We start from the raw sequence: 57,309 nt of genomic DNA, 5'->3' as shown, positions 1-57,309 counted from the left end.
CGCCCCGCACAACGTGGGCGGTTCCGTGCTCACCGCGGCCAGCCTCCAGGTCGGGTTCACCTCCCCGAACTTCAAGATCCTTGAGCACTTCAACGACTTCGCGGACGCGGAGATCAAGAAGGTCGTGAAGGGTGCGCCGCAGGTGGACCCGGAGGACGGGTGCTTCCACCTCTCCGACGCGCCCGGCCTCGGGGTCGAGCTGGACACCGACGCGGCGGCCGAGTTCCCGCAGCAGCAGGCGCGGTTCGACCTGTGGGCCGAGGGCTGGGAGCAGCGCAACCCCAAGGGGACCGGGGCATGAGCGAGGCGGTCGTCGTCGAGGAGCCGGGCCGGCACCGGCTCGTACCGCACGAGCCGCGTGAACCGGGGCCCGGCGAGGCGCTGGTGCGGGTGCACGCCGCGGGGATCTGCGGCAGCGACCGCGAGGTCTACCAGGGCAACCGGCCCGAGGGGTACGTGCGTTACCCGCTCACCCCCGGACACGAGTGGTCCGGGACGGTGGAGCGGCTCGGTGCCGGGGTGCCGGACGCGCTCGTCGGCCGGAAGGTCGTGGGCGAGGGCTTCCGCAACTGCCAGGTGTGCGACCGCTGTCACGCGGGCGAGACGACGCTGTGCACGGCCGGGTACGAGGAGACCGGGTTCACCCAGCCGGGCGCCATGGCCCCGACGCTGACCCTGCCGGCCCGGCTGCTGCACGTGCTGCCCGACGACGCCGACCTCACCGGAGCGGCGCTGCTGGAGCCGGCGGCCTGCATCGCCGCCGCCGCGCTGAAGGCGAACGCCCGGCCCGGTGAGCGGGTCGCCGTCGTCGGCACGGGCACGCTCGGCATGTTCGCCGTGCAGTTCCTGCGCGCCGCGTCCCCGGCCGAGCTGCTGGTGGTCGGGACGCGCGGGGACCGGGAGGCGCTGTCGCGGCGGTTCGGCGCGACCGGCTTCCGCACCAAGGACCGGCCGCTCCCGGACGACTTCGACGTCGTGATCGAGACCGCCGGGTCCGCGGACGCCGCCCGCACGGCCGCCGCGCTGCTGCGCCGGGGCGGGCGGCTGGTGCTGACCGGCATCCCGGCCCCGGGCGCCGACGGCCTCGACCCGACCGACCTGGTCGTACGGCAGCTGGAGGTGCACACCGTCTTCGGGGCGCCGCCGGACGCCTGGGCGCACACCGTGCGGGTCTTCGCGGCCGGTCTGCTGGATCCGCGGCCGCTGGTGACGCACGAACTGCCGCTCTCGGAGTTCTCCGAGGCCATCGAGCTCGTGGGCTCCGGCGACCCGAAGGTCGGAAAGGTGCTGCTGCGCCCGGACGCCCTCCCCTGAGCCGTACGCCGGCGCGGGGGCGACCTGACGGCCTCCGCACCGGCGTACACCCACCGCACCGGACGTCTCGCACCCGGGCCGCCGCCCCGGAGCCCCTCGCATCCGCAGCCGCTCGCACCCCGAGGCGCGAACTTCGTCCGACATATCGAACACTAAGGACAGCTTGTGACCGACCCTTCCGCCACGGCCGCCGCACGCAGGCCCGGTGAGCAGACCCTCACCGCCCTCGGCCTGGCCGCGCCCGACCCCGACCCCGCCGACGCCTCGCCGCACTCCTTCCCGGGCGGCGGCCGCTGGCGCACCGAGATTCCCTCCTGCGAGGGGCCGGAGGCGCTGGGGGTGGTGCTCAAGGAGTCCTCGCGACTGGACGTGCCGATCCACCGGATCAGCCAGGGCAGCGGCGTGTGGATGCTCACCGACGCCGAGATCACCGAGATGGTCGAGGCCACCGCCGAACGCGACATAGAGCTCTGCCTGTTCACCGGTCCGCGCGGCACCTGGGACATCGGCGGCTCCACCCGGACCGACTCGGGCGGCGCGGGCCTGCGGGCACGCGGCCACGCCGCGGTCGCCGGGTGCGTCGAAGACGCCGTACGCGCGAGCGAGTTGGGCGTCAAGTGTCTGCTCGTCGCCGACGAGGGCGTGCTGTGGACGCTGCACCGGGCCCGCAGCTCCGGCATCCTCCCCGCCGACACCACGCTCAAGCTCTCGGCCCTCGTGGGACCGGTCAACCCGGCCTCGTACGCGGTCTACGAGCGGCTCGGCGCCGACTCCATCAACGTCCCCAGTGACCTGACGCCTGATCACCTGACCGAAATACGGCGGGTTTCGGCCGCGCCGATGGACATGTACATCGAGGCTCCCGACGACCTCGGCGGCTATGTGCGCATGTACGAGGTCGCCGAGCTGATCCGGCGCGGTGCCCCGCTGTACCTGAAGTTCGGCCTGTCCAAGGCGCCCGGGATCTATCCGTACGGGCACCACCTGCGGGAACTGACACTGGCCACCGCCAAGGAGCGGGTGCGGCGCGGCAGGCTCGCCCTCGACCTGCTCGCCCGGCACGGCGCGGACGGGGACATGGCACCGCTCGGCACCCGCCTGCCCGGGGCGCTCAACCGGTTCGAGATCTCGTCATAACGTTCCGGAAACTCCCTTCTCAAAAGACGACACGACCGCGCACAATCCCACACACCTGCCTCGCCGACCCAGCCCTCACATCAAGGATGATGACCATGCGCAACCGCAGAGCCGCACTCGCCGCGATAGCCTCCGCCGCCTCGCTCGCCCTCACGCTGACCGCCTGCGGCCAGAACAGCGAGGGCGGCAGCGAGGAGGACAAGGGGGGCAGCGACGGCGCCACCGTCGGCATCGCGATGCCGACCAAGTCCTCCGAGCGCTGGATCTCCGACGGCGCCAACGTCGTCAAGGAGCTGGAGGGCAAGGGCTACAAGACCAAGCTCGTCTACGGCGAGGACGACCCGGACCAGCAGGTCTCGCAGATCGAGAACATGATCACGCAGGGCGTGGACGCCCTGATCGTCGCCGCGATCGACAACAAGTCCCTCGGCAACGTCATGCAGCAGGCCAAGGAGGCCGACATCCCGGTCATCTCCTACGACCGGCTGATCCTCGGCACGGAGAACGTCGACTACTACGCGTCGTTCGACAACGAGAAGGTCGGCGAGCTGCAGGGCGGCTACATCGTCGACAAGCTCGGCCTGAAGGCGGGCAAGAAGGGCCCGTTCAACATCGAGCTGTTCGCCGGCTCCAACGACGACAACAACACCAAGTACTTCTTCCAGGGCGCGATGAACGTCCTGAAGCCCTACATGGACAAGGGCCAGCTCGTCGTCCGCTCCAAGCAGACCGCCCTCAACCAGGTCACCACCCTGCGCTGGGACGGCGGCACCGCGCAGAAGCGCATGGACGACCTGCTCACCTCGAGCTACCGCAGCGCCCGGGTCGACGCGGTGCTCTCGCCGTACGACGGCATCTCCATCGGCATCCTGTCCGCCCTGAAGTCGGACGGCTACGGCTCCGGCAGCAAGGCCATGCCGGTCGTCACCGGCCAGGACGCCGAGATCGCCTCGGTGAAGTCGATCATCGCGGGCCAGCAGACCCAGACCGTCTACAAGGACCTGCGCCAGCTCGCCAAGGTCGCCTCGAACATGGTCGACGCGGTCCTGAACGACAAGAAGCCCGAGGTCAACGACACCAAGTCGTACGACAACGGCGCCAAGGTCGTCCCCGCCTACCTGCTGCAGCCGGTCAGCGTCGACAAGTCCAACTACAAGAAGGTCCTGGTCGACGGCGGCTACTACACCGAGGACCAGCTCAACTGACCGGGCTCCATCAAGGATTGGAAGGCACGACCATGGCGGGACCCGTCCTGGAAATGCGCTCGATCGTCAAGACCTTTCCCGGTGTCAAAGCGCTGTCGGACGTCACGCTGACCGTTCGCCAGGGCGAGGTCCACGCCATCTGCGGGGAGAACGGCGCCGGCAAGTCGACCCTGATGAAGGTGCTCTCCGGAGTCCATCCGCACGGCAGTTACGAGGGGGACGTCCTCTTCGAGGGCGAGACCTGCCGGTTCAAGGACATCCGGGCGAGCGAACAGCACGGCATCGTGATCATCCACCAGGAGCTGGCGCTGGTGCCGTATCTGTCCATCGCGGAGAACATCTTCCTCGGCAACGAGCACGCCAAGCGCGGACTGATCAACTGGAACGACACCCTCAAGCACGCCACCGAACTGCTGCGCAGGGTCGGTCTCGACGAGCACCCCGAGACCCGCGTGGCCGACATCGGCGTGGGCAAGCAGCAGCTGGTGGAGATCGCCAAGGCGCTCTCGAAGAAGGTGAAGCTGCTCATCCTCGACGAGCCGACGGCGGCGCTCAACGACGAGGACAGCGGCAAACTCCTCGACCTGATCCTTCAGTTGAAGGAACAGGGCATCACCTCGATCATCATCTCGCACAAGCTGAACGAGATCCGCCGGGTCGCCGACTCGGTCACCATCATCCGCGACGGGCGCTCCATCGAGACGCTCGACGTGAAGGCGGCGGAGACGACCGAGGACCGGATCATCAGCGGCATGGTCGGCCGCGACCTGGAGAACCGCTTCCCGGACCGCACCCCGCACCAGCCCGAGAAGGGCGCGGCCCCGGCCCTGGAGATCCGCAACTGGACCGTGCACCACCCCATCGACCAGCAGCGCAAGGTCGTCGACGACGTCTCGATCGAGGTGCGGCGCGGCGAGATCGTGGGCATCGCCGGGCTCATGGGCGCCGGCCGCACCGAACTGGCGATGAGCGTCTTCGGCCGCACCTACGGCCGGCACGCGGGCGGCACGGTCCTCAGGGACGGCACGGAGATCCGCACGAAGACCGTCCCGGAGGCGGTCGGGCACGGGATCGCGTACGTCACCGAGGACCGCAAGCACTACGGCCTCAACCTCATCGACACCATCAACCGGAACATCTCGCTGACCGCGCTGGGCAAGGTCTCCAAGCGGGGTGTCGTCGACGAGCACGGCGAGCGGCAGGTCGCCGAGGACTACCGCAAGTCCATGAACATCAAGGCGCCTACCGTCTTCGAGCCGGTCGGCAAGCTGTCGGGCGGCAACCAGCAGAAGGTCGTCCTCAGCAAGTGGATCTTCGCGGGTCCCGAGGTGCTGATCCTGGACGAGCCCACGCGCGGCATCGACGTGGGCGCCAAGTACGAGATCTACACGGTCATCGACCGCCTGGCGGCCGAGGGCAAGGCGGTCGTGTTCATCTCCTCCGAGCTGCCGGAGCTGCTCGGCATGTGCGACCGCATCTACACGATGGCGGCGGGACGGCTCACGGGTGAGTTCTCGCGGGCCGAGGCCTCGCAGGAAGCGCTGATGCGGCAGATGACGAAGGACAAGAAGGACAAAGAGGTAAGCCGATGAGCACGGACGTGACCGCCAAGACCCCGGCACCGGCACCGCCCGGCAGAGAGGGTCCGGCCTCCGGCGGCGGCCTGCTGCAGCTGATGCTCGACGGCATGCGCCGCAACATGCGCCAGTACGGCATGCTGATGGCCCTCGGCCTGATCGTGGTGCTGTTCGCGGTGTGGTCCGACGGCGACCTGCTGCTGCCGCGCAACGTCTCCAACCTGGTGCTGCAGAACAGCTACATCCTGATCCTCGCGATCGGCATGATGCTCGTCATCATCGCGGGCCACATCGACCTGTCGGTGGGCTCACTGACCGCGTTCGTGGGCGCGACGGCCGCCGTCCTGATGGTCAGGAACGACATGCCCTGGCCCGTGGCGGTGATCCTGTGCCTGGCCATCGGCGCCGCCGCCGGCTCCGTGCAGGGGTTCTTCATCGCCTATCTCGGCATACCGTCGTTCATCGTGACCCTCGCGGGCATGCTGCTCTTCCGCGGTCTGACGGAGATCTTCCTCAAGGGCCAGACCCTCGGCCCGTTCCCGAAGGACCTGCAGAAGATCGCCAACGGCTTCCTGCCCGAGGTCGGTCCGAACACCAACTACCACAATCTCACCCTGCTGCTGGGCTTCGCCCTGATCGCCTTCGTGGTGTACCAGGAGGTCCGCGACCGCAAGCGGCAGCAGGAGTTCTCCCTCGACGTGCCGCCGGTCAAGCTGTTCCTGCTCAAGCTGGTCGCGCTGATCGCCGCCGTCCTCGTCGTCACGCTGCTGCTGGCCAGCTACAAGGGCGCCCCGATCGTGCTGCTCATCCTGGGCGTGCTGGTCGTCGGCTTCGGCTACCTGATGCGCAACGCGATCATCGGCCGCCACATCTACGCCATCGGCGGCAACCTGCCCGCGGCCAAGCTGTCGGGCGTGAGGGACAAGAAGGTCACCTTCCTGGTCTTCCTGAACATGGGCATGCTCGCGGCCCTGGCGGGTCTGGTCTTCGCCGCCCGCTTCAACGCGGCCTCGCCCAAGGCGGGCCTCAACTTCGAGCTGGAGGCCATCGCCGCCTCCTTCATCGGCGGCGCGTCGATGAGCGGCGGCGTCGGCACGGTCCTCGGCGCGATCATCGGTGGCCTGGTCCTCGGCGTGCTGAACAACGGCATGAACCTCGTCGGCATCGGCACCGACTGGCAGCAGGTCATCAAGGGCGCGGTACTGCTGGCGGCGGTCGGGTTCGACGTGTGGAACAAGCGCAGGGTCGGTTCGTAACGCACCTCGGGCCCCGCCACTGACGGCGGGGCCCGCTTCTTTCCACGGAAGTACAGGAGCCGCACATGGAACTGAGCAGACGAACGCTCATCGCGTCGGCGGCAGCGGCCGGCGTGGCAGCCACCGCGGTCGGCGGCACGGCGCACGCGTCGGGAGGCGGGAAACCGGTGAAGGAACTCTTCGGCAGGCTGGCCGACGGTACGAAGGTGTACCGCTGGTCGCTGGAGAACGGCGGCACGCGGATGAAGGTGCTGTCGTACGGCGGTGTCGTGCAGTGCCTGGAGATCCCGGACCGCCGCGGCCGCTACGCGAACGTCTCGCTGGGCTTCGACAACCTCGACGACTACGTCGCCCTCAGCCCGCACTTCGGCGCCCTGATCGGACGGTACGGCAACCGCATCGCCCAGGGCCGCTTCACCCTGGACGGCAAGGAGTACCAGCTCTCCGTCAACGACGGCGAGAACTCCCTGCACGGCGGCGCCCTCGGCTTCGACTACCGGGTGTGGGACGTCGAGCCGTTCACCCGGGGCTCCGACACCGGCCTGGTGCTCCACTACACCAGCGTCGACGGCGAGATGGGCTACCCGGGCACGCTGAGGGCGAAGGTGACGTACACCCTCACCCGGCGCGGCGACTGGCGCATCGACTACGAGGCCACCACCGACAAGGCCACCGTCGTCAACCTCACCAGCCACGTCTACTGGAACCTGGCCGGCGAGGGCAGCGGCACGGTCGAGGACCACGAGCTGTCGATCGCCGCCTCCCGCTTCACCCCCACCGACGCGGGTCTGATCCCCACCGGCGAGCTGGCGCGGGTGTCCGGCACACCCTTCGACTTCCGCCGGGGCAAGCCGGTCGGCCGGGACATCCGGGACGCCCACCCGCAGCTGGTCGCCGCCAAGGGCTTCGACCACAACTGGGTCCTCGACAAGGGCGTCACCGACCGCCCCGAGCACATCGCCACCCTGCGCGAGAACGCCTCGGGCCGCACCCTGCGCATCGCCACCGACCAGCCGGGACTGCAGTTCTACTCGGGCAACTTCCTCGACGGCACCCTGACCGGCACCGGCGGCTCCCTCTACCGCCAGGGCGACGCGCTGTGCCTGGAGACCCAGCACTTCCCGGACTCGCCGAACCACCCCTCGTTCCCGTCGACCGTGCTGCGGCCCGGCGAGACGTACCGGACGTCGACGGTGCACTCGTTCGACGCCTGAGGACGGCCACGGGTCGGCGCGGGCACACTTTCTTCACACGCGTTGAACGGTGCCCCGCCCGCCTCCGTATACAAGGGCGGCCCGTGTCCCCCGCACGGGCCGCCCACTTACGGAGGTCCACTTGTCCGGCAACGTCACCTCGTTGTTCCGCAGCACCGCGGCGCACAGCCCCTCGATGGCGGCGCTGACGCGGGAGAGCGGCGAGGCGGCGGGCGCCGGCCCGGTGGACTTCTGCATCCCCTGCAACCCGTACTTCCCCACTCCGGCGATGTTCGACGAGATGGCCGGCCGGCTGCGCGACATCATCACGTACTACCCGAGCAGCGCCGACACCATCACCGCCGAACTGTGCAGCCTGCTCCAACTCCCCCCGCAGTGCGTGGCGATGGGCAACGGCTCCACGGAGCTGATCACCTGGATCGACCACCTGCTGGTCCGGGAGTCCCTCGCCGTCCCCGTCCCCACCTTCGGCCGCTGGACCGACCAGCCCATGGAGACCGGCAAGCGGGTCGACATGTTCCCGCTCCAGGAGGCCGGCGGCTTCGCCCTCGACCTCGCCCGGTACGGCGAGTTCATCCGGGCCAGGGGCACCCGGGCCGTGGTGATCTGCAACCCCAACAACCCCGACGGCGGCTACCTGCACAAGCAGGCGCTGGTGCAGTTCATGGACGCGATGGCCGACCGGGACCTCGTCGTGATCGACGAGTCCTTCCTGGAGTTCGCCGACGCGGAGGCCGAACCCAGCGTGGTCCAGGAGGCGATGCTGCGCCCCAACGTCGTCGTCCTGCGCAGCCTCGGCAAGAACTTCGGGCTGCACGGCATCCGCTTCGGCTACCTCGTCGCCAACCCGGCGCTCGCGGGCCGGGTGCGGACCATGCTCCCCAAGTGGAACCTCAACTCCTTCGCGGAGCATGTGGTGTTCATGCTGCGCGACCACGGACCCGAGTACGCGCGGAGTCTGCACCAGGTGCGGCGCGACCGCCTGGAGATGGCCGCGCAGCTGTCCGCGCTGCCCGGCCTGACCGTCTACCCCTCCCAGGGCAACTTCCTCTTCGTCCGCCTCCCCGTGGGCGCGGAGGGCACCGCCGTGCGGGACCGCATGCTCACCGAGCACCGGGTCCTGGTCCGTGAGTGCGGCAACAAGATCGGTTCGTCCAGCCGCTTCCTGCGTCTCGTGGTGCGCCCCCAGGTGGACGTGCGTCGCCTGGTGTCCGGCCTGGAACAGGTGCTCTACGGGTCCAGGAGGGGAGCCGCCGTGCCCGGGCCGGCCACAGGGACCGGCTACAGCTCGGGCACGGCGGCGGTGGATCGCCTGATGAGCCAGACCAACGGCTCCGGCATGCGGGCGATCACCGCTCGGACCGCCGGTGCCGGTGCCCCGGGGCTCGCCGCCGCTCCGGCCCCTGCCGCGGGCACCGGCACCGGCATGCCGCCCGCCGCGGTGCCCGTCGCTCCGGCGGCGGCCACCGTGCCTCCACCGGCGCCGGTCCCCCAGCCGGCGCCGTACCCCGGACCGGTGCCGGTCCCCCACCCGGCACCGGTCCCGCAACAGCCCGTGCCCGCCCCGGTTCCGCAGCCCATGCCCGCCCCGGTTCCGCAGCCCATGCCCGCGCCGGTGCCCGCGCCCGCCCCGGCCGCTTCGTATCCGGCGCCCTTCGGCCCGACCCCGCCCGGTGTCCCGGCCCGCGGGGGTCTCACGGCCGCCCAGGTCAGAGGCACCGACGGCCTGGAGTCGGTCCCGGCGACGGGATGGCCGAACGCGGCGGGGATGGGCCAGGCGGGCTGATTCCCTCGGCCGCCCCTACTCGGCCGAAGGCGCCGAGGCGGTCGACGTGCCCGACGGGGTCGGGCAGGGCGAGTCCGTCGGGGCGGCCGTGGGCCCCGGGGACGGGGATTCCGGCTCCTCCGCGGAGCAGTCGTCCGTGGCGGTCGGCGAAGGGCTCGGGGCGGTCGGATCCGGCGAGGGGTCCGGGGATTCGGTGGGGGTCTCGGTCGGCGGCTGGGAGGGCCCCTGGCTCGTCGGAGGCACCGACGGGGAGGGCTCCGGGGCCGTGGACGGTACGGGGCGGGACGGGGACGGGGACGGCCCGGGGCTGCCGCCCGGGGTGGTGCCCGGGTCCGGGCCGATGACGATGCCGTCGTCCGCGCCTCCACCCCCGTCTCCCCGGCCACCGCCGTCGCCGCCGCCGCTCTCGCCGTCGACGGGCTCGGTCGCCGGGGTGTCGCCGCCCGCGCCCGGGCTCTTCGGGACGACGCCCTTTCCGTCCGGGACGGTGTGGACTCCCCGGCTGTAGAACTCCAGCCAGTACCTGACCGTTTCCAGGTAGGTGCGGGAGTTGTTGTAGCTGAGGATCGCCCGGTCCAGGTCGGCCGCCCGGCCCAGGTCCCGGTCGCCGGCGCAGAGGTAGCGCCCGGCCGCGAGGGCCGCGTCGAAGACGTTGTTCGGGTCGGCGCGGCCGTCACCGTTGCCGTCCGCGCCCCAACGGGCCCAGGTGGACGGCAGGAACTGCATCGGGCCCACCGCCCGGTCGTAGACCGTGTCGCCGTCGTGGGCACCGCCGTCCGTGTCCCGGATCAGGGCGAAGCCCCGGCCGTCGAGGGGCGGCCCGGTGATACGGCTCAGGGTCGTGCCGTTCCGGTCGACCGCGCCGCCGCGTGCCTGGCCGGACTCGACCTTGCCGATCGCCGCGAGCAGTTCCCAGGGCAGCCGGCAGCCGGGGTCCGTCCTGCCGACGGCCGTCTCGGCGGCGCGGTAGGCACGCAACACGGTGGCCGGGATGCCCGACTGGGCGCGGGCCTCGTCCCGTCCGGGCGCGGCGGAGACCGACCCGCCGTCGCGCGTCGTCAGGGGCGGGAGTTCGGTGTGGTACGAGCCGTCGCCCGGCGGAGCCGGCTCGGCGAACGGGCCGCCTGCCGCCGGCAGGCTCAGGTCGTCGGCCGCCGGTCCGGCGTGGGTGTCCTTCGCGTCCGGGGCGAGGCCGGGTGCCTGGGAGGCGGTCAGGGCCGCCATGGCCGCCACCGCCAGGGCGGTCGTGCGCAGTCCCTTGCGGGTCCGCCCGGGGTACAGGCCTCGGGCACGGCGTACGGGCATGGTCGTCACTCCTGTCGGATCCGTCGGAGATACGGGAGGCGGGACGCGGGGCGCGGGGCGCGGGGCGCGGGGCGCGGGCAAGGGAGACGCGGGAGGCGGGCCGGGGGTGCGGTCGGTCGTGCGGCTCTCAGCGGCCGAAGGTGTCGAGGGCGGAGACCAGCCAGCGTCCGTCGCGGTGCACGACGTCGACGGCGAGCATGGCCGCCGCGTACACACCCTCGTCCTGCGCGGCCTCCTCGCCCTCTCCCGCCTTGCTCGTGCTGTCCGTCGCGGCCTCCTTCCCGCTGGTGGCGACGCTGCTCTGGTCGGCGTAGACGAGGACCCGGGCCCGGTCGCCGTCGATGCGTTCGACCGCGCTCTCGGTGACCGTCGTGGTGATCACCGCCTTCTGCTCGTCGGCCCGCTCGCGGACGTCGGCGAGCAGCTCGCGGTGCTGGTCGACGGCCTTGCCGGTCAGGAGGTCCTTCGCCGCCTCGTCGAGGGCGCCGGGGTCGGCGTGGTCGTAGGAGAAGAGCCGGTCGACGGCCTTGGCCACCTGTCCCTTGATCTCGCTGGTGCCGGCCAGGTCGGTCAGTGCGGTGTTGCTCCGCGCGGACTCGGACCTGAGCCCCTCGGCCTCCGCGTGTGCCCAGCCGGCGAAGCCGCCGAGGAGCACCGTCAGCGCGCAGAGCAGTACGAGGACCGGGGGGCGGCGGCGCGGGCGGGCCCGGGTGGTCTTCGTCCCGTCGCCGGTCGTGGGCGAGTCGGCGGTGGTGGCCTCCGCGGGTTCCAGGACGGCTGTGGCACCGCGCGTACCGGCCCGCGCTGCCGTGCGCTCTGTGCGCTCTGCCCGCTCCGGGCGCCCTGCGGAGCCGGCGGGCCGTGTCTCGCGGGCCTGGCGGCGCCGCTGGCGGTTGATGTGGTGACGGGTCGTCGACATGGTGCTGTGTCCTCCTCGCTGCGGCCGGCTTGCGCGGTACGGGACCGGGTCAGCCGTCCGATGTGCCGCCCACGGGTGCCTGGCCCAGGGCGCTCAGCTTCCACCGGCCGTCGGTCCGGGTGAGCTCGCCGAGCATGCGGCTGTCCTTGTCGGTCTTCGCCCCGTCGGCCGCCTTGACGGTGACGCGCAGGGCGACCAGCACCCGGGCGCGTCCGGCGCGGTCGTCGAGTTCGGTGACGGCGCCCGACAGCACCCGCGCCGTGCTCACCGTCTTCGCCTCCGCCACCTGCGCGGCGAACTCGTCTCGTCCGGAGGCCAGTTGCTCGTGCAGTTCGCCGGTCGTCGACGACTCCCACAGATCGAGGCCCCGCTTCAGCTCGCGGTGGTCGAGCGTGTTCAGGTTCTGCACGGCCTGCTCCCCGGCGGAGAGCGCCGCGTCCCGCTGCACGGCGTACGCGGCCTGCTCGTCGTGGGCGGCCCGGTACCAGTCCTGGCCGGCCCACGCCGCGAAGCCGCCGGCGACGAGGGTGAGGACGAGCGCCAGGGCAGGCAGCGGCCGGGAACGGCCGACGTCGAGGAGCCGGACCGCGCGTCTCATGGGGTGCTCCGTTCTCCCGCGCATGCTCAGCGGGCCTTGATGTCGACGATCCGCCACCGGTCGTCCTCGAGCCGTGCCGTGACCGTGAGCTGGGCCGCCGCGGTGGTGACCTCGGCCGCGCCCTTGCCCTTGCTCGCGTCCTTGCCCTTGCCCTTGTGGGAGGTCTGGTCGAGGAAGACCAGCAGGCGGGCCTCGTCGCCGTCGAGTTCGACCACACCGGTGCGGACGGCCCGGGTGCTCAGGGTGACGCGCTGTTCGGTGAGGTCGTCGCGGACGCGGGCGAAGAGGGTCTCGTACTGGCGGGCGGCGCGGCCGTCGAGGACGGTGCTCGCGGAGCGCTCGGCGGCCGCGGTGCCGTCCGGGGTGTAGGAGAAGACACGGGCGAGGGCGTTGCCGACGTCGCCCGCGACGCGGGTGGTGGCCTCGGTGTCGGTGAGCGCGTGGTTCCGGGCGGGTGCCTCCGACCTCAACTGGTGGGCCGCGTAGAAGAAACCGGAACCGCCGAGGACGAGGACGGCGGCGGTGCCGGCCAGGGCGGCCCGTCGCAGGCGTCCGTTCGGCGGGCGGGGGGCGGTTGCTTCGGGCTCCGGGGCCTCTGGCCCGGCGGGCGCGTCCGCGGCGTCGTCCGTCTCCGGGGCCGGATCCGCCTCCGTGCCGGGTGCCGGTGCGTCGCCCCTGCGCAGCAGCCAGGCCGGTGTCATCGCTCCTCGCCCCCCTTCCCGTCCTCGTTCGTCCCGCCGTTCTCGTTCGTCTCGCCGCTCTCGTCCGTCTCGCCCTTCTCCTCCTCGACCGGCACCGCGCTCAGCGCCCTCACCTTCCACTCCCCCTCGTCCGTGCGGGCCAGGACCGCCTCCAGGCGCTTGCGGTCGGTGGCCGGCTTCTTCGTCCCGGCGGGGGTGACCTCGACGCGGACGGTGGCGATGAGCTTGGCCGTGCCGGACCGCGTGTCGAGCGCGGTGACGGCGGCCTCGGTGACCGTGCCGCGCGCCGAGCTGCCCGCCTTGGCCTCGGTGCCGCCGAGCTCCTTGCGCAGCGGTCCGGTGGAGACGGCGCCCCAGTCCCGGATGCTCCGCTGTGCCCGCTGCCGCGTTGCGGCGTCGAGCGTGGTGAGTACGGCGATGCCCTTGCGCCCGTCGGCGAGCGCCTCGTCCCGCTCCCGGCCGTAGGCGAGCGCGTCGTCGGTGCGTGCCTGCGTGTACGTCCACGCGCCGGTGCCGCAGAAGGCGAGGGCCAGCGCGAGCCCCGCTCCGGTGAGGATCCGGGCCCGCCTCATCGGGTGCTCCCGGTGCCGGCCGGGGCGAGGAGACCGGTCAGGCCGGCCGGTGCCTCGCCGCTCTGTCCGGGCAGGGCGAGTGCGCCGGGGAGTGCCGGGGAGGCGTCGCCCTTGGCGGGCGTACCGGCGCTGCCCGAGGGCAGGGAGCCGGGTTCGGCCGGGTCGGGCACCGCGCCGCCCTTCGGGGCGTTGGCCGAGCCGCGCACGTTCTTGCCGCTCGACGCCGGAGCGGTGCAGGCGGCGTCGGTGTTGAGGGCGGGTGCGGTGCCGAGGTCGAGGCCGTTGCGGTACCGCGTGGCGCCGTATCCGTCGGTGCAGGGCAGGGGGCTGAAGAAGGTGACGGCCAGGCCGAGGTCCAGCTTGCCCCCGTCGACGGCGGTGGCGCCCGCGGAGACGGCCGCCGGGTACTTCACGAGGAGTTCCTCGATGCCGCGCTGCCGGGTGACGGCGACCTCGGAGGTGGTGAGGAGGTTGGCGAGGACCACGCCGAGGCTCGGGTCGAGGTCCCGCAGCAGGCCGCTGACCTGGGTGGCGGCCTCGGGGGTGACGGCGAGGAGGCGGCGCAGGTCGGCGTCGGAGCCCTTGAGGGCGGCGGCCAGGTCCTTCGCCCCGACGGCGAAGTCGCGGATGGCCTGCGCCTCCTGGGCCTGGGTGCGCAGGACGGTCTCGCCGTCGTTGATGAGCAGGGTGGTGGACGGCAGGGCGCGGTCGGCGGCCTCGACGAAGTCGCCGCCGCTGTCGAGCAGCACCTGGAGGTCGTCGCCGTGGCCTTCGAAGGCCTTGCCGAACTCGTCGACGACCGTGCGCAGGTCCTCCAGCGGGACCGAGCTCACGAGGTCGTCGACGCTGGTGAGGACGTCGGTGACGGGTGCGGGCACCTCGGTGTCGGCCTGTTCGATACGGGTGCCGTCGGAGAGGTAGGGGGAGCCGTCGCTCTCGGGCCGCAGGTCGATGTACTGCTCGCCGACGGCGGAGAGCCCGGCGACCACGGCCTTGGTGTCGGCGGGGATGCGGGGCGCGGACTTCTTGATGCGGAGTTCGGCGACGACGCCCTCGGCGGTGAGGTCGATCGGGCCGACCCGGCCCACCGAGACCCCCCGGTAGGTGACGTCCGAATGGGTGAACAGGCCTCCCGTGCGCGGAAGTCGTACGTCCACGGTGTAGTAGTCGGCGACGCCCACGTACCGGCCGAGGTCGGCGTAGCGGATGCCGAGGAAGGCGAGGGCGAGGACGGCGATGAGGAGGAAGGCGAGGTTCTTCAGCCGTACGGCGAGGGTGATCACCCGCGTTCACCTCCGGACCCGGACCCGGACACGGAGGGCAGCGGCAGTGGCGAGGCGGGCCCTTTCTTGGCTTCCTGGCCCGGCCCGTCGTACACCGTCGCGGACGCGGACGGGGAAGGCGTGTCCTCGGGCACGAGCGGCGGGATCACCTCGGTCCCCGGCGCGGCGACCACGCTCAGGTAGGTGTTGAGGTAGTCGCCCTTCACCCCGCGCAGCACCTCGTCGGTGAACGGGTACGTCAGCAGCACCTGGAGCGAGTCGGGCAGGTCCGTGCCCGCGTCGGCGAGCGCCTTCAGCGTCGGTGCGACGGCCTTGAGGTCGGCGATCATGTCGTCCTTGCTCGCGTTGATGGTGGAGACGGCGACGCCGGAGAGCGTGTCGAGGGAGCGCAGCATGGTCAGCAGGGAGCCGCGCTCCTTCTCCAGCGTCTTCAGTCCGGGCGAGAGGTCGGTGAGGACGGTGCCGACGTCCTCCTTGCGGGTGGCGAGGGTGGAGGAGAGCCGGTTGACGGCGTCGAGGGCGTCGGTGATGTCTTCGCGGTGGTCGTCGAGGTCGCCCACCAGGGTGTTGACCCGTTTCAGCATGGAGCGGACCTCGGGTTCGCGGCCGCCGAGCGCCGCGTCGAGTTCCCGGGTGATGGTCTTGAGCTGGTTGACGCCGCCGCCGTTGAGGAGCAGGGACAGCGCGCCGAACACCTCCTCGACCTCGGTGTTGCGGCTGGTGCGGGCCAGCGGGATGACGCTCCCGTCCGTCAGCCGGCCGGCTCCGGTCTCCTTGGCGGGTGCGACGAGCTGGACGTACTTCTCGCCGAGCAGGCTGGACTGTTCGAGCCGCGCGGTGGCGTCGGCGGGCAGCCGCACCTCGCCGTTGATCTCCATGGTGACGCGGGCCGACCAGTCGTCCTCACCGAGTTCGATGCCGGTGATCCGGCCGACGGCGACGTCGTTGACCCGTACCGCGGCGTGCGGGACCAGGCTCAGTGCGTCCTGGAGCTCCGCGGTGACGGTGTAGGGGTGGTCGCCGAGGTCGGCGCCGCCGGGCAGCGGCAGGTCCTCGATGCCGTCGAAGCCGGGCACCCCCAGCGAGACCCCGCCGAGGGTGAGGGCGAAGGCGAGACCGAGGGCGATCAGTCCGCCCGCGGTGAGCCCGGCCACCCGGCCTCTGGAGAGCGTTCCGCGCTTCATCGGCCGTCCCCCTTCCCGGAACCGTCCGCGCCTGCCGCATCGCCGGTCGCGCCGGTGACGGGCAGCGGCAGCAGCGGCCCGCCGATGCTGATCTCGTTGAGGTTGGCGCGGCCGTCGAGGGTGCGGGTGTCGGGGTTGTAGGCGTTCACGACGTTGCCGGCGGCCAGCGGTGCCACGTCCAGCGCCTCGGCCAGCGAGGCCCGTTGCTCGACCAGGGTCCGGGTGATGGGCAGGAGCCGGTCGACGTTCTCCTTCAGCTCGCCCCGGTTGTCCTCGATGAAGGTCTTGACCTGGCCGAGGGCCTTGCCGAGTTCCTCGAGCGCGCCGGTGAGGTCGTCCTTGTTGTCGGCGAAGAAGCTGACGACCTCGTCCAGGCGTTCCTGCGCGGTGCGCACGTCGGTGTCCTTGTTCTTCAGCATGGTGGTGAAGGTCTGGAGGCTGCCGAGCGTCTTGAACAGGTCGCCGCTGCTGCCGTCGAGGGTCTTGGCCGCCTTGCCGAACTCCTCGACGCCGTCGCCGATGGCCTCGCCGTTGCCGTCGAGGTTGTCGGCGCCGGTCCTCAGCAGTTCGGACAGTGCGCCGTCGGCGTTGGCGCCGTCCGGGCCGAGGGCGTCGCCGAGTTCGGTGATCGAGTCGTAGATCTGGTCGATCTCGACCGGGACGTGGTTGCGGGCGGCGGGCAGTACGGCGCCGTCGGCGAGGGCGGGGCCCTTGCTGTAGGCGGGGGTGAGCTGCACGTAGCGGTCGGCGACGACGCTCGGCGCGACGACGACGGCCCGCGCGTCCTCGGGGACCTTGATCCCGTCGTCCAGGCGGAGGCCGACGCGGACCTTGGTGCCCTCCGGCCGCACCGACTCCACCTCGCCGACCCGTACGCCGAGGATGCGCAGGTCGGACCCGGCGTAGACGCCGATGGTGCGGTCGAAGTACGCGGTGACGCGGGTGCCGTCGGCTTGGAGGGCCCGGGCGGCGACCAGGCCGCCGGCGGCGAGCACCACGAGGGCGAGCACCCCGGTGAGGATCTTTCGGCGTCGGGTCATCACTCACCGCTCCCCTGGGCCGCCGCCGGCTGTTTCGGCGGCAGGCATCCGGTCTCGGGCTGGGAGGTCTCGGGCAGGTAGTCGCGGGGCACGACACCGCACAGGTAGCTGTCGAACCAGCGGCCGTTGCCCAGGGTGTTGCCGACCAGCCGGTAGTACGGGCCGACCAGCGCGAGGGTCTCGCCGAGCTGGGTGTTGTTCTTCTCCAGGACACTGGTGACGCGGCCGAGCGCCTTGAGGGTGGGGCCGAGCTGCTTCTCGTTGTCCTCGACGAGGCCGCCGAGTTCGGTGCCGAGGTCCTGGCTGCCCTTGAGCAGGGCGCTGATGGCGGTGCGGCGGTCGCGGAGTTCGCCGAGCAGGGGGCCGCCGTCCTCGATGAGGGTCTCGAAACTGGACTTGTTGTTCTCCAGCGTCTTGGTGAACTTGGCGCTGCCTTTGAGGAGTTCGGAGAGCTTCGCATCGCGCTTGGAGAGGGACTTCGACAGGTCGGACAGGCCGGTGGCCGCCTTGCGCACGTGCGGCGGGGAGTCCTTGAAGGTGTCGGAGATCGTCTCGAAGCTCTCCGCGAGCCGCCCGGTGTCGATGTCGTCGACGGTGCCGCTGAGGTCCTGGAAGGCCTGGGTCACGTCGTAGGGGGACGTGGTGCGGGCGAGCGGGATGCGGGCGTGGGGGTCCTGGCGGCCCGAGCCGAGCGGGTCGAGCGCCAGGTACTTGTCGCCGAGGACGGTCTTGATGGCGATGGCGGCGGTCGTCCGGTCGCCGAGCCAGGCGTCCTCGACCTCGAAGGTGACCTCGACCTTGGCGCCGTCGAGCGCGACGCCGGTGACCTGGCCGACCTTGACGCCGGCGATGCGCACCTCGTCGCCCTCGTCCAGGCCCGCCGCCTCGGAGAAGTCGGCGCTGTAGGTGGTGCCGCCGCCGAACGGGAGCCGGTCGACGTTGTAGGCGAGGAGGGCCATCAGGGCGAGGACGAGCAGTCCGGCGACGCCGACGGCGACGGGGTTGCGTTCCTTGACCGGCTTGATGCGCGGTTTCGTACGCGGTGTGCTGCGCGGGCGCTTCATCCGCGGCACCTCGATTCGGTGATCGCGATGCCGGTCGGCGGCTTCGAGCCGTCGGAGGTGGTCACTCCGCTCACGCGCGCCTCGCAGAGGTAGAGGTTGAACCACGATCCGTAGGAGGACAGGCGGGCCAGAGCGGTCATCTTGGCGGGGGACTTCTCGAGGAAGTCCTCGATCTGCGGGGTGTGCTCGCCGAGGTTGGTCGAGAGCCGGCCCAGTTCGCGGATGTCCTCCTTGAGGGGTGCGCGTCCGTCCTCGAGGAGGTCGGCGGTGACGGTGGTCAGGTCGCCCATGGCGGCGACGGCCTCGCCGAGGGGTTTGCGGTCCTGGTTGAAGCCGGTGACGAGTTCCTGGAGGGTGACGACGAGGTCGTCGAAGCCGTCCTCGCGGTCGTTGAGGGTGTCCAGGACGGTGGTGAGGTTCTCGACGACCTGGCCGATCACCTTGTCCTTGGCGGCGACGGTCGTGCCGAGCGAGCCGATGTGGCGGATCAGGCTGTCGACGGTGGCGCCCTCGCCCTGGAGCACCTGCACGATCGACCCGGCGAGTTCGTTGACGTCCTTCGGGGAGAGCCCCTCGAACAGCGGCTTGAAGCCGTTGAAGAGCAGGGTCAGGTCGAGCGCCGGGGTGGTGCGGTCCAGCGGGACGGTGCCGCCCTCCTCGAGGGTGCCGGTGAGGTCGCCGCTGCCGCGGCCGAGGGAGACGTAGCGCTGGCCGACCATGTTGAGGTACTTCACGGCGGCGGTGGTCGAGCGGGGCAGCCTGCGGTCGTCGCGGACGGTGAAGGTGACCTGGGCGGTGCGCCGGTGCACGACGCGTACGTCGGTGACCTCGCCGACCGTCACCCCGGAGATCCGCACGCTGTCGCCGTCCATGAGCCCGGTGACGTCGGTGAACAGGGCCTTGTAGGTGCTGGTGCCGGTGCCGGAGCCGACACCGGTGCCGGCGACGCCGATGCCGAGGACGGTGGTGGCGAGGGCGGTGACCACCACGAAGACGAGGGACTTGACCAGCGGTCCGGTCAGCGGGCGGCGCCGGGTGTGCGCGTTGTCGGCCCTGGTCATCGGAGCGTCACCTCCGTACCGCGGTAGACGGGGCCGACGAGCAGGCTGCTCCAGTCGGGCAGGTCGCCGGGGCTCTTTCCGGCCGCGGGGGCGAGGAGTTCGTTGACGAGGTCGTTCTCCTGCGGGGAGTTGGCGGGCCCGAGGTCCTGCTCGGCCGCGGGTGTGGCGGCCCGCGCGGTGGGCCGGGGCAGGGTGCCGAGGTAGGGCACGGCGGGGCAGCGGGGCCCGCCGCCGGAGCCGTACGCCGGGGTGTCGCGGCCGGGGCGGTAGGCGCCGCGGGAGGCGACGGTGGTGACGTCGACGTGGATGCCGGGCCGGTCGGTGCCCTTGCCGAGCGCCTTGTCCATGGCGGGCACGAAGTCGGCGAGGGTGCGCAGGGTGCAGGGGAAGGCCGGGGAGTACTCGGCGAGCAGTTCCAGGGTGGGGCGGCTCGTGTCGCCGAGCCGGATGATGTTGTCCTTGTTCTTGCGCAGGAAGTCCGTCACGTCCTCGGCCGTCCGGGTCGTGGCGCCGAGGGTGGCGGCGAGTTCCGCCTCCTGCTCGGCGAGGGTGCCGCTGGTGGTGGTGAAGTCGGTGAGCGCCGTGATGATGTCGGGCGCGGCGTCCGCGTAGACATGGCTGACCTTCACGAGTTCCTTGAGGTCACGGTTGAGGGCGGGCAGATCGGGGTTGAACTCCTCCAGGTGCTCGTCCAGCAGGCTCAGGGTCTCGCCGAGCCGCTCGCCGCGTCCTTCGAGGGCCTGCGAGACGGCGGACAGGGTCGCGGAGAGCTTCTGCGGCTGGACGGCGGTGAGCATCGGCAGCACGTTGTCGAGGACCTGCTGGAGTTCGATGGCGTTCGCGGACCGGTCCTGGGGGACGACGGCCCCGGCGGCCAGCGGTTCGGGCGAGGGGTTCGCGGGCGGGACGAGGGCCACGAAGCGCTCGCCGAACAGGGTGGTGGGCAGCATCTGCGCGCGGACGTCGGACGGTACGTCGTCCAGCGCGCCGGGCTTCATGGCGAGGGTGAGCCGGGCCCCGTCGCCGGTGGCGTCGATGGCGCGGACCTCGCCGACGACGACGCCGCGCAGTTTCACCTCGGCGCCGGGGTGCATCTGGTTGCCGGCGCTGCCGGTCTCGACGACCACCGGGTCGGAGTCGGTGAACTTCTTGTCGTAGACGGCGACGGCCAGCCAGATCAGCAGGCAGGGCACCAGTACGAACACCACCCCGGCCAGCCGTTGGCGCAGCGTCTGTCCTCGGGCGGCTCGGGGTCCTCGGGGTCCGCTCATCTCACCCCGCCACCTTCACGGTCGTGGTCGCGCCCCACAGGGCCAGCGACAGGAAGAAGTCGGTGACGCTGATCAGCACGATGGCGTTGCGCACGGACCGGCCGACGGCGACGCCGACGCCGGCCGGGCCGCCGGAGGCGCGGTAGCCGTAGTAGCAGTGGGCGACGATCACCATGACGCTGAAGATCAGCACCTTCAGGACGGACAGCAGCACGTCCGTCGGCGAGAGGAAGAGGTTGAAGTAGTGGTCGTACGTCCCCCTGGACTGTCCGTTGAACAGGACGGTCACGTAGCGGGAGGCGAGGTAGGAGGAGAGCAGCCCGATGGCGTAGAGCGGGACGATGGCGACGACGCCGGCGATGATGCGGGTGGTGACGAGGTAGGGCATGGAGCGGATGCCCATGCCTTCGAGGGCGTCGACCTCCTCGTTGATGCGCATGGCGCCGAGCTGGGCGGTGAAGCCGGCCCCGACGGTCGCGGAGAGGGCGAGTCCGGCGACGAGGGGGGCGATCTCGCGGGTGTTGAAGTAGGCGGAGACGAATCCGGTGAACGCGGCCGTGCCGATCTGGTCGAGGGCCGCGTAGCCCTGGAGTCCGACGACGGTCCCGGTGAAGAGCGTCATCGCGATCATCACGCCGATGGTGCCGCCGATGACGCCGAGGCCGCCGGAGCCGAAGGCCACCTCGGCGAGCAGGCGCTGCACCTCCTTGAGGTAGCGGCGCAGGGTCCGCGGGATCCACAGCAGGGCCCGGACGTAGAAGAGGAGTTGGTCGCCGGAGCGGTCGAGCCGGACGAGCGGGGAGGCCATCGGACCTCAGCCTCCCTTCGGCGGGACGATCTGGAGGTAGACGGCCGTCATCACCATGTTGACGAAGAAGAGCAGGAGGAAGGTGATGACGACGGACTGGTTGACGGCGTCGCCGACGCCCTTGGGGCCGCCGCGCGGGTTGAGGCCCCGGTAGGCGGCGACGATGCCCGCGATGAACCCGAAGACCAGCGCCTTGAGTTCGCTGATGTAGAGGTCGGGCAGCTGGGCGAGGGCGGAGAAGCTGGAGAGGTAGGCGCCGGGGGTGCCGCCCTGCATGACGACGTTGAAGAAGTAGCCGCCGAGGATGCCGACGACGGAGACCAGGCCGTTGAGCAGGACCGCGACGCCCATGGCGGCCAGGACCCGGGGCACGACCAGCCGCTGAACCGGCGAGACGCCCATGACCTCCATCGCGTCGAGTTCCTCGCGGATCTTGCGGGAGCCGAGGTCGGCGCAGATGGCCGAGCCGCCGGCGCCGGCGATGAGCAGGGCGACGATGAGCGGGCTGGCCTGCTGGACGACGGCGAGGACGCTGGCGCCGCCGGTGAACGACTGGGCGCCCAACTGCTCGGTCAGGGAGCCGACCTGGAGGGCGATGACGGCGCCGAAGGGGATCGAGACCAGGGCGGCGGGCAGGATGGTCACGCTCGCGACGAACCAGAACTGCTCGACGAACTCGCGGAACTGGAAGGGTCTTCGGAAGACGGCCCGGGTGACTTCGGCGGCGAGCGCGAAGAGCCGCCCGGTCTGCCGCAGCGCGCCGGTGATCACGCGCCGCTCCCGGCGGTGGGCATCGGCAGAGTGGCCGCTTCGGAACTCTTCGCGTAGGTGTCCCGGATGGCGGACCATGCGGCGGGCGGGAGCGTGTCGATCATGCCCATGACACGCTCACGTCGTCGGGCGACGGCCCGGCGCGGCGGGAGGCCCGGCGACGGCTCCAGCTGCGGGACGATCACCCGGGGCGCGGCGGGGGCGGAGGCGGTGGCGGCGCCCGCCTCGGCGGCGAGGGTGGCCGCGTCCTTCTCCTCGGACATCCCGATGGGCCCCTCGCGCCGGCCGCCCAGGAACTGGGCCACGACCGGCTCGTCGCTGGTGAGCAGCACCTCGCGCGGGCCGAAGGTGACGAGTTCGCGCAGGAAGAGCATCCCCATGTTGTCGGGCACGGTGGCGGCGATGTCGAGGTTGTGGGTGACGATCAGCATCGTCGCGTCGAGCTGCGCGTTGAGGTCGATCAGCAGCTGGGAGATGTAGGCGGTGCGGACCGGGTCGAGCCCGGAGTCCGGTTCGTCGCACAGGATGATCTGCGGGTCGAGGACGAGCGCGCGGGCCAGGCCGGCCCGCTTGCGCATGCCGCCGCTGATCTCTCCCGGAAGCTTTCCCTCCGCACCCAGCAGCCCGACGACCTCGATCCGCTCCATGACGATGCGGCGGATCTCGGACTCCTTCTTGCGGGTGTGTTCGCGCAGCGGGAAGGCGATATTGTCGAAAAGGGACATGGAGCCGAAGAGGGCGCCGTCCTGGAACATGAGACCGAACAGTTTACGGGTCTCGTAGATGTCTCTTTCCGGACTGTTCACCATGTCCACTCCGTTGATGAGGACACGGCCCTTCTCGGGTTTGAGCAGCCCTATGAGCGATTTCAGGAAAACGGTCTTACCGGTTCCGGACGGGCCCAGCATCACGCTGACCTCTCCGGCCGGAAGAGTGAGTGACACGTCCCGCCAGATGCTCTGCTTACCGAAGGACTTGGTCAGGCCCTCGACCACTACTTCGATTCCCATATCACCTCCAGCGGACGTCAATCGGATACGCGCCGCGGGCCCGCACGTTAAGTCGGCCCGGAGCGCACTGACAACGGGTGCGGCACGGATCTCCGGCACCCCTGTCGAACTTGTCACCGCGCAGACAACCTGCCCGCCCCGCACTTGTCTCCGGGGAGACAGGGCAGGGTCTCGCGGTTCCGGGGGGTGTGGAGCCCGCGGGACCCCGCCGGCGGACACCCCGGCCTCGTCGGAGGTGGGCCGGAACGCGTCCGCCATGGCTCCGGCCGACGGGGGCCACCGACCTGGAACCGAGCACCGCACCGGCACGTTACGGCCGAGTAACCTCGACGGGCAACACCGGAATCGGAGTTTTCCGGGATACCGACTTCAGCCATCCGGAACCTGTCAGGGAAGGCACAGAAACCCTTCGGTAACTTGTCATCGGGTGAGCATCGCACCTCCGCCGCGAACGACCGCCGCGGAAGTGGATCACCACCGGCCGAACAGTTCGTCCTTGGCAGCAGGTGACTAAGGCGAATCGCGATTCACTCACTCCGGAAACAGCTTGTTCCACTTTTCAAAGAATCATGGACGGCCGCATTGTTCGGCTATGTTTCCGGCGAGTAACGTCACGGCTCAATGCAGGTCAACCCTCAAGGAGACTCCCGAGCCATGAAGAAGAACATCAGAAGGTCGGCCCTCGTGGTGTGTGCGGCCGCGTCGGCGCTGGGTCTCGCCGCCGGCCCGTCCTCGGCGGTGCCCTCCACGGTGTGGACCGTCAACCCCTCGCCGGCCGCTTTCAAGGCCGTGAACGTCGGCAACATCGTGCTGACCGCCACCATCCCCATGACGTGCACGGTCTCGAACGCGGCCGGGACGATGGCGAGCACCACCGGCAACCCCGGGGACGTCGCCGACATCAACACCATGAACTTCGGCGCGTCCGGCTCGCCGTGCACCAGTGTCCTGGGCAACGTCACCACCACGTCGGTCACCCCGTGGGACGTCGTCGCGGTGGACTACAACGCCTCCACCGGCGTCACCACGGGCTATGTCGGCAACGTCAAGGCCAACGTGACCGCCGGCGCCTGCAAGTTCACGGTGACGGGCAAGGCCTCGGGCACCTACACCAACTCGACCGGTGTCCTGGCGATCAACAGCACCGCCGGTGAACTGGTGGTCAGCAACCCCGTCAACTGCGGTGCGATCGTCACGACCGCCACCAAGCCCACCTTCAAGGGCAACTACGCCGTCACGGTGGCGAGCACCGGCGCCATCCCGACCATCGTCGGCTCCAACCCGTAGGCCGCCGGCCAGCCATGTCCGCCCGGCCGGCACCCGGTCGGGCGTTCGCGGGCCGTATGCGCGTCCCGAGAAGACCGGCCCCCGTCCGAGCCATCCGAGCGGAGTCGCATGAAAGCCAAGCCAGCCGCCGCGCCACGGCCGTCCCGGGCCCGCGGCGCCCGGACCGCGTCGATCGCCGCGTTCGTCGTGCTCGCCGCCCTGGTCCCGACCACCGCCTCGGCCTCGGGCACCCAGGAGGTCGAGGCCGAACTCCCCTACGTCTGCACCCTCCCCTCGGGGCAGCTGCCCGCGACGGTGCGGGTCTCGGCGGACTTCCCGGAACGGGCCGGGGCGGGCGAGGCGTTCACGCCGTCCGACGTCACCACCACCGTGGAGCTCCCCGCGGAGGCGGTCGCGGACCTGGCCGCACGCGACGCGACGGAGGTCCGGGCGGCCACCCGGCTCGACGTCGGCGTGGCCCAGAACGCGGCCACGGCCACGGCGACCTGGCGGGGAAGCGCGGAGCCGGTCGCGCTGCCCGAGTCGGGGCCGCTGACGCTCGTGGCGAAGGGCGACGTCCCCTCGGTCGCCGGCCGGAGCGACGGCGACCTGACCTTCTCCGCGGGCGCCCTCGCGATCGACCTGGCACTCGGCGCGGCGGACGGGACCGCCACCGACGCGGCCGCCGCCGGCCCCGGTTCGCTGACCGTCGACTGCGCCCTCGCCGAGGACGCGCCCGCCCAGGGGCTGCTGGCGACCGTACCCGTCGGCGCGGGCGGGGCGGGACCGAGCGGTTCGCCGTCCCCGTCGGGACCGGCCGGGACCTCCGGGACGCCGGACGACGGACAGCCGGACGGGCCGGGCGACCGGCAGCCGGAGCGGCAGTCCGAGCGGTCGCCGAAGGTGCTGGAGAACACTCCCGGCGGCGCCGCCGCGGACCGCGACGACGTCCCGCCGTGCCGCTACGACGAGCAGCACCCGCCCACGGACGTGTCGCTCAACGCCTACGTCACCGGCTACGCCAACGTGAAGAAGATGAAGGGCGCCGCGTACCTCCCGCCGTCCTGCGTACTGATCGAGCAGGGCCTCCCCGTGGCGGGTCCGCCCGACCCGGAGTACCTGATCTTCGACACCCTGTCGTACGGGAACTTCCACTACCAGGAGCGCGAGCAGACACCGCCCTTCGAAGCGACCTTCCTGTCCTTCGACTTCACCCCGGTGAAGGCCACCATGGTGCTGGAGCAGACGGGCCCCATGAGGATCGACTCGCGCACGAAGATCCGCCTGTCCGACTTCACCACGATCACCGACACCTACGTCCGGGCCCCGCTGGTCCTGCACGTGCTGGACCTCGAGGTCAACGGAACGCCCCTGGACGTCGGTCCCGGGTGCCGGACCGAGACGTCCCTCACCTCCGAGGACCCAGACCCCGCGAACTTCCCCGGTGACCACCTGGTGCTGTACGGCCGGGGCGAGCAGATCATCGGCCTGCCGGCCACCGGTTACCTGCTCCTGAGCGGCGGCGTGCTGTCCGGCGAGATGACCATCCCCGCCTTCACCGGCTGCGGCACCGACGGTGAGGACCTCGACCGCCTGCTCACCGCCTCCGTCTCCGGGCCCGGCAACTACATCAAGCAGGTCCAGGGCCAGACGTGCGCGATCGCCGCCCCCGTGTTCCCGAGCCCTGAGAACGAAGGCCAGTGCACCGAGGACCTCCAGCCCTACGAGATCCCCGTCGCCGAGCGCTGACCCCCCGTCCCCCACCTCCACGGAAGGCCACCACCATGCGCCCGATCTCCACCCGCACCCGGCTCGCCACCGTGTCCGCGCTGACCGCGCTCGGCGCCTTCGCCTCGCTGGGCACGGCGACCGCCGCCGACCCCGCGCTGAACGGCGAGTGGGCCCCCTTCACCCGCTGCCCCGTGGACGCCCCCGCGATGCTGAACGCCGACGGCTTCGACAGGACCCCGCAGTGCGTGGCCTCCACCTCGGCGAGCGGCTCCATCAAGCTGGGCGGCACCACCGTGACGACCGGCAGGACCGACCTCCAGATCGGCGTCGTCCAGAACGCGGACGGCACCAGCAGCGTGGTCGCCCCCGCCTCCGGCGCACTGGTCGCCGAACCCGCCACCGTTCCCGGCGGACTGCTCGGCCTGATGTGCCCGAGCGACATATTCGTGATCACGGGCATCTGCGAGTCACTGGAGAACTCCAGCCTCAACAAGATCACCGCGACCATGGAGTCGGTCGGCGCGCCCTACGCCTTCGACCAGACCGCGGGCGTCCTCACCGACCTGCCGATCGTCGCCCTGCCGGTCCGCATCCACCTGGAGAACCCGCTGCTCGGCGACAACTGCTACATCGGAACGGCGGCCAACCCCATCGTGCTGCGCCCGGAGAACCGCAACTACCCCGAGTTCGGCATGACCTTCTTCCAGGGCGACGGCACCGTGGACGCGGCCGGCGAGATGAGCCGGATCAACCTGGAGGGCGCGACCCAGAACGACAGCACCTTCGCGGTCCCCGGCGCGACCGGCTGCGGCCTGAACGTCGGCCTGATCAACGCCGCGGTGAACGCGAAGACCGGGCTGCCCTCCGCCGCCGGGAACAACAGCGTCACCCTCAACGACACCCGGACCCACCTCAGCGGTCTCAACGCGCCCGGGACCGTCGTCCCCGACGCCGGCAAGGTCCTGGCCGAGAACTGGCACTCCGCCGTCAAGTAACAGCCAAAGGCACGCACAACCGGGACACGATTCCTCCCCAAGAGATGTACAACACAACAAAGTTGATTTACCTTCAGCTTTGCCAGACCGGTGAACGCCCAGTGGACCGGTCCAGGCACCGCCCGCCGAGGGCGGGGCCCGGCCGGTCCGCCCCACCGGACATGTCGACGGCAAGGGATCATTCATGCCCTCAATCGCGCGTCCCTCGGTGCTCGGTGAACCGCTCGACCCTCTCCCCAAGAAGTTCGCGGCCTTCATGCGACCGCTGCTTCCGGGGCTGCTGAACGAGATCCGCACCGAGGTCACCCGCAGCTACCCGGTCTACGGAAGGCTGCTCAACGGCCCGGACGGGGACGCGATCCGCCAGGGCGTCGAGCAGGCGCTGACCGCCTTCGTGGACCGGGTGGCCGACCCCTCCAGCAGTTCGGAACTGCGGGACGAACTGCTGCGCAGGTTCGGCCGGGTGGAGGCCTACGAGGGCCGCGACCTGGAGGTTCTGCAGGGGGCCTACCGGCTCGGCGCCCGTATCGCGCTGCGCCGGGCCAAGACGCTGGGCCGGCAGTACAGCCTCTCCCCCTCGCTGATCCTCGCCTTCGCCGACGCCCTCTTCGCGTACGTCGAGGAGCTGGAGGCGATCACCCGCGAGGGCTACGCGGAGGTCCGGGAGCGGGCCGCCTCCGAGGAGTCCGCGTTACGAAGACAGTTACTGCACTTCCTCCTGGCCTCCGCGCCGCTGCCCCGGACGGCCGTGTCCGAGCTGTGCAAGGCCGCCGCCTGGGAGCTGCCCCGGTCGTGTTTCCTCGTCGCCCTGCGGTCTCCGGCGCCGGAACACATCCAGGCGGGTCTCGACCGGGACGTCCTCGCCGACCTGGACATACCGCAGCCGCACCTGCTCGTGCCCGGGGACCCCACCCCCGCCCGCCTGGACATGATCGGCACCGCCCTGGCCGGCACCCGCGCCGCGGTGGGCCTGACCGTGCCGATCACGCAGGCCGCCGACTCCGTCCGCTGGGCCCGCCGGGTGCTGCAGCTCGTTGACGACGATGTCGTACCCGACGCTCCGCTGATCCGCTGCGAGGACCATCTGACGACCCTGTGGCTGCTGTCCGACCCGGCTCTGGTCGAGCGGATCGCGGCCCGTGAACTGGCCCCGCTCGACGCGTTGCCGGCCCGACGGCGCGACCGGCTCGTCGAGACCCTCCGCGTCCACGTGTCCACCCGGGCGCCCGCGGAGCAGGTCGGCGAGATGCTGGGCGTGCACGCGCAGACCGTCCGCTACCGTCTGCGGACGCTGGACACCCACCTGGGCGACCGCCTCGCCGACCCCGACCACCGCTTCGCCATCGAGGTGGCCCTCCGCTCGCTCCACCTGCGCGGCCACGACGACACGGAGTGATGTCCGCGGCCGGCGTGCGGGTCAGTGGGCCACCGGCCAGCCGCTGCTCCAGTCCAGCAGGTTGATGCCGAGCTTGGGCGTTCCGTTGTCGTTGCCGTCGTAGTAGTGGTAAACGATCAGGTCGCCGTCCACGTCGTTCACGATCGACTGTCCGCCGGGGCCGATGACGCTGCCGTGCGACTCCAGGACCGGTGTCCCGCCGTTCTCCGTCATCGGGACGCCGTTCCGGTCGCGGTAGGGCCCGGTGACGCTCGTCGCCCGGCCGACCTTGACCTTGTAGGTGGAAGCGGTCCCGGCGCAGCAGGTGTCGTACGAGGCGAAGAGGTAGTAGTACCCGTTCCGCTTGACGACGTACGGGGCCTCGACGGCCTTGGTCCCGGTCGGGCGGGAGGCGAGGGAGCGGCGGGCGGTGTCGGAGGCGAGCTGCTTGCCGGTGGCCGGGTCGATCCGGATCATCTTGATGCCGGTCCACCAGCTGCCGAAGGACAGCCACCACTTGCCGTCGTCGTCGACGAAGAGGTTCGGGTCGATGGCGTTGTAGTCGCTCGTGGAGCCGGACGTGTAGACGATGCCGTAGTCGCTCCAGCTGCCCGGCGCTCCGGTGGCGGAGCCCGCGAGCCCGATGGCGGAGGTGTTGGAGCCGAAGGACGAGACGGAGTAGTACATCAGGTACTTGCCGCCGTGGTACGAGATGTCCGGCGCCCAGGCCTCCGGGACGGACGAGTACCGCGACCACCAGCCGGGCCGGGAGCCGAAGGCGTCGGCGCCCGCGGAGAAGGCGGTGCGGTCCGAGGACGCCTTGCTGCTGATGCCGCCGCCGGTGGCGTAGAGCCGGTACTGCCCGGACGAGGTACGGATCATCGTCGGGTCGTGGGTGACGACGGAGCCGGTGACCCGGCCGGGGTTCGGGTAGGCCGACGCCGTGGAGGGGACGAGGGCGAGCAGGGCGGCGGTGGGGAGAGCGAGGAGTGCGGCTCGTCTGCGACGCATGGGGGACTCCTGTTCCGTATCTCGAACAACGGTCGTGTTGTCGGACGTGACGCAGTGACGGAACCTAGAGTCGAAGCGCTTGCGCGTCAATGTCCCGAGCGGCAACGGCGGTTGATGTCCGGAAAACACCGGGTGCCGAAGGTGACCGGCACGTGAATTCGAACCGGAGAGTCACCGGAGCCGCGCCCGATGCCACCCCTCCCCCGCCACCATGGCCTCCCATGTCACCGTCCTGAGGGGGAGCCGGGCGTGAGTCTGTCCTGGGGTTCCGTGGCCGCCGTCCTGGGTCTGGTCGTGCCCGTCGCGGCCGCGCTGTGGGAGTTCGTGCTGGCGGGCCGCAAACGGCTCGGCTACCGCGTCCAGTTGGACACCACGATCCGGGACTCGGCCGCCTCGGGGCCCGAGACGACGGTGCTGCAGCGCATGCAGTGGGACGGGACGAACCTGCGCGACCCCTCGGTCGTCCTGCTGCGGATCGAGAACGCCGGCTGGAGCCCCGTCGTCGCCGCCGACTACGTCGCTCCCGCCAACGACCCGGTGGGCATACGCATCGCCTTCCCCGGCCGCCGTGTGGTCGGCATGACCGTCACCGAGCGCAGCCCCCAGGTGCCGCCCACCTTCTTCGTGCCGGGGGCCGAGGGGTTCGAGACCACGGGCGGGGTCGTCAAGCTGCCGAAGGTGATCCTCAACCGCAGGGCGCACTACAAGGTCCTGGCGGTCCTGGACCGCGAGGAGGGTTTCACCGAGCCCGAGTTCCCCGAACCGGAGGTCACCGCGGGGATCGTCGGCGGGGTGCGCGGCGGGAACATCAAGAAGACCGCCTACTACCCGTTCGCCTCGCGCCAGGTCCGCTGGCTGCTCGCCTCGCTCATCCTGGTCAGCGCCACCCAGTCCGCGTTCACCCTGGCCGGGGGCGACGACGTCGCCGCGCCGCTGGACTGCGCCGCCGGGACCCTGCACCTGTCGGGTTCCACGGCCTTCGCGCCGGTGCTGCGGGAGGCCGCGGAGCGGTACGAGCGGACCTGCCCGGACGCCCGCATCCCGCTGACCGCCACCTCCTTCAAGGGCAGCGTCGACGGGCTCGACACCCTCGCCTCCGCCGGTGCGGGCGCCCGGCTCCCGGACGGCCGGGGCCTGGGCGACAGGCTGTCGTTCAGCGACGGACCGAAGTCCGACGGCCGCCCGCGGCTGCTGCCCAGGCCCGTCGCGCTGTCCCTGTTCACCCTGGTCGTGCACAAGGACGCGGGGGTCGAGGACCTCTCCCTGAAGCAGGTGCGGGACATCTACGCCGGGACCATCACCAACTGGAGCCAGGTCAAGGGCAACGACGTGCCCATCCACCTGGTCAGCCGGAACCCCGGCTCGGGCACCCGCACCACGCTCGAACAGCAGGTCCTCGACGGCCGCCCCCTTCCCGCGGTCACCACGGCCGACTGCGCGGGCCTCGACCGGACCCGGCCGGGCCGCTGCGAGGTGGGCGGCACCGGGACGCTGCTGGACACGGTGGCCTCGACCCCGGGGGCGCTGGGGCACAGCGAGGTCGGCGCCGCCGCCGCGCACGACGGCGTCCGGCAGATCCGCATCGACGGCTACCCGGCGACCCTGGAGGGCGCCGACCAGGGGGCGTATCCGTACTGGCAGACGGAGATCGCCTACACCTACGGCGAACCGCCGGCCGACTCGATCGCGGCGGGCTTCCTGCGCTACCTCGCCAACGAGGTCGGCAAGGACATCATCCGCTCCAAGGGCCACCGCCCCTGCGCCGAGCTGGACAAGCCGCTGCTGTGCCGGCCGGACGGTACGCCCGGCGCAAGGTGACACCCCGGGGCCTGCGGCGACCCGGTCAGGAGTCCGGGCACTCCTGCCACGCCAGGTGGTGCACGGCGCTGATGCCGCCGTCCGTCGAGTCCATGGTCATGAAGCTCACCTCGTCGGGGCCGGACGTGGATCGGTCGCATCGCGGGGAGCCCCGCCGGGTGCGGACAGATACCCTCCCGGCCATCCACACCGGCCGGTTCCCGCCACGCGCGCGTAAGCGCTCCGCGCGCGGCGGCGCGCGGGGCCGCCCTTCCAGAAACTTGTGCGGTCCGCACGCGCCGCGATACTCGTACCGGACCTCGGGGCGTCTGCTGGGACAATGGCCCGGCACAGGCGGTCCCGGGCAGCCGACGGGACCAGAGGTACGCGCGCAACAGGAGAGGCTCCCTTGGAGCTCAGCAGGCCCAGCAGGCTCGGCAGACGAGCGTTCAGCGCCCTCGCGGGCACCACCGTCCTCGGTCTCGCGCTCGGCGGCAGCGTGAGCAGCGCGGCGCTGCCCTACTCCGGCGGCCCCGGCCCCGTGCCCACCGGGCCGCCGCCCGGCCCGCCCGGCGCCGACGGCCGGCGCCACCGGGTCGACCTGGACCGGTACTCCCTGCTGGTGGACGGCAGGCGGCTGGCGCTGTGGTCCGGCGAGCTGCATCCGTTCCGGCTGCCGAGCCCGTCCCTGTGGCGGGACGTGCTGCAGAAGATGCGGGCGTACGGCCACAACGCGGTCAGCGTCCGCCTCGCCTGGAACCAGCACTCCCCCGCTCCCGGCGCGTACGACTTCACCGGCGTCCGCGACCTCGACCTGTTCCTGCGCACGGCCGCCGAGTGCGGTCTGTACGTCGTCCTGCACCCCGGCCCGTACATCGGCGCGGACGTGGACGCCGGGGGCCTGCCCGGCTGGCTGACGACCGTCGGGGGCCGGGCCGGGACCACCGACCCCGCGTACCTGCGCCACGCCGACGAGTGGCTGAGCCGGGTCAACGCCGTCGCCGCCCGGCACCTGTTCACCCGGGGCACCGGCACGGTGCTGCTCTACCGGGCCGACGCACCCGGGCGCGCCGACCTGGACCGCCTGCGCACGAGGCTGCGCGCCGACGGCATCGACGTGCCCCTGCTGCACGGTGACACGCCGCTCGCCTGGGAGGAGCCGGGGCCGGTCCGGGACGCCGCCGAGGCACGGCGGGTCCACTTCGACCGCCTGGCGCAGGGGAGCACGCTGCACAACGTCCGCATGGCGTTCGGCGGCACCTCGTGGGGGTGGCTGCCCGCGCCGTCGGCGCCCTCACCGACGTACGACCCCACCGCGGCGATCGACGAGGCGCGCCGGCCGACGGACAAGCTCGCGCCGCTCCACCAGCTCGGGCACCTCCTGCGCCACGTCCCGGACTTCGCCCGGATGACCGAGGCGACGGCGGTCCGGGCCGCGGACGCCCGCGTCCAGGTGCGGCACCTGGCCAATCCGGACACCGGCGCCCACGCGTACGTCCTGCGCAACGACTCCGCCGCCGACGTCACGTCGACGCTGCCGATGGGCGGCAGTGACGTGGAGGTCACCGTCCCCGCCCGGGACGCCAAGCTGCTCGCCACCGGGCTCCGCGTGGGCTCGGGGCGCAAGCTCGCGTACGCCACCGTGCAGCCCATGCTGGCCATGAGCGCCGGGAAGCTGGACATCGCCGCGTTCGTCGGGCGGGCCGGCGAGATGGCGCACCTGGTCCTCGACTGTCCGGACGAGCCGTGGCCGACCCGGCTGGACGAGGAGGCCGCCTGGACCTTCGACCACGGCAAGCTGCACGTGATGGTGCCGCTGAAGGAGGACCGGCTGACCCGGGTGCGGGTGCGCAGCGGCGAGTCCGACCGCACCCTGCTGCTGCTCTTCGCCGACGACGCCGCCTCGCTGCGGCTGTGGCCGTACGAGACCCCGTCGGGCCGGGTCCTGGTGCGCGGTCCCGAGCTGCTGCGCGAGGCCGCTCTGGACGGTGGCACGATCCGGCTCACCGGTGACACGGTCGGCGAGCGCGAACTGGAGGTGTGGGCACCGCCCGGCATCACCGACGTCACCTGGAACGGCGAGCGGGTGCAGTCGGGCCTGGGCCGCGCCCTGAGCCTGATGACCGTGTGGCCGCTGCCGGGCGGGCCCGAGCTGGTCCTGCCCGCGCTGGGCGGCTGGCGGCGGCGCACGGAGAACTTCGAGTCCGAGCCCGGCTACGGCGACGAGGGATGGACGGTCGCCGACCGGCGCACGTCGCACAGCACGACGCCGGTCCCGGACGGTTCGCCCGTGCTCTTCGCCGACGACTACGGCTTCCACTACGGCGACGTCTGGTACCGGGGCCGCCTCACCGGCGCCTCCGGTCTGGAGTCGGTGTCCCTCTCCTACAGCACGGGCGCGCACGGACTGCTGATGGCCTGGCTGGACGGGGAGGCGCTGGGCACGCACCGCGTGGGACGCGAGCAGGAGAACGGCGAGGGAACCTGGACGGCCACGGCGGACTTCCGGCTGCCGGAGACCCTGCGCGAGGCCCTGCGCGAGCGGCGCGACGAGGACGGTGCCCCGCCCGTCCTGTCCGTCCTGGTCCGGCGCACGCAGCACGACCAGGACGCGTACCGGGCGGCCCGGGGGCTGACGTCGGCCCGCTTCGAGGGCGCCTCGCCCGACGTGCGCTGGCGGATCATGGGTGCGGCCGCCCCCGACCCCGTGCGCGGGCCGCTCAACCACGGCGGGCTGTACGGGGAGCGCCACGGCTGGCACCTGCCCGGGTACGACGACGGCGCCTGGGAGCGGGTGTCCCCGGCGTCCGCCTCCCCCGGGGACAACGGGGCCACCGGGGACCGGCGCCAGGGCGTGACCTGGTACCGGACCACGTTCCGGTTGGACGTCCCGCCGGAGGTCGACGCCTCGGTGGGTCTGGTCCTGGACGGCACCCCGGACCAGGCCCCCGGTGTCCACCGCGTCCAGGTCTTCCTGAACGGCTGGAACATGGGCGAGTACGTGGGCGACGGCACGGGCGCCCCGCACACCTTCGTCCTGCCGAACGGCATCCTGCGCACCCGCGCCGCCGCCAACACCCTGGCCCTCGCGGTCCTGTCCGACGGCGACACGACGCCGGGGCCCGGCGAGGTGCGCCTGGAGCTGCTGGGCAGCGCGGCCGGAGGAGTACCGGTGAAGCCCGTCCCCTCCCCCGGCCGGCGCCGCGGCTGACCCGGGCCGGGATCAGCGCAGCCGGATCACGTTCCAGGACAGCGGTTCCAGGGCGGCGGTGAGCCTGCCGCCGTCCAGGGCCGTGCCGTCCACCGGGTGCGGGACGACCCGCTCGGGCTCGGCGAGGGTGTTGCGGGCGTCGGGGTCGGTGTCCGCGAGGGCGCTGTGCTCGACGACCTCCGTCAGCTCCAGGCCGCTCAGGGCGACCTCCAGCGGGAGGGCCTCGGTGCGGGAGCGGTTGACGGCGAAGACGGTGACCGAGCCGTCCTCGGCGCGCACGGCGGTGGCGTGCAGGAGGTCGGCCTCGCCGTACTTCGCCGTCTCGTACGTCGGTGAGTCCACGCGGACGTCGAGCACCTCGCCGCGGCCGTACTCCGAGGCCTGGGAGAAGGGGAAGAACGTCGTCTGGCGCCAGGCCGGGCCGCCCGGCTCGGTCATGATCGGGGCTATGACGTTGACGAGCTGCGCGAGGCAGGCGACGGTGACGCGGTCGGCGTGCCGGAGCAGGGCGATGAGCAGCGAGCCGAAGACGACGGCGTCCATGACGCTGTAGTTGTCCTCGAGGAGGCGGGGGGCCTCGGGCCAGTCCAGGGCGCTGACCTCGGCCTGCGTCCTGGTCATGTACCAGACGTTCCACTCGTCGAAGGAGAGGTTGATCCTCTTCTTCGACTTCAGGCGGGCGCCGACGTGGTCGCAGGTGGCGACGACGTTCTCGATGAACGACTCCATGTCCACGGCGGAGGCGAGGAAGGAGTCGACGTCACCGTCGTGCGGTTCGTAGTAGGCGTGCAGCGAGATGTGGTCGACCAGGTCGTAGGTCTCCTTCAGGACCGTCGCCTCCCACTCGGCGAAGGTCTCCATGGACTGGCCGGAGGAGCCGCACGCGACGAGTTCGACGTCCGGGTCGATCTGGCGCATGGCGCGGGCGGTCTCGGCGGCGACGCGGCCGTACTCCTCGGCGGTCTTGTGGCCGGTCTGCCAGGGGCCGTCCATCTCGTTGCCGAGGCACCAGAGCCTGATGCCGAAGGGGTCCTTGTCGCCGTGCTCGGCACGCAGGTCGGACAGGGCGGTGCCGGACGGGTGGTTGGCGTACTCCTGGAGTTCGAGGGCCTCGGCGACGCCGCGGGTGCCGAGGTTGACCGCCATCATGGGTTCGGCCTCGGGGCCGATCTTCTTGAGGAAGGCGATGTACTCGGAGAGGCCGAAGCGGTTGGTCTCGGTGGAGCGCCAGGCGAGGTCGAGGCGGCGCGGGCGGTCCTCCACCGGGCCGACGGAGTCCTCCCACTTGTAGCCGGAGACGAAGTTGCCGCCGGGGTAGCGGACGGCGGTGACGCCGAGTTCCCGGACGAGGTCCAGCACGTCCTGGCGCAGGCCCTCGGCGTCCGCGGTGGGGTGGCCGGGTTCGAAGATGCCGGTGTACACGCAGCGTCCGAGGTGTTCGACGAAGGAGCCGAAGAGGCGGGGGTTGACGGCGCCGACGGTGAAGGCGGGGTCGAGGGTGAAGCGGGCGGTGCGCATCTTTTCCTTTCGAGGGGGATGTGTCCTGCGGGGGGGCGCTCTACTGGCCGGCCAGGCCCGTGTGCGCCACGCCCGCCACGATCTGGCGCTGGAAGAAGACGAAGACGACGATCAGCGGCAGGCCGGCCATCAGGCCGCCGGCCATGAGCTGGGCCCACTGGATGCCGTAGGAGTTCATGACGGTCGCGATGCCGTTCGGCATGGTCATCAGGTCGGGGTTGTTGGTGACCATGTAGGGCCACAGGAAGTTGTTCCAGGAGCTGATGAAGGTGAAGATGCCGACCGCCGCGAGCGAGGGGCGGGAGAGCGGCACGATGATCGTGAAGAAGACGCGCCAGCGGCCCGCGCCGTCGATGAAGGCGGCCTCCTCCAGCTCGCGCGGGATGCCCTGGAAGAACTTGTAGAGGATGTAGACCATCGCGGCGGGCGCGCACTGCGGCAGGATCATGCCCCAGTACGTGTCGACCATCCCCATCTGCTGGACGGTGGTGAACAGCGGGACGCCGAGCACGGCCGGAGAGACCATGAGGCCCGCCATCACCACGCCCATCAGGACGCCCTTGCCCCGGAACTCGGTGCGGGCGAAGCCGTATCCGGCGAGCGCGGCGACCAGCAGCACGATCGTCGTCACACACACCGACACGACCAGTGAGTTGACGAACCAGTTGGTGATGTTGCCCGTCTCGAAGAGGGCCTTCCATGCCTGGCCGGTCCAGTCGTTCGGCAGCCAGTGCGTGGGCACCTCGACCGCCTCGGTCTCCGACTTGAGCGAGGTGAACAGCGCCCAGGCGAGCGGGGCGAGGAACACCGCGGAGACGGCGGTGCCGAGCAGGGTGAGCACGATCTGGGCGGGCGTCCAGGCCCTGCGCGTCCTGGGCGGGCGGGGCCTGGTCCGGGTCGGCTGTGCCGCGGCGGTGGTCATCGGCCGCCCTCCTCACGGTTGCGCAGCAGCCACATCCGGGCGAGGGCGACAGCCGCGATGAGCACGAAGAAGATGATGGAGATCGCGGAGGCGTAGCCCACGCGGTAGCTGGTGAAGCCCTGTTCGAGCGTGTACTGCACGAAGGTGCGGGTCGAGTCCTCCGGGCCGGGCCCGAAGTCCTGCATCACGACGGCCTGGTCGAAGACCTGGAGCGAGGCCAGGATCTGCAGGGCGACGACGAGGCCGGTGATGTTGCGCAGCATCGGCAGCGTGATGTGCAGGATGCGGTGCCAGGCGTTCGCGCCGTCCAGCTTGGCGGCCTCGTAGAGGTGGGCGGGGATGCCCTGGAGCGCGGCGAGGTAGAGCAGGAAGCTGAAGCCGACGGTCCACCACAGGGTGGTGATGACGACCGCGAGCATGGCGTACGACTTGTCGGTCAGCCAGGGCGTGTCGATGCCGAAGACGTGGTTGATCATGCCGGTGCCGGGGTTGAACAGCCACTGCCACAGGTTGGCGGCGACGGTCGACGGCAGCAGGAACGGCAGGAAGAAGCAGAGCCGCCACAGCCACTTGCCGCGCTCGATGTGGTGGGCCAGCATCGCGAGGAGAAAGGCGAGGACGGTGATGCAGGGCACGACGAGCAGCGTGAAGTACGCGCTGTGACCGAGCGCGTCCCACATCAGCGGGTCCTTCAGGGCCTCGCGGTAGTTGTCGAGGCCGACGAAGTGCGCGGCGTCGCCGGAGATGTTGGCGTCGGTGAAGCTGAGGTAGACGCCGCGCAGCAGCGGCCAGATCACGAAGAGCGCGAAGAGGGCGAGGAACGGGGCGACGAACCAGCCACCGTGCTGGAAGCCCTGTCGGCGACGGGCGCCGGCGCTGTCGGCGGCGGTCTTCGCGCGCGCCGGGCGGACGATCGTTTCGGCGCTGGTGGCGGTCATGCGGCGGTACCTCCCTGCGCGGCGGTGCGGCCGTCCATGGGGTTCTTCATGGCGAGCAGTTCGGCGAGCGTGCTCTTCATCCGGCGGGCGGCGGACCCGGGCTTCGCGGAGCCCGTCGTCGAGGAGACGACGATCGGACCGACGCGCTGGGCGAGGATGCCGGTGGACCCGGCGAACCACACCTTGGGCTCGGTGGCCTGGTGGTCCATGGCCGAGACGTACTCGTTCTGCGGTTGCAGCTTCTTGTACGCGGCGGTGGACAGGGTCGGCGTGTAAGCGGGGATGTGCCCGCCGGCCGCCCACTGCCGGGCGTGCTTGACGACGTAGGCGGCGAGCCGGTGCGCGCCCTCGTTGGTGGCGCCGCCGCGGTCGGCCTGGTGCGGCAGGACGAAGGAGTGGGACTCGGCGTGGGTGGCCCGCTTGCCGAAGACGGGCGGCAGCGGGGTGGCGCCGTAGTCGAGCTTCGCGGCGTCGAAGACCGGCACGGACCAGTTGCCCTCCCAGGCGAAGGGCGAGCCGTTGACGAACTGCTCGGCACCGGCGCCGCCGCCGAAGGAGGGGTTGGCGTACCCGTCGGCGACGTGCTTGCGCAGGAACTCCAGGACCTGCACGGCCTTGTCGGTGTCGAAGGTGACCTCGGTCCTGGCGTCGTCGAACCAGGTGCCGCCGAGCTGGGTGTAGAAGGCGACGAAGAACCACCACTGGAAGTTCTGGTCGTTGTGCCACAGGCCGATGGTCTGCAGCCCCTTCGCGGTGGCCTTCCTGGCCTCCTTGAGCACGTCGAACCACTCGTCGGTGGAGGTGACGGGGACCATCCGGCCGTCCTCGCCGAGCAGGCCCGCCTTCTTCAGCACGTCCTTGCGGTAGAAGCAGAGCTGAACGTGGATGTCGAGGGGGAGGGCGTAGAGCTTGCCGTCGATGACGGCGCGCTTCCACAGTTCGGGGTTGAAGTCCTCTTCCCGCACGCCGTACTTGGCGAGCAGGGCGGGGTCCCAGGGGTCGAGGAGGCGGCCGGGCGAGAAGCCGGTGACGCGGCCGAGGTGCATGACGCCGAGGTCGGGGGCGCGGTTGCCGGCGGCGGCCATGGCGAGCTTGGTGTAGAAGGGGCTGCCCCACTGGAGGGTGGAGTCCTCCACGTCGATGCCGGGGTTGTCCCTGCGGAAGGAGTCCAGCATCGCGATCATGTTGTACCCGTCGCCGCCGCTGAAGAGGTTCCAGTAGCGGACCCGGGTGTCCGCTCCGGAGGCGAGCGCGTCGGCACCGGTGCCGAGCGCCGCGAAGCCGAAGCTGCCCGCGACCGTCAGGCCGCCGGCCGCGGCCAGAAAGTGCCTGCGATTCAGGCCAGGTCGTCCCATGCCCTGCCCCATCTGTCGTCGTCTGTCGTCCTGTCGCCATCTGTCGTTCGATATATCGAATGGCGCCCGTAACTTCGAACGGGACCGTAAGGTGGCACGGTGAGCGCGTCAATGGGTCGCGCAGGACTTTCGGGAACCTGTGATCGTTCGCGCAGGACTTTCGGGAACCTGTGATCGTTGCGTATCGAACAACCGTCGGGGGAACGCATGACGCGGACGCGCGTAGGCGCGTAGCCTTCGAGGGCTCGGGACGGACGGCCGGAAGGGGGAGCGATGCGCATCGCCGGTGTGCGCCCGTGGGCCGACCCGCCGCGCGGCCGCCGCCCGCGCGGCCGCGCCGCTCGCGCCCTGGCCGCGCACCTCGCCGACGCGATCCGGGCGAGGCCCCGCCCGCCGCGCGACGTGCGGGAGCTGTGCCACGCGCTGTGCGAGGAGATGTCCGCGCGCCGCGGTGGACGACCGGTCGGGCTGCGCTTCGAACGCTTCCCCGACGAACTCGAAGTCACGGGGCTCTGGATCCAGTTCCACGACCACGACCTGGTCATCGTCGAGGAACGGGCCGAGGCGATGCAGCAACTTGTCATCCTCGGACACGAGTTGTGGCACATGCACGCCGGGCACGAACACCATCACGCGGTCGGCAGCGCGGCGGCCCGTGCCCTGACGAGCCGAACGGGCTGGCGGGAGACCGCGCTGGGCGTGGCCGCCCGCAACGGCTCCCGCGAGGCCGACGAGGCCGACGCCGACGCCTTCGGCCACCGGCTGGCGGCCGTGTGCCGGCCGTACCTCGCCGGCGACCGGGCGGGGCCGCCGCCCGGCCCCGTCCACCGGTCCATGGGCTACCGCGGAAGCCAGGGCGGGCCGGGATGACGCCTGCGCACCTGGCGCTGGGGGCCTTCGGCACCTTCGGCGGCATCTCCCTGGCCTTCTGGCTTCCGATCGCGGCCCTGACCATCGCCCTCGTCATCAAACTGCCCAGCTTGATCAAGATGTGGCGGGACCCGATGCTGCGGGCCGTGGGCGGTCTGCTGCTGTTCGCCTGCGCTGTCTTCGTCTTCGCGTCCCCGACGGTCATCGGCTGGACGAACCGCGTCACCGGCGTACCGAACATCGCCGCTCCGCTGGTGTACTCCCTCCTCACCGCCCTGTGCGCGTCCTGGCTGCTGCTCGTCGTGGCCTGGCGCAACGGTCTGTCCGACCGCTCGGCCTCCACACGCCGTGCGGCCCGTTGGGTCGTCCTCACCTACACGGGGGTGGTCCTCGCCCTGTGGGTGCTCTTCGCCCTCGCGGACGTCCCGGTGGAACGCCGGAGGGACCTGGACACCTACTACGCCACCACGCCGTTCATGCGTGAGGAGATCCTGCTGTACCTGCTCGCGCACACGCTGGCCTGCTCGGTCACCGCCCGGCTGATCTGGAACTGGGTCCGCACCGACGGTCTGGACTCGTGGCTGCGGTGGGGCCTTCGGCTCCTGGGCGTGGGATACGCGACGAACCTGCTCTTCGACGCCTCGAAGCTCACCGCCGTCTTCGCCCGGATGAACGGCCGCGACCTGGACCGGCTGAGCACCGACCTGGCCCCGTTGGCCGCGTGCGTGTCGGCCACCCTGGTCGCGGTGGGCTTCATCCTCCCGCACGCCGGACAGTACCTGCAGGAACGCTGGCGGATCCGACGCGCCCACCGGCGCCTGCGGCCCCTGTACCTGCTGATGCACGACGTGGGCGGTGGCAGCGCGCCCTTCACCCTGCGGGCCGGCGCCGAGATGCGCCTGATCCGCCGTGAGACCTTCATCCGGGACTCGCTGCTCCAGTTGTCCCGGCACCTGGACGAAGAGCTGCGCGAGCGAGCCCACACGGCTGCCCTCGACCTCGGCCACGCGCCCGACCGCGCGCGGGCCCTGGCCGCGGCCGTCACGATCCTGGAGGCGGCGGCCGCCCGGAAGGGGTCCGCGGACACCGACCGCGTCATGCCCTCCGGGCCCGAGACCGCCTACCTGCTGCAGGAGATCCAGGCCGTCTCCCGGGCCCTGCGCCACCGCCCCGACATCGAAGGGGTACGCGACCGGGCGGCCTCCTCCGGCAGAGAGAACACCCCCGCATGACACCACGCACCTCCCCCGCCGGAACCGCTGTAGTCGTGGGGGGCTCCCACACCGGCATGCTTCTGGCCGCCGCGCTGGCCACGGTCGCCGACCGCGTCGTCGTCGTCGAGCGCGACACACTGCCCGCCGGGCCCGGCCCCCGGAGGGGACTGCCCCAGGCACGGCACGCCCACATGCTCTGGTCCGGCGGGGCACGGGCGGTGGAGAACCTGCTGCCGGGCGTCACCGGCGCGCTCCGTGCGGCCGGAGCGAACCGCGTGCCGGTCACGACGGACATGGTCGTCATGGGTTCGCGCGGGTGGTTCCGACGCTGGGCGGAGTCTCACCACGTCCTGCTGGCCGGGCGCGACCTGCTGGACGCGACGATCCGCGCGCGGGTCCTCGCCAAGGAGCGGATCGAGGTCCTCCAGGAGACCGACGCGGTCGGTCTCACCGGAACCGCCGCCGAGGTCACCGGCGTACGGATCAGGCCCCGGCACGGTCCCGAGCGCGCACTGGGCGCCGGCTTCGTCGTGGACGCCTCGGGGCGCGGCTCCCGTGCGGCGCACTGGCTGGCCGGGCTCGGGCTGCCCGAGCCGCAGTTCCGCGAGATCGACTCCGGTCTGGCCTACGCGAGTCGGCTCTTCCTCGCCCCCGAGGCGGCGCGGGAGGGCTTCCCGGTCGTCAACGTCCAGCCCGACCCGCGCGACGGCGGTCCCGGCCGGGCGGGGTTCCTCCTGCCCGTCGAACACGGCCGGTGGATCGTCACCCTCTCCGGCACCCGTGGCGGCCGGCCCACCCCGGACAACGACGACTTCGCCCGCTTCGCCCGCGAAGAGCTGAGGCACCCGATCGTCGGCCAACTGGTCGAGCGGGCCGAGCCGCTGACCGACGTGTCGTACACCCGCAGCACCGCCAACCGCCGGTACTTCTACGAACGGATGCCGGCGTGGCCGGAGGGATTCGCCGTCCTCGGAGACGCGCTGGCCGCGTTCAACCCCCTCTACGGACACGGTATGGCGGTCGCCGCGCAGAGTGCGGTCCTCGTCCGGGACACGGTACGACGGCACGGTTGGGGCACGCCCGGACTGGCGCGGCGCGTCCAGCGGGCGGTGGCCCGGCCGACCGGCGCGGCCTGGGGCCTGGCCGTCGGCCAGGACGTGTTCTACACGGCCCCGGGCGGCCGGGGACCGACCGCCGGGGACCGGCTCCTGGCCGCGTACGTCGACCGTCTCATGCTCACGGCCACCGGCAACGGACGTGTCGCCCGGCGGGTGACCGACGTGACGTCGCTGGAGCGTGGGCCGGGCGTGCTCCTGACCCCGGGGGTGCTGCTGGCGGCCGCGAAGGGACCGCTGAAGCCGCCGCTCACGGCCCCTCCCCTGACCGAGCGGGAGCGCAAGGCCGCCGGACTGCCGTAGTCCCCGCCGGCCTCACCCCGCGAACGCCGGCTGCGCCACCCCCCGTCCGGCCCCCGGCACCACCAGCAGCGAGCCCGCCAGCGGGTGCGGGGCCGGCAGGCCGACCCTGGCTGTGGTGAGGTACAGGTCGGTGAGGTCCGGGCCGCCGAAGGCGCAGGCGGTGACGCGGGGGACGGGGAGGGCGATCACCCGGTCCAGGTCGCCGGACGGGGTGTAGCGGCGTACCGCGCCGCCGTCCCACAGGGCGACCCACACACAGCCCTCGGCGTCGACGCACAGGCCGTCGGGGAAGCCCGCGCCGTCCTCGATCTCGGCCAGGGGGCGGCGGTTCGCGACCCGCCCGTCCACGGCGACGTCGAAGACGTCGATGCGGCGGGTCGGGGTGTCGATGTAGTACATCAGGCGGCCGTCGGGGCTCCAGCCGGTGCCGTTGCTCACCGTCACGTCGCCGAGGACGGTGTCGGCCGTGCCGTTCCCGGTGAACCGGGACAGTGTGCCCCCGCCGCGCGCCTCGTCGTAGCGCATGGTGCCCGCCCACAGGCTCCCGTCGGGAGCGACGGCGGCGTCGTTGCCGCGGCGGCCGGGGACGGGCTCCCGGTGCAGCCAGCGGAAGGTGTCGTCGGGGTCGAGCAGGCCGATCCCGTCCCGCAGGTTGAGGACGAGGCCGCCGCCCGCGCGGGGCTTGATGGCGCCCACGTGCTGGTCGGTACGGCGCAGCGTGCGCCGGCCGGTTGCCGGGTCGTAGGTGTGGACGCGGGAGTTCAGGATGTCGAGCCACAGGAGGCGGTCCGTCGCCGGGTCCCAGGTGGGCCCCTCGCCGAGGGTCGCCTCTTCGTGGACGGCCACCTCGAAGGCCGTGCCGGTCGTCGTCATGCCGCGCTCCTGTGGCCGAGCCGCTCGGAGAGGTCGGCGGCGCCCTTGACGGCGAGCTGTTCCAGTTCGGCGCGGCGTTCCTCGCTCCAGCGGATCATGGGCACCGAGATCGACAGCGCGGCGACGACGCGGCCGGTGCGGTCGCGGACCGGGGCGGCGACGCAGGAGACGTCCGGGTTGGACTCGCGGCTCTCCACGGCGGTGCCCCGCTCGCGGATCGCGGCCAGGGCCTCGCGCAGGGCGCCCGGGTCGGTGATGCTGTTCGGGGTCATCGCGGTCAGCTCGGCGCCGTCGGGGAAGCGCGCGGCGACCTCCGGCTCGGGCAGGGAGGCCAGCAGCATCTTGCCGACGGACGTGCAGTGCGCGGGCAGCCGGCGGCCGGCCGCGGAGACCATGCGCACCGCGTGCGTGGAGTCGACCTTGGCGATGTAGATGACGTCGGTGTCCTCCAGGATCGCCACGTGCACCGTCTCGTCGCAGGTCTCGGCGACGGTCCGGGCGACCTGCTGGCCCTCCGCGGCGAGGTCGAGGTGCTCGGCGTAGCGGGCGCCGAGCTGGTACGGACGCACGCCGAGCCGGTACCGTCCGGACTGCCCTGCGACCGGGACGATGTACTTGCGGGCGGCGAGCGTGGTGACCAGCTCGTGCACGGTGGTGCGCGGCAGCTGGAGCCGGCGCACGATGTCGGGGGCGGAGAGCGTGCCGTCCCCGTCGAGGAAGAGCTCCAGTATGTCGAGAGCCCGGGTCACGGCCGGCACGAGGCGTCCCATGTCCAGCCCCCTCCCTAGATATGTTCGAGATTTCAACAGGCGATCGGTATCGCGAACACAGGCTACTCATATCGCGTTTGCCTGGGCAATGGGCGTGCGGCCGCCCCATGGTCCACTTCGTCCGCGATGATGGCTGCCATGCCGACCGGAAAGCAGCCCGCAGGACCCTTCACCCCGCGCGACTTCCAGCTGGTCCTGCTGCGCCGCATGGCCGACCACAACCCCGGACCGGTGGAGGACGCCCGCCGAGAGCTGGGCGCCTCGGTCGCGGACATGCGCGAGGCCAACAGGCGCTGGCAGGCGATGCTCCGCTCCCCCAGGTCCCGCTCGGCCGCCGCCCGGTACCGCTCCGTCCTCGGCGAGCCGGAGTCGGTGGCGCTCCGCCGGATCGGCGACCTGGAGTGCGAGGCCCGGCAGTGGGCGCTGCCCCTGTGGCCCGGCCTGCGTTTCGAGGTGCTGGTCGCGGACAAGGGCGTGGTGTGGAACGAGTGGCTGGTCCGCGCCCCCGGCGCACAGGGGCCCGAACTGCGCACCTTGGACGACCTCACGCCCTGGTCCTGCACGGTCGACGAGGCGGCCCGCGCCTTCGCCCCCGCCCGGCCGCTCCAGGGCTCGGCCCCGACCCGGTGGGGGCTGGCCTTCACCGCCCCGGACCGGGAGGGCGTACGGCACGAGGTGGTCGCGGAGTTCACCTGGGGGCTGTTGCAGCGCACGGCGGTCGGCGGCTGACGCGGGCCCCGCGGGGACGGGCGGTCAGCGCTCGTCCTCCGGGTCCCAGTCCAGCAGCCGGACCTTGGCGACCGTACGGACGTGGCGGCGCATCGCGGTGGCGGCCTGCCGGGGCTGCCGTGCGGCCACGGCGTCCAGGATCGCCCGGTGCTGGGCCAGGGAGCGGCCGGGGCGGCCGGGCTGGCGCAGGGACTCGGTGCGGCTCTCGGCGATCTGGTGGGCGATGGAGCGCATGAACTCGGCGAGCAGGCTGCTGTGCGCCGCCGCCGTCACCGCCGCGTGGAACAGCCGGTCGCCCTCGACGCCGTGCCCGTCCCGGTCGATCTCCTCGGCCATCACCGCCAGAGCGGAGCGCATCGCGGCGAGGTCGTCCTCCGTCCGGCGCTCGGCGGCCAGTTCGGCGAGTTTCGTCTCCAGCGCCTCGCGGGCCTCCAGGACGTCCGGGAGGCGCCGGCGGCGTTCGACCATCTTCTCGACGGGTTCGACGTCGAGGCTGTCCCGGACCAGATAGGTCCCGCCGCCGTGCCGCGCCTCTACCAGGCCCTGCACCTCCAGGACCACGATCGCCTGCTTCACCGAGGCGCGGCTGACGCCGAGGCGCTGGGCGAGGTCCCGCTCGGGCGGCAGCCGGTCACCGGCCCGCAGGCCGCCGTCGGTGACGTACTGGCGCAGCCGCTCCAGCACCTGTTCGTACAGGCGCTGTTTGGTCATGGGGCGCAGGGCGTCGGTCATGAGGTCCCCCCTCTCGACGGGAGCGTAGCACCGGGGCCGACGGTGGCCCGGTGGCCGAGTGGCTGAGCCAATTGTTGCGCGACCCCTTGACGTGACCCCGGGCCGGGCCCACGCTGACCAGCCAACCGCACCAAACAAGTGGCTCAGCCACTCAGCCACTCTCATCGGCAGTCAGGTCAGCACTCGGGAGCCCCCGCATGTCCCCCGAACTCATCTCGATCCTCGTCCTCGTCGTGGTGTTCGTCATCGCCACCACCCGCTCCGTCAACATGGGCGCGCTCGCCTTCGCCGCCGCGTTCGGGGTGGGCACGCTCGTCGCCGACCTCGACGCGGACGGCATCTTCGCCGGGTTCCCCGGCGACCTGTTCGTCGTCCTCGTCGGCGTCACCTACCTGTTCGCCATCGCCCGGGCCAACGGCACCACCGACTGGCTGGTGCACGCGGCCGTCCGGCTGGTGAGGGGGCGGGTCGCGCTGATCCCCTGGGTGATGTTCGCCCTCACCGGCGCGCTCACGGCGATCGGCGCGGTCAGCCCGGCCGCGGTCGCGATCGTCGCGCCGATCGCCCTGAGCTTCGCCACCCGGTACTCGATCAGCCCGCTGCTCATGGGCACGATGGTGGTGCACGGCGCGCAGGCCGGCGGGTTCTCGCCGATCAGCATCTACGGCTCGATCGTCAACGGCATCGTGGAGCGCGAGAAGCTCCCCGGCAGCGAGATCGGCCTCTTCCTGGCCTCGCTGGTCGCCAACCTGCTCATCGCGGCCGTGCTGTTCGCGCTGCTCGGCGGGCGGAAGCTGTGGGCGCGCGGGGCGGTGACGCCGGAGGACGGCGGCGCCCCCGGCAAGGGCACGGAGTCCACGGGCACGGGCTCAGGCACCGGCACGGTCGGCGCCGCCGGCCCCTCCGCGGGCACCGGCACGGGTACGGGCTCGGGCACCGGCTCGGGCACCGGCTCGGGCACCGCCCCCACCGCCGTGGCCGTCCGCCCCGACCAGGAGACCGGCGGCACCGAAGGCACCGGCATCCGCCTCACCCCCGCCCGCATCGCCACCCTCGTCGCCCTGGTCGCCCTGGTCGTGGCCGTCCTCGGCTTCGACCTGGACGCCGGTCTGACCGCGGTCACCCTCGCCGTGGTGCTGAGCACCGCCTGGCCGGACGACAGCCGCCGTGCCGTCGGCGAGATCGCCTGGTCCACGGTGCTGCTGATCTGCGGTGTCCTCACCTACGTCGGCGTGCTGGAGGAGATGGGCACCATCACCTGGGCCGGTGAGGGCGTCGGCGGCATCGGCGTCCCGCTGCTGGCCGCGGTACTGCTCTGCTACATCGGCGCGATCGTGTCGGCCTTCGCCTCCTCCGTGGGCATCATGGGCGCGCTGATCCCGCTGGCGGTGCCGTTCCTCGCGCAGGGCGAGATCGGGGCGGTCGGCATGGTGGCGGCGCTCGCGGTGTCGGCGACGGTGGTGGACGTCAGCCCGTTCTCGACGAACGGCGCTCTGGTGCTGGCCGCGGCCCCGGACGTGGACCGGGACCGCTTCTTCCGCCAGCTGATGATCTACGGCGGGATCGTGGTGGCGGCCGTGCCGGCGCTGGCCTGGCTCGTACTGATCGTGCCCGGCTTCGGGTAGACCCGTCTCGGAGATCCGGCCCCATCCGGCAGCCTTGAACGACAGCTCTCGGGCAACAGCTAAGGAGTACGACGCGTGTCCTCTCTCTTCCCGGCCCTCTCCCCGGCCCCGACCGGCGCCGCGGCCGACCGGCCCGCGCTGCGGTTCGGCGAGCGTTCCCTGACGTACGCGGAACTCGCCGCCGCGGCGGGCGCCACGGCCGGGCGGATCGGCGGCGCCGGCCGGGTCGCCGTCTGGGCGACCCCGGCGATGGAGACCGCCGTCGCCGTGGTGGCGGCGCTGCTGGCCGGGGTCGCGGCCGTGCCCCTCAACCCGAAGTCCGGCGACAAGGAACTCGCGCACATCCTGTCCGACAGCGCGCCCTCGCTCGTCCTGGCGCCCCCGGACAGCGAACTCCCGCCCGCCCTGGCCGCCCTGGAGCGCGTCGACGTCGACGTGCGGGCTCGCGGGACCGTCCCCGAGGACCGCGCCCACGAAAGCGACCCGGCGCTCGTCGTCTACACCTCCGGCACCACCGGACCCCCCAAGGGCGCCGTCATCCCCCGGCGGGCGCTCGCGACGACCCTGGACGCGCTCGCCGACGCCTGGCAGTGGACCGGCGACGACGTGCTGGTGCAGGGGCTGCCGCTGTTCCACGTGCACGGGCTGGTCCTCGGCATCCTCGGCCCGCTGCGCCGCGGCGGGTCCGTGCGGCACCTGGGCAGGTTCTCCACCGAGGGCGCCGCCCGGGAGCTGAACGACGGCGCGACCATGCTGTTCGGGGTGCCCACGATGTACCACCGGATCGCCGAGACGCTCCCCGGCGACCCGGGACTGGCGAAGGCCCTGTCCGGCGCCCGCCTGCTGGTGTCGGGGTCGGCCGCGCTGCCGGTGCACGACCACGAGCGCATCGCCGCCGCCACCGGACGCCGGGTGATCGAGCGGTACGGCATGACGGAGACCCTGATGAACACCAGCGTGCGCGCCGACGGCGAGCCGCGCGCCGGGACGGTGGGCGTGCCGCTGCCCGGCGTGGAGCTGCGGCTCGTGGAGGAGGACGGCACGCCGATCGCGGCGCTGGACGGGGAGAGCGTCGGCGAGATCCAGGTCCGCGGCCCGAACCTGTTCACCGAGTATCTCAACCGCCCCGACGCCACCGCCGCCGCCTTCACCGAGGACGGCTTCTTCCGCACCGGCGACATGGCGGTGCGCGACCCCGACGGCTATGTCCGCATCGTCGGCCGCAAGGCCACCGACCTGATCAAGAGCGGCGGTTACAAGATCGGGGCCGGGGAGATCGAGAACGCGCTGCTCGAACACCCGGGGGTGCGGGAGGCCGCGGTCACCGGGGAGCCCGATCCGGATCTCGGGGAGCGGATCGTGGCCTGGATCGTGCCGGCCGATCCCGCCGCGCCGCCCGCCCTCGACACGCTGGCCGACCACGTCGCGGGCCGGCTCGCCCCGCACAAGCGGCCCCGGGTCGTCCGGCACCTCGACACGCTGCCCCGCAACGACATGGGGAAGATCATGAAGCGGGCGCTGGACCGTGGCTGAGCGCCTGACCGCGCGGGAGTTCCTCGCGCTCGTCACCGACGACCTCACCTTCGCCGAACTCCCCCACCCGGACGGCGCGTGGCGGCCCGACGGCCCCCTCGGCTGGCCCGGCTACGACGCCTCGCGGGCCCGCGCCGCCGAGCGCACCGGCGAGGAGGAGTCCGTCGTCTGCGGCACCGGCCGCGTCGAGGGCACCCGGGCCGTGCTCGTCTCCTTCGAGTTCGGCTTCCTCGGCGGCTCCCTGGGCCACCGCACCGGCGACCGGCTGGAGGCGGCGTACGCGTACGCCCGTGAACACCGGCTTCCGGTGGTGCCGTTGGTGGCCACCGGCGGCAGCCGGATGCAGGAGGGGATGCTCGCGCTGACCCAGCTGCAGCGGGTGGCCCGGCAGTCGGCGCTCACCCGGGCGGCCGGGCTGGCGCAGATCGCGGTGGTGCGGGACCCGGCGACCGGGGGCGGCTGGGCGACGCTGGGCGCGGGCGCCGACGTGGTCCTCGCCCTGCCGGGCGCGCAGGTCGGTTTCGCCGGCTCGCGGGTCCGGCCGCCGGACGCCGACCCCGCCGCGTACACGGCCGAGGCGCAGGTGGCGGCGGGCAGCGCGGACGCGGTCGTACCGCCCGGGGAGCTGCGCGCGACGCTCGGGCGGTGGCTGCGGCTGCTGACGGCACCGTCCGGCGATCCGGCGCCGGTGCCGGAGCCGCTGGGCGCGCGGAACCTGCCGGACAGCGGCTGGGACGCGGTACGGCGGGCCCGCGCCCCCGAACGCCCGCGCGCCGGGGCGTACCTGGACGCCTACTTCACCGACCGCGTCGCCCTGTCCGGGGACCGCTGCGGCGGCGCCGACCCGGAGGGCATGCTCTGCGGCTTCGGCACGCACGCGGGGCGGACGGTCGCGTACGCCGCTCAGACGGGCGCGGCGACCCGGCCCGCCGGGTACCGCACCGCCACCCGGCTGATCCACCTCGCGGACCGGCTCGGCATCCCGGTGCTGACCCTGGTGGACACGCCGGGAGCGGCCAACGACGCGGAGGCGGAACGGCAGGGGGCGGGCCCGGCGATCGCGGACCTGTTCGGCGCCGTGGCCTCGGTGCGTACGCCGGTCACCACGCTGGTGATCGGCGAGGGCGGCTCGGGCGGCGCGCTGGCCCTGGCCGCGCCCGGCAGCACCTGGGCCACCCCGGACAGCTACTTCTCCGTCATCGCGCCGGAGCACGCGGCGGCGATCCTGAAGCGCCCGCCGGAGGAAGTGGAGGACACGGCCGGTCAACTGCACCTGCGCCCGCAGGACTTGGCCGAGCTTGGCGTGATCCGAACAAGCGAGCAGTTGTTCCCTGGAACAGGTGATCGTCGCTCTGAAGAGCGCATGTGACTGCAGGGACCAACGATACTTACGGTGTGCAAGCGACGGGCTGCAGACCGTAGTCGACGCACATGTCCCCAGTAGTCCCCGTGGGGCCCGTTCTCAGCGGGTCCCGCACATGAACAGCGCAAGGAGCTGCACGATCATGAACCTTCTCACCGACATCCTCGCCGGCCTCGTCCACTTCGTCGGCTGGCTGGTCTGACGGTCCGAGAAACCGACGGCGCCGCCTCCCCGTCCCAGGGAGGCGGCGCCGTCCGCGTTCCGGCACACGGCGTACCGAGGGAAACGGCCTACCGCACGGCCACCGCCCGCACGATCTCCTGCGTGACCGAGCCGCCACGGTCGTCGTGCGCGAAAGCCCGCAGCGAGAGGTGCTCCGCGTCGCGCGGCACGGTCAGCGTCCCGTGCCAGGACGCCTCCCCGTCACCGCCGCGCAGCCGGACCTGGTGCCAGCTCTTCCCGCCGTCGTACGACACCTCAAGCTTCCCGCCGCCGATCGTCCCGGTGTCCGCGGCGCCCGCCACGTAGCCGGCGCCCAGCCCGATCCGCAGCTTCTTCCCGCCGCGCACCTTCCCCGCGAGGTCGGTGTCCACGTCGAAGGAGAGGTTGATCAGCGGCAGGTAGGTCCACCGGTCCTGCGGTGCGGCCGCCGAACGGAAGGTCCACTCCGCGTGGCCCTCGGTCGCGAGCGGCCGGCGCGCCGCGTCGAGCGCGGTGTCGGTGACGAGCCTGTACGCGTGCTCGTCGGCGGGCGCGTCGGAGACGTACGCGGCGGAACTCGGCCCCTGGTCGACCAGTTCGCCGTCCAGGTACACCGACGTGGTCTGCGTCATGCCGCTGCCCTCGCTCCACACGTCGCCGAAGCCGGTGTGGTCGGGGCCCGAGTCGCCCCAGCCGGGCGCGTTGAACTGGAGCTGGTTCCCGGAGCGCTGCTGCCCCCAGCCGAGCCCGGTGCCGAGGTAGGGGTGCCACACCGGCCTGAACCAGTTCAGCTCCGCGCGCGAGCCTCCCCGGTACTCGACGAGTCCGCCGCGTTCCTCCAGCGCGTCACCGGCGCTGCTCACGGTCTCGTGCCACAGCTGACCCGGTCCGGTGGACACGTACTCGGTGCGCTGGACGGGGTAGTCGATCCGCTCCCGGAAGCCGAGGCCGATCGGGAACGTGTCGGTGATCGAGTACCGGAACTCGCCGCCGCTCTCCGGTTCGTCGCCGTGGTACTTGGTGCGCAGCACGGCGAGGTCGCGGTGCCCCGGCTCGAAGGTGAGGTCCCGGTCGGGCACGGCGCCCCGGTGTCCTTCGGACAGGTCGTACACGTAGGGCGTATCGGGGGTGCCGGTCATGTCGACCCGTCCGGCCTTGCGCAGCCGGCGGGCGTCGGCCGCGTCGACGGTGGCGATCTGCAGCGGCCGGTCGGCGTTGTCGTCCGTGCCCCACCACGACATCAGCCGTCCGGGGGCGTCGTCGGTCACGAACAGCGCCTCGACGCCCGCGTCCTGCGCGGCCTGGGCCAGCGCCGTCGGTTCGGTCCCCTCCGTGAGCCGGGCGAGGGCCGCCTTGCCGCGCACGCCGCCCGGGAAGGGCCCGTTCCCGACGTCCCCCACGTCGACCAGCGGCAGCCGGGTGCGGCCCTCGACCAGGGTGCCGCCGGACTGGACGGCGGCCTCGCCGACGCCCTTCACCTCCAGCAGCGGCTTGCCGAGCCGCCACACGGTCCGGTACTCGAAGTCGCCCTCGGTGACCTTCTCCGTGGGCGCGGCGAAGACGCTGTCGTACGTCAGCGGCACCTGTACGGCGCCGAACAGGTCGGAGCCGTTCGCGCCGCGGTCGTACTCCATGAGGAGCTGCCGGGTCTCGGTGCGCCGGTCGACGTCGGCGCTGATCTCGCGCAGCTCGCGGCCGTCCAGGGTGATCTCGCGGTCCCGGTCGAGGGCGACCTCAGGAGCGGCGAGGAAGCCCAGGCCGAGGGAGTCGGCGCCGTGGCTGCCGCGCACGTCGAGGAAGGACGTCAGGCTGTACGTCCCGCGCGGGAGCCGCAGCTCCAGGGTGCCGGACTCCCCGACGTGCGCGGGGACGGGGTCGACGCCCTCGGTGAGCTGCTGGACGGTCAGGTCGGCCGGGGTCGCGGCGCCGGAGCGGTCCTTGACGTGCACGGTGAGGGTGTACAGCTCATCCTCCTTGACCAGCCCGAACGCGGTGTGCGCGAGGGTGGTTCCGCTCGCGTCGGCCGCCACGATCTGTCCGCTCGTGTTGCCGACCGGCGCCTTCGCCCCGTCCCCGGTGACGGTCGTGGCGGCGGTGCCGTGCGCGGGCACGGTGAGGGAAGTGTCGGCGAGGGTGGCGACGCCCTCGGGGGCACCCCGTACGGACAGGTGCAACTCGACGTCCGTGTCGGAGGAGTTGGTGTAGGTGACGGTCCTGGTGACCGGCTCGTCGGCGTCGTACGGCCAGGAGTGGAAGCCCAGGTCGGCGCTGCCGGTGGCGGTGACGTCGGCCTCCACGGCCTTCGGCACGCTGACCCGCCCGGCGCCCAACTGATATACGGGAGCGTCCAGTTCCTCGGACGTGGACATCAGCGCGTCCTTGAGTCGCGCGCCGGTCCAGTCGGGGTGCTCCTCGGCGAGCAGGGCGGCCACGCCGGCGATGTGCGGCGTCGCCATCGACGTACCGTCCAGGCTGGTGTAGTCGCCGCTGCCCTCCGTGAGCCGGGAGCGGGCGGCGAGGATGCCGACGCCCGGGGCCGACAGGTCGGGCTTGAGCGCGTTGTCGCCGTAGCGGGGCCCGGCGCTGGTGAACCAGGCCGCCTGGTCGGCGGAGTCGACGGCGCCCACGGTGAGGGCGGCGTCGGCCGCGCCGGGCGAGCCTATGGACGACGGGGTGCCGGTGTTGCCGGCCGCGATGACGAACAGGGCGCCGGTCTCGCGGGACAGGGTGTCGACGGCTTCGGCCATGGGGTCGGTGCCGTCGCTGGGTTCGGTCGAGCCGAGGCTCATGGAGACGATGTCGGCGTCCACGTCACGGGCGGCCCACTCCATGCCGGCGATGATCTCGGACTCGCTGCCGAAGCCCTCGTCGTCGAGGACCTTGCCGACCGCGAGCGTGGCGCCGGGCGCGACGCCCTTCTCCTTGCCGTCGGAGGCCGCGCCGCTGCCGCCCACGGTGGAGGTGACGTGCGTGCCGTGGCCGTTGCGGTCGGCGACCTCCTGACCGGGGACGAAGCTCTTGCTCTGCGCGATCCGCCCCACGAGGTCGGGGTGCCCGGCGTCCACGCCGCTGTCCAGCACGGCCACGGTGACGCCCTTGCCGGTCAGCCCGGCCTCCCAGGCCTCGGGCGTGCCGATCTGCGCGTTGGACTCGGCCATGGCTGCGGTGACCCGCCCGTCGAGCCACACGCCGTCGATGCCGGCGCCGCGGCGGGTGAATTCCCGCCAGAATTCCCGCCCCTTGCCGGCCTCGACGGCGGCCCCGCGCACGCTGGGCAGCGCCCGCTTCCGCTCGGCGCCCCTCGGGGTGGCGGCCCGCGCGCCCTTGTCGTAGGTCACGATCAGCGGCAGCTCGCCGGTCTCGCCGTCGGCGAGCCCCTGCTCCAGCAACTCACGGACGTCGAAGAGCCGTTCGTCGAGGCGGCCGGCGCGCAGGTACGGCAGGGCCTCGTCCGGTACGACGACGGTCCGGCCGTCGAAGCTGCTGGTACGCACTGCTCCGGTGGCGCCCTCGGGCCGGTCGACCGTGATGGTCTCCCTGCCGCCGCCGAGGCCGGTGACGGTCACCCGGTCGCCGGTGACGAGGGTGACGGTGCGCGCCGCGTCGGCCGCGGAGGCCGTGCGAGGGGTGTGCGCCGGGTCGGGGGGCGGCTCCTGCGCCGCCGCCGTCCCGGCCGGCAGCAGCGCGATCACGAGCCCCGCCGACAGGAGGGTCGCCCCACGTCTGACTGGTCCTGTGCTCATCCACGTCTCTCTTCGTGTCGTCGTAGAGTGCTGTGACGAGTGCTGTGAGCAGTCTCAGGGGGCCTGCGGGGCAAGGGAGTTGACCGAGCACGGCGGAAAGCTGCCCTGGCGGGTTCCCGCCAGTGGCGCGGGGGGCCGACGACGGGGGCGGACGCACCCGGCGTCGACGGCGTGGCGTGCGACGCGACCTGCACGGCGGCGGGGCATGCGGCGCGGCCTGCGCGGCGATGGGGCATGCGGCGCGGCCTGCGCGGCGATGGGCGTGCGACGCGACCTGCGGCGGCGGGGCATGCGGCGCGGCCTGCGCGGCGATGGGCATGCGACGTGCCCGACGCTGCGGTGGGACCGGGGCCCGCCCGGCACGGCGACGAGGCATGTGACGCGCCCGGCGCGGCAGCGGAAACGGGAACCCGCCCGGCGGCGCAGAGAACGATGTCCTGACGGCAGATGAAACGGGCCCCGGCGTCGCGGCGGCAGACCGGTGTCCTGGCGGCGGCGTCGGACGCGCCCCGAGGCGCACTCCGGGGAGGCGACGGCAGCGGGCGAACGGCGTCCGGAACCGGTCGTCCGCCCGGGACGGCCCCTGGACAGGACCCCGCACCCCCAGACCAGGACCGGCCCGCCGAACGGAGACATCCCCCCGGGCAACTCCCGGATGGGACCGGGCACCCCCGGACCAGGACCAACCCGCCGCACAGGGAGGCCCCCGCACGCCACGCCCCGGACGGGGCCCCGCACCCCCAGGCCACGACCCACCCGCCGCACGAGGACACCCCCGGACAGCCCCCAGCAAGGACGGGCGCCCCAACCGGACAGACACCCCCCGTTCAGCGGCCCCCCGCCCGGCCCCCTCCAGCAGGCGCGCGGACGCGTCGCCGCGCACGATCGGTGCCACGGCCGGCCACCGGACGGCCCGTCACGGTCCGCGCTCTCGGGAGGATTCGCCATGACCGCCAGTACTGCCAATACCGCCAGTCTGGAGGCGCTGCGCCGCTGCCACTTCGCCGTGGACCTGGGCGCGGCGCGGACCCGCGTCTACGTGAAGGGGGCGGGGCTGGTCGTCGACCAGCCGTCCGCCGCGGCGGTGAACACCCGCACGGGCGCGCTCATCGCGGTCGGCGAGTTCGCGGAGAAGATGACGGGCCGCACCCCCGGATACATCCGTGTCGTGCGTCCGGTCTCCGGCGGTACGGTCGTCGACATCGAGATGGCCCAGCGCATGCTGCGCCACCTGCTCGGCGACAAGATCCGGCGCGCCCTGCGCCGCAAGCCCCGGCTGCGGGCCGCCGTCTGCACCCCGCACGACGCGGACCCGCTGTCCCAGCGGGCGGCGATCGAGACGCTGGTCGGGCTCGGCGCGCGCCGGGTGGAACTCGTCGACACCCTCATCGCGGCGGCGGTCGGCTGCGGACTGCCCGTGGAGCGGCCCGAGGCCACCATGATCATGGTGTGCGGTGCGCATGCCACGCAGGTCGCGGTCCTCTCCCTCGGCTCGATCGTGACCGCGGAGCGCATCCCGGTCGGCGGAGAGGCCGTGGACCACGCGATCGTGCAGCTGCTGCGCCACCAGCACGAGCTGGTACTGCCCAGCCAGTCGGTACGCCCCCTGCAGCTCGCCCTGTCCGGCAACGGACTGACCCCGCAGGGTCCGGCGTCCACCGAGATCCACGGCCGGGACGTGGCGACCGGCCTGGCGCGCAGTGTGCGGGTCGACACCGCCACGGTGCGCAACGCCATCCAGACGCCGCTGACGGCCGTGCTCGACGGCATCGGCAAGGTGCTGCGGGACTGCCCGCCCGACCTGGTCGCGGACCTCGCCGACCGCGGGATCATGATGGTCGGCGGCAGCGCGCTGCTGCCGGGCTTCGACCAGATGCTGCGTCAGGCCACCGGCATGCCGGTGCACATCGCGGAGCGGCCCGACGTGTGCGCGGTCCAGGGCCTCGGCAGCATGCTGGAGGGCCGGGTCGAGCCGCTCGTCCTGCACCCGACGACCTCGGACGCCGGTCCCGGCTCCGATTCCGGCTCCGATTCCGGCGCGGGCTCCCGCACCGGCGTCGGCTCCGACTGATCCGCCGCCGGACAGCCGAGAGGGCCAGGACACCGGGGGACGGCAGGAACCGAGAAAGAACGACGCATGACCGCGCAGCCCGCGCCCCGACTGACCCGCCTCCTCGAAGCGCTCCTGGGCGTCGGCACCGACCTCGATCTGCGCGGTGTCCTGCAGCGCATCGTGGACGGCGCCGCCGAACTGACCGGCGCCCGCCGCGCGGCGCTGGTGATCACCGACCCCGGCGACGGCGGTCCCGCCGAGTTCCGCACCCCGGACCCCGACCCCGTACCGGAGACGGCACCCGAGCTGCGGGTGCCGATCCACGTGCGGGACGAGGAGTTCGGCGAGCTGCGTCTTGCCGGGCGGCCCGGGGCCGGCCCGTTCACCGTCGAGGACGAGCAGCTGCTGCGGGTGCTGGCCGCGCAGGCCGGTGTCTCGATCGGCAACGCCCGGCTGTACGAGACGGCCCGGCAGCGGGAGCGCTGGATCGAGGGCGCGGCGGCCGTCACCACCGCGCTGCTCACCGAGGAGGGCGCCGGCGACGCGCTGACCACGGTGGCCGAACGGGCCCGGCTGCTCGCCGACGCCTCCGCGGGCGTCATCCTGCACCCGACCGCCGAGGGCGGCATGGAGATCGTGACCGCCTCGACGCCCGACGACCCGGACGGCATGGTCGGCGCGACCATCGCGCCGGGCAGTCCCGTACTGGAGCAGCTCCTGGGCGGCGAGCCGGTGTTCCTCGAGGACTCGGCGACCGATCCCCGCATGACGACCCACGTACGGCACCGGTTCGGGCCGAGCATGATGCTGCCCCTGCAGGCGAGCGGCCGGCTGATCGGCACCCTCGCCCTGCCCCGCCGCCGCGGCGGACGCCCCTACACGGACGTGGAACGGCTGCTCGCGACGCAGTTCGCCTCGCAGGCGGCGCTCGCCCTCGTCCTGGCCGACGCCCGGCGCGGCCGGGAGCGGCTCGCGGTCTACGAGGACCGC

General features: G+C 72.3%; 46 protein-coding genes and 1 pseudogene (2 of these 47 running past the window's edge). 23 read left to right on the top strand and 24 right to left on the bottom strand.

Features of this window, described 5'->3' with window-relative positions:
- The 8 genes from ABS735_RS05690 to ABS735_RS05655 all read left to right on the top strand — a co-directional run.
- Positions 1–301 carry the 3' portion of a mandelate racemase/muconate lactonizing enzyme family protein gene (locus ABS735_RS05690; protein ID WP_373901739.1) on the top strand. It extends 866 nt beyond the left edge of the window, so 301 of the gene's 1,167 nt are visible here — the last part of the coding sequence; the start codon falls outside the window, past its left edge; it ends in the stop codon at positions 299–301.
- The gene (locus tag ABS735_RS05685) at positions 298–1,314 is read left to right on the top strand and encodes a zinc-dependent alcohol dehydrogenase (RefSeq protein WP_373901738.1); all 1,017 of its coding nucleotides are present in this window, start codon (positions 298–300) and stop codon (positions 1,312–1,314) included. Before ABS735_RS05690 ends, ABS735_RS05685 begins: the two co-directional genes overlap by 4 nt.
- Before the next feature lie 165 nt (positions 1,315–1,479).
- Positions 1,480–2,451: a hypothetical protein gene (locus ABS735_RS05680; protein WP_373901737.1), complete on the top strand. Its 972-nt coding sequence runs from the start codon at positions 1,480–1,482 to the stop codon at positions 2,449–2,451.
- 95 nt (positions 2,452–2,546) lie between these two features.
- On the top strand, positions 2,547–3,656 hold the full coding sequence (gene chvE / locus ABS735_RS05675; protein ID WP_373901736.1) for a multiple monosaccharide ABC transporter substrate-binding protein: 1,110 nt from the start codon (positions 2,547–2,549) through the stop codon (positions 3,654–3,656).
- 32 nt (positions 3,657–3,688) lie between these two features.
- Positions 3,689–5,248 carry a multiple monosaccharide ABC transporter ATP-binding protein gene (gene mmsA / locus ABS735_RS05670; RefSeq protein WP_373901735.1) on the top strand — a complete coding sequence of 520 codons (1,560 nt, stop codon included), beginning with the start codon at positions 3,689–3,691 and terminating at the stop codon, positions 5,246–5,248.
- Positions 5,245–6,489 carry a multiple monosaccharide ABC transporter permease gene (gene mmsB, locus ABS735_RS05665; RefSeq protein ID WP_373901734.1) on the top strand — a complete coding sequence of 415 codons (1,245 nt, stop codon included), beginning with the start codon at positions 5,245–5,247 and terminating at the stop codon, positions 6,487–6,489. The genes mmsA and mmsB overlap by 4 nt, the downstream gene beginning before the upstream one ends.
- 65 nt (positions 6,490–6,554) lie before the next feature.
- Positions 6,555–7,703 carry an aldose epimerase family protein gene (locus tag ABS735_RS05660; protein ID WP_373901733.1) on the top strand — a complete coding sequence of 383 codons (1,149 nt, stop codon included), beginning with the start codon at positions 6,555–6,557 and terminating at the stop codon, positions 7,701–7,703.
- 121 nt (positions 7,704–7,824) lie between these two features.
- Positions 7,825–9,489, top strand: a complete 1,665-nt coding sequence (locus tag ABS735_RS05655; RefSeq protein WP_373901732.1) for a pyridoxal phosphate-dependent aminotransferase — start codon at positions 7,825–7,827, stop codon at positions 9,487–9,489.
- A gap of 15 nt (positions 9,490–9,504) precedes the next feature.
- On the opposite strand, the gene ABS735_RS05650 is transcribed toward ABS735_RS05655, so the two are convergent.
- The 14 genes from ABS735_RS05650 to ABS735_RS05585 form a co-directional block, all read right to left on the bottom strand.
- Entirely contained in the window at positions 9,505–10,794 is a 1,290-nt protein-coding gene (locus ABS735_RS05650) for a lytic transglycosylase domain-containing protein (protein ID WP_373901731.1), read from the bottom strand.
- Positions 10,795–10,921: 127 nt separating this feature from the next.
- Complete coding sequence (locus tag ABS735_RS05645) at positions 10,922–11,713, bottom strand: hypothetical protein (RefSeq protein ID WP_373901730.1); 792 nt, start codon at positions 11,711–11,713, stop codon at positions 10,922–10,924.
- Between the two features lie 49 nt (positions 11,714–11,762).
- Positions 11,763–12,311: a nuclear transport factor 2 family protein gene (locus ABS735_RS05640; protein WP_373901729.1), complete on the bottom strand. Its 549-nt coding sequence runs from the start codon at positions 12,309–12,311 to the stop codon at positions 11,763–11,765.
- Between the two features lie 26 nt (positions 12,312–12,337).
- On the bottom strand, positions 12,338–13,012 hold the full coding sequence (locus ABS735_RS05635) for a hypothetical protein (RefSeq protein WP_373901728.1): 675 nt from the start codon (positions 13,010–13,012) through the stop codon (positions 12,338–12,340).
- On the bottom strand, positions 13,009–13,584 hold the full coding sequence (locus tag ABS735_RS05630; RefSeq protein WP_373901727.1) for a hypothetical protein: 576 nt from the start codon (positions 13,582–13,584) through the stop codon (positions 13,009–13,011). Before ABS735_RS05630 ends, ABS735_RS05635 begins: the two co-directional genes overlap by 4 nt.
- Positions 13,581–14,867: an MlaD family protein gene (locus ABS735_RS05625; protein WP_373901726.1), complete on the bottom strand. Its 1,287-nt coding sequence runs from the start codon at positions 14,865–14,867 to the stop codon at positions 13,581–13,583. Before ABS735_RS05625 ends, ABS735_RS05630 begins: the two co-directional genes overlap by 4 nt.
- Complete coding sequence (locus ABS735_RS05620; protein WP_373901725.1) at positions 14,864–16,051, bottom strand: MCE family protein; 1,188 nt, start codon at positions 16,049–16,051, stop codon at positions 14,864–14,866. Before ABS735_RS05620 ends, ABS735_RS05625 begins: the two co-directional genes overlap by 4 nt.
- Positions 16,048–17,091 (bottom strand): MCE family protein, encoded by a 1,044-nt coding sequence (locus tag ABS735_RS05615; RefSeq protein ID WP_373901724.1) that lies wholly within the window; start codon positions 17,089–17,091, stop codon positions 16,048–16,050. Before ABS735_RS05615 ends, ABS735_RS05620 begins: the two co-directional genes overlap by 4 nt.
- Positions 17,091–18,155, bottom strand: a complete 1,065-nt coding sequence (locus tag ABS735_RS05610) for an MCE family protein (RefSeq protein ID WP_373901723.1) — start codon at positions 18,153–18,155, stop codon at positions 17,091–17,093. The genes ABS735_RS05615 and ABS735_RS05610 overlap by 1 nt, the downstream gene beginning before the upstream one ends.
- On the bottom strand, positions 18,152–19,216 hold the full coding sequence (locus tag ABS735_RS05605) for an MCE family protein (RefSeq protein ID WP_373901722.1): 1,065 nt from the start codon (positions 19,214–19,216) through the stop codon (positions 18,152–18,154). The genes ABS735_RS05610 and ABS735_RS05605 overlap by 4 nt, the downstream gene beginning before the upstream one ends.
- Positions 19,213–20,487: an MCE family protein gene (locus tag ABS735_RS05600; protein WP_373901721.1), complete on the bottom strand. Its 1,275-nt coding sequence runs from the start codon at positions 20,485–20,487 to the stop codon at positions 19,213–19,215. The genes ABS735_RS05605 and ABS735_RS05600 overlap by 4 nt, the downstream gene beginning before the upstream one ends.
- 1 nt (position 20,488) lies before the next feature.
- Entirely contained in the window at positions 20,489–21,295 is an 807-nt protein-coding gene (locus tag ABS735_RS05595) for an MlaE family ABC transporter permease (RefSeq protein ID WP_373901720.1), read from the bottom strand.
- Between the two features lie 6 nt (positions 21,296–21,301).
- Entirely contained in the window at positions 21,302–22,066 is a 765-nt protein-coding gene (locus tag ABS735_RS05590; RefSeq protein WP_373901719.1) for an MlaE family ABC transporter permease, read from the bottom strand.
- Entirely contained in the window at positions 22,063–23,076 is a 1,014-nt protein-coding gene (locus tag ABS735_RS05585; RefSeq protein WP_373901718.1) for an ABC transporter ATP-binding protein, read from the bottom strand. The genes ABS735_RS05590 and ABS735_RS05585 overlap by 4 nt, the downstream gene beginning before the upstream one ends.
- A gap of 654 nt (positions 23,077–23,730) precedes the next feature.
- On the opposite strand from ABS735_RS05585, the gene ABS735_RS05580 reads away from it, so the two are divergent.
- The 4 genes from ABS735_RS05580 to ABS735_RS05565 all read left to right on the top strand — a co-directional run bounded on the left by ABS735_RS05580 (position 23,731) and on the right by ABS735_RS05565 (position 28,464).
- The gene (locus tag ABS735_RS05580) at positions 23,731–24,363 is read left to right on the top strand and encodes a hypothetical protein (protein WP_373901717.1); all 633 of its coding nucleotides are present in this window, start codon (positions 23,731–23,733) and stop codon (positions 24,361–24,363) included.
- Between the two features lie 108 nt (positions 24,364–24,471).
- A complete protein-coding gene (locus tag ABS735_RS05575) occupies positions 24,472–26,091 on the top strand; it encodes a DUF6801 domain-containing protein (RefSeq protein WP_373901716.1) in 1,620 nt (539 codons plus the stop codon).
- A gap of 35 nt (positions 26,092–26,126) precedes the next feature.
- On the top strand, positions 26,127–27,068 hold the full coding sequence (locus ABS735_RS05570; protein WP_373901715.1) for a hypothetical protein: 942 nt from the start codon (positions 26,127–26,129) through the stop codon (positions 27,066–27,068).
- A 184-nt stretch (positions 27,069–27,252) separates the two neighbouring features.
- On the top strand, positions 27,253–28,464 hold the full coding sequence (locus ABS735_RS05565) for a PucR-like N-terminal domain-containing protein (protein ID WP_373901714.1): 1,212 nt from the start codon (positions 27,253–27,255) through the stop codon (positions 28,462–28,464).
- A 21-nt stretch (positions 28,465–28,485) separates the two neighbouring features.
- On the opposite strand, the gene ABS735_RS05560 is transcribed toward ABS735_RS05565, so the two are convergent.
- Positions 28,486–29,454 carry an arabinan endo-1,5-alpha-L-arabinosidase gene (locus ABS735_RS05560; RefSeq protein ID WP_373901713.1) on the bottom strand — a complete coding sequence of 323 codons (969 nt, stop codon included), beginning with the start codon at positions 29,452–29,454 and terminating at the stop codon, positions 28,486–28,488.
- 249 nt (positions 29,455–29,703) lie between these two features.
- On the opposite strand from ABS735_RS05560, the gene ABS735_RS05555 reads away from it, so the two are divergent.
- Positions 29,704–31,272 (top strand): substrate-binding domain-containing protein, encoded by a 1,569-nt coding sequence (locus tag ABS735_RS05555; RefSeq protein ID WP_373901712.1) that lies wholly within the window; start codon positions 29,704–29,706, stop codon positions 31,270–31,272.
- A 25-nt stretch (positions 31,273–31,297) separates the two neighbouring features.
- On the opposite strand, the pseudogene ABS735_RS05550 reads toward ABS735_RS05555, so the two are convergent.
- Positions 31,298–31,399 (bottom strand): annotated as a pseudogene (locus ABS735_RS05550) (DUF4360 domain-containing protein); the annotation flags it as partial.
- 261 nt (positions 31,400–31,660) lie between these two features.
- Between ABS735_RS05550 and ABS735_RS05545 the strand changes: the two are divergent.
- Positions 31,661–34,462, top strand: a complete 2,802-nt coding sequence (locus ABS735_RS05545) for a beta-galactosidase (protein ID WP_373901711.1) — start codon at positions 31,661–31,663, stop codon at positions 34,460–34,462.
- A gap of 12 nt (positions 34,463–34,474) precedes the next feature.
- On the opposite strand, the gene arfA is transcribed toward ABS735_RS05545, so the two are convergent.
- From arfA to ABS735_RS05525, 4 genes are read right to left on the bottom strand one after another with little or no spacing between them, the layout of a single operon-like run.
- Positions 34,475–35,980 carry an arabinosylfuranosidase ArfA gene (arfA, locus tag ABS735_RS05540; protein WP_373901710.1) on the bottom strand — a complete coding sequence of 502 codons (1,506 nt, stop codon included), beginning with the start codon at positions 35,978–35,980 and terminating at the stop codon, positions 34,475–34,477.
- Positions 35,981–36,020: 40 nt separating this feature from the next.
- Positions 36,021–36,902 carry a carbohydrate ABC transporter permease gene (locus ABS735_RS05535; protein WP_373901709.1) on the bottom strand — a complete coding sequence of 294 codons (882 nt, stop codon included), beginning with the start codon at positions 36,900–36,902 and terminating at the stop codon, positions 36,021–36,023.
- On the bottom strand, positions 36,899–37,840 hold the full coding sequence (locus ABS735_RS05530) for a carbohydrate ABC transporter permease (protein ID WP_373901708.1): 942 nt from the start codon (positions 37,838–37,840) through the stop codon (positions 36,899–36,901). Before ABS735_RS05530 ends, ABS735_RS05535 begins: the two co-directional genes overlap by 4 nt.
- Positions 37,837–39,195, bottom strand: coding sequence for an extracellular solute-binding protein (locus tag ABS735_RS05525; RefSeq protein WP_373901707.1), 1,359 nt, complete (start codon positions 39,193–39,195; stop codon positions 37,837–37,839). The genes ABS735_RS05530 and ABS735_RS05525 overlap by 4 nt, the downstream gene beginning before the upstream one ends.
- A gap of 273 nt (positions 39,196–39,468) precedes the next feature.
- On the opposite strand from ABS735_RS05525, the gene ABS735_RS05520 reads away from it, so the two are divergent.
- Genes ABS735_RS05520 through ABS735_RS05510 form a run of 3 tightly spaced genes read left to right on the top strand, consistent with a single transcriptional unit; the run spans position 39,469 to position 42,697 of the window.
- Complete coding sequence (locus ABS735_RS05520; protein ID WP_373901706.1) at positions 39,469–40,065, top strand: toxin-antitoxin system, toxin component family protein; 597 nt, start codon at positions 39,469–39,471, stop codon at positions 40,063–40,065.
- On the top strand, positions 40,062–41,297 hold the full coding sequence (locus ABS735_RS05515) for an MAB_1171c family putative transporter (RefSeq protein ID WP_373901705.1): 1,236 nt from the start codon (positions 40,062–40,064) through the stop codon (positions 41,295–41,297). The genes ABS735_RS05520 and ABS735_RS05515 overlap by 4 nt, the downstream gene beginning before the upstream one ends.
- Entirely contained in the window at positions 41,294–42,697 is a 1,404-nt protein-coding gene (locus ABS735_RS05510) for a pyridine nucleotide-disulfide oxidoreductase (protein WP_373901704.1), read from the top strand. Before ABS735_RS05515 ends, ABS735_RS05510 begins: the two co-directional genes overlap by 4 nt.
- 12 nt (positions 42,698–42,709) lie before the next feature.
- Here the strand turns inward: ABS735_RS05510 and ABS735_RS05505 are convergent, their stop codons facing one another.
- Positions 42,710–43,570 carry an SMP-30/gluconolactonase/LRE family protein gene (locus tag ABS735_RS05505; RefSeq protein WP_373901703.1) on the bottom strand — a complete coding sequence of 287 codons (861 nt, stop codon included), beginning with the start codon at positions 43,568–43,570 and terminating at the stop codon, positions 42,710–42,712.
- Positions 43,567–44,340: an IclR family transcriptional regulator gene (locus ABS735_RS05500; RefSeq protein ID WP_373901702.1), complete on the bottom strand. Its 774-nt coding sequence runs from the start codon at positions 44,338–44,340 to the stop codon at positions 43,567–43,569. Before ABS735_RS05500 ends, ABS735_RS05505 begins: the two co-directional genes overlap by 4 nt.
- Positions 44,341–44,466: 126 nt before the next feature.
- Here ABS735_RS05500 and ABS735_RS05495 point away from each other — a divergent pair, with 126 nt between their 5' ends.
- Positions 44,467–45,069 carry a hypothetical protein gene (locus tag ABS735_RS05495; protein WP_373901701.1) on the top strand — a complete coding sequence of 201 codons (603 nt, stop codon included), beginning with the start codon at positions 44,467–44,469 and terminating at the stop codon, positions 45,067–45,069.
- Between the two features lie 24 nt (positions 45,070–45,093).
- On the opposite strand, the gene ABS735_RS05490 is transcribed toward ABS735_RS05495, so the two are convergent.
- Complete coding sequence (locus tag ABS735_RS05490; RefSeq protein WP_373901700.1) at positions 45,094–45,801, bottom strand: FadR/GntR family transcriptional regulator; 708 nt, start codon at positions 45,799–45,801, stop codon at positions 45,094–45,096.
- Positions 45,802–45,998: 197 nt separating this feature from the next.
- Between ABS735_RS05490 and ABS735_RS05485 the strand changes: the two genes are divergently transcribed.
- From ABS735_RS05485 to ABS735_RS05475, 3 genes are all read left to right on the top strand, one after another.
- Positions 45,999–47,426, top strand: a complete 1,428-nt coding sequence (locus ABS735_RS05485) for an SLC13 family permease (RefSeq protein ID WP_373901699.1) — start codon at positions 45,999–46,001, stop codon at positions 47,424–47,426.
- Positions 47,427–47,501: 75 nt separating this feature from the next.
- Positions 47,502–48,959 carry an acyl-CoA synthetase gene (locus ABS735_RS05480; protein ID WP_373901698.1) on the top strand — a complete coding sequence of 486 codons (1,458 nt, stop codon included), beginning with the start codon at positions 47,502–47,504 and terminating at the stop codon, positions 48,957–48,959.
- Positions 48,952–50,328, top strand: coding sequence for a carboxyl transferase domain-containing protein (locus ABS735_RS05475; RefSeq protein WP_373901697.1), 1,377 nt, complete (start codon positions 48,952–48,954; stop codon positions 50,326–50,328). Before ABS735_RS05480 ends, ABS735_RS05475 begins: the two co-directional genes overlap by 8 nt.
- A gap of 284 nt (positions 50,329–50,612) precedes the next feature.
- Here the strand turns inward: ABS735_RS05475 and ABS735_RS05470 are convergent, their stop codons facing one another.
- A complete protein-coding gene (locus ABS735_RS05470; protein WP_373901696.1) occupies positions 50,613–54,266 on the bottom strand; it encodes a S8 family serine peptidase in 3,654 nt (1,217 codons plus the stop codon).
- Positions 54,267–55,212: 946 nt separating this feature from the next.
- On the opposite strand from ABS735_RS05470, the gene ABS735_RS05465 reads away from it, so the two are divergent.
- Positions 55,213–56,337: a rod shape-determining protein gene (locus tag ABS735_RS05465; RefSeq protein ID WP_373901695.1), complete on the top strand. Its 1,125-nt coding sequence runs from the start codon at positions 55,213–55,215 to the stop codon at positions 56,335–56,337.
- A 66-nt stretch (positions 56,338–56,403) separates the two neighbouring features.
- Positions 56,404–57,309, top strand: partial view of a GAF domain-containing sensor histidine kinase gene (locus ABS735_RS05460; protein WP_373901694.1) — the 5' portion only. It continues 519 nt past the right edge of the window; the window shows 906 of its 1,425 coding nt (coding positions 1–906); its start codon is at positions 56,404–56,406; its stop codon lies off the right edge, out of view.

Source organism: Streptomyces sp. MMCC 100, from assembly GCF_041538145.2.
GTDB lineage: Bacteria > Actinomycetota > Actinomycetes > Streptomycetales > Streptomycetaceae > Streptomyces.
Note: the sequence above shows the minus strand (reverse complement) of the source record. Positions and strands in the feature narration are given on the sequence as shown.

What these genes read in the sequence shown, in the direction of transcription:
- ABS735_RS05630 (WP_373901727.1), bottom strand. Translation starts at nt 13,584, where the DNA reads ATGAGGCGGGCCCGGATCCTCACCGGAGCGGGGCTCGCGCTGGCCCTC.
- ABS735_RS05595 (WP_373901720.1), bottom strand. Translation starts at nt 21,295, where the DNA reads ATGGCCTCCCCGCTCGTCCGGCTCGACCGCTCCGGCGACCAACTCCTC.
- ABS735_RS05530 (WP_373901708.1), bottom strand. Translation starts at nt 37,840, where the DNA reads ATGACCGCCACCAGCGCCGAAACGATCGTCCGCCCGGCGCGCGCGAAG.
- ABS735_RS05465 (WP_373901695.1), top strand. Translation starts at nt 55,213, where the DNA reads ATGACCGCCAGTACTGCCAATACCGCCAGTCTGGAGGCGCTGCGCCGC.
- ABS735_RS05565 (WP_373901714.1), top strand. Translation starts at nt 27,253, where the DNA reads ATGCCCTCAATCGCGCGTCCCTCGGTGCTCGGTGAACCGCTCGACCCT.
- ABS735_RS05520 (WP_373901706.1), top strand. Translation starts at nt 39,469, where the DNA reads ATGCGCATCGCCGGTGTGCGCCCGTGGGCCGACCCGCCGCGCGGCCGC.
- ABS735_RS05500 (WP_373901702.1), bottom strand. Translation starts at nt 44,340, where the DNA reads ATGGGACGCCTCGTGCCGGCCGTGACCCGGGCTCTCGACATACTGGAG.
- ABS735_RS05585 (WP_373901718.1), bottom strand. Translation starts at nt 23,076, where the DNA reads ATGGGAATCGAAGTAGTGGTCGAGGGCCTGACCAAGTCCTTCGGTAAG.
- ABS735_RS05505 (WP_373901703.1), bottom strand. Translation starts at nt 43,570, where the DNA reads ATGACGACGACCGGCACGGCCTTCGAGGTGGCCGTCCACGAAGAGGCG.
- ABS735_RS05615 (WP_373901724.1), bottom strand. Translation starts at nt 17,091, where the DNA reads ATGACCCGACGCCGAAAGATCCTCACCGGGGTGCTCGCCCTCGTGGTG.
- ABS735_RS05645 (WP_373901730.1), bottom strand. Translation starts at nt 11,713, where the DNA reads ATGTCGACGACCCGTCACCACATCAACCGCCAGCGGCGCCGCCAGGCC.
- ABS735_RS05640 (WP_373901729.1), bottom strand. Translation starts at nt 12,311, where the DNA reads ATGAGACGCGCGGTCCGGCTCCTCGACGTCGGCCGTTCCCGGCCGCTG.
- mmsB (WP_373901734.1), top strand. Translation starts at nt 5,245, where the DNA reads ATGAGCACGGACGTGACCGCCAAGACCCCGGCACCGGCACCGCCCGGC.
- ABS735_RS05470 (WP_373901696.1), bottom strand. Translation starts at nt 54,266, where the DNA reads ATGAGCACAGGACCAGTCAGACGTGGGGCGACCCTCCTGTCGGCGGGG.
- ABS735_RS05535 (WP_373901709.1), bottom strand. Translation starts at nt 36,902, where the DNA reads ATGACCACCGCCGCGGCACAGCCGACCCGGACCAGGCCCCGCCCGCCC.
- ABS735_RS05685 (WP_373901738.1), top strand. Translation starts at nt 298, where the DNA reads ATGAGCGAGGCGGTCGTCGTCGAGGAGCCGGGCCGGCACCGGCTCGTA.
- chvE (WP_373901736.1), top strand. Translation starts at nt 2,547, where the DNA reads ATGCGCAACCGCAGAGCCGCACTCGCCGCGATAGCCTCCGCCGCCTCG.
- ABS735_RS05525 (WP_373901707.1), bottom strand. Translation starts at nt 39,195, where the DNA reads ATGGGACGACCTGGCCTGAATCGCAGGCACTTTCTGGCCGCGGCCGGC.
- ABS735_RS05485 (WP_373901699.1), top strand. Translation starts at nt 45,999, where the DNA reads ATGTCCCCCGAACTCATCTCGATCCTCGTCCTCGTCGTGGTGTTCGTC.
- ABS735_RS05600 (WP_373901721.1), bottom strand. Translation starts at nt 20,487, where the DNA reads ATGAGCGGACCCCGAGGACCCCGAGCCGCCCGAGGACAGACGCTGCGC.
- ABS735_RS05490 (WP_373901700.1), bottom strand. Translation starts at nt 45,801, where the DNA reads ATGACCGACGCCCTGCGCCCCATGACCAAACAGCGCCTGTACGAACAG.
- ABS735_RS05610 (WP_373901723.1), bottom strand. Translation starts at nt 18,155, where the DNA reads ATGAAGCGCCCGCGCAGCACACCGCGTACGAAACCGCGCATCAAGCCG.
- ABS735_RS05575 (WP_373901716.1), top strand. Translation starts at nt 24,472, where the DNA reads ATGAAAGCCAAGCCAGCCGCCGCGCCACGGCCGTCCCGGGCCCGCGGC.
- arfA (WP_373901710.1), bottom strand. Translation starts at nt 35,980, where the DNA reads ATGCGCACCGCCCGCTTCACCCTCGACCCCGCCTTCACCGTCGGCGCC.
- ABS735_RS05570 (WP_373901715.1), top strand. Translation starts at nt 26,127, where the DNA reads ATGCGCCCGATCTCCACCCGCACCCGGCTCGCCACCGTGTCCGCGCTG.
- ABS735_RS05620 (WP_373901725.1), bottom strand. Translation starts at nt 16,051, where the DNA reads ATGAAGCGCGGAACGCTCTCCAGAGGCCGGGTGGCCGGGCTCACCGCG.
- ABS735_RS05495 (WP_373901701.1), top strand. Translation starts at nt 44,467, where the DNA reads ATGATGGCTGCCATGCCGACCGGAAAGCAGCCCGCAGGACCCTTCACC.
- ABS735_RS05605 (WP_373901722.1), bottom strand. Translation starts at nt 19,216, where the DNA reads ATGACCAGGGCCGACAACGCGCACACCCGGCGCCGCCCGCTGACCGGA.
- ABS735_RS05580 (WP_373901717.1), top strand. Translation starts at nt 23,731, where the DNA reads ATGAAGAAGAACATCAGAAGGTCGGCCCTCGTGGTGTGTGCGGCCGCG.
- ABS735_RS05635 (WP_373901728.1), bottom strand. Translation starts at nt 13,012, where the DNA reads ATGACACCGGCCTGGCTGCTGCGCAGGGGCGACGCACCGGCACCCGGC.
- ABS735_RS05510 (WP_373901704.1), top strand. Translation starts at nt 41,294, where the DNA reads ATGACACCACGCACCTCCCCCGCCGGAACCGCTGTAGTCGTGGGGGGC.
- ABS735_RS05660 (WP_373901733.1), top strand. Translation starts at nt 6,555, where the DNA reads ATGGAACTGAGCAGACGAACGCTCATCGCGTCGGCGGCAGCGGCCGGC.
- mmsA (WP_373901735.1), top strand. Translation starts at nt 3,689, where the DNA reads ATGGCGGGACCCGTCCTGGAAATGCGCTCGATCGTCAAGACCTTTCCC.
- ABS735_RS05560 (WP_373901713.1), bottom strand. Translation starts at nt 29,454, where the DNA reads ATGCGTCGCAGACGAGCCGCACTCCTCGCTCTCCCCACCGCCGCCCTG.
- ABS735_RS05515 (WP_373901705.1), top strand. Translation starts at nt 40,062, where the DNA reads ATGACGCCTGCGCACCTGGCGCTGGGGGCCTTCGGCACCTTCGGCGGC.
- ABS735_RS05650 (WP_373901731.1), bottom strand. Translation starts at nt 10,794, where the DNA reads ATGCCCGTACGCCGTGCCCGAGGCCTGTACCCCGGGCGGACCCGCAAG.